The sequence below is a fragment of the Fictibacillus phosphorivorans genome (assembly GCF_007673525.1).
GTDB lineage: Bacteria > Bacillota > Bacilli > Bacillales > Fictibacillaceae > Fictibacillus > Fictibacillus phosphorivorans_C.
Genome location: NZ_VDZU01000002.1, coordinates 94,175 through 151,845 on the forward strand (window position 1 = coordinate 94,175; position 57,671 = coordinate 151,845).

A 57,671-nucleotide genomic window follows, 5' to 3' on the forward strand; every position below is an offset into this window, starting at 1 on the left:
ATTTTTCATATGGCGCTCGTATTTTTCATATGGCGCTCGTATTTTTCATATGGCGCTCGTATTTTTCATATGGCGCTCGTATTTCATACTCGCGCCCCTACCACTCCATTCTTTGCTTCCTTAAGTACCTCAAAAAAGCCTCTTGCTAAAGAAATAATCCCTAGCAAGAGGCTTTCAAATGTTTAATTATTATTCATGACTCCCATGTTCACCCGAATCATGCTCACTACCTCCACCATGATTCTCATGGTTTTCAGTCTTCGGTGAGTGCTGGTGCTTATCATGCTTCGCGTGACCTGCTGCCATTACCCAAACAGAACCGATTACGATAACAATCGCAACGAATGCTGCAAATAGGATGTTACCGATCTGTACACGGCTCGTTAAGTTACTCTTCGTCGAGTTCTCTGTTACGTGCATGAACATCAAGAGCTGAAGAGCAGCTTGTAGGAAAGCAAAACCGAAAATGATAATTAAAATCCAAGTCATTGATAGATCTGTTTCAAGCGCAATCCAAAGTGCGAATAGTGTTAGCACGATGGATAACACAAAACCGATTAAATGTTTCCACGGAAAGCCGTGGTGTTCATTAGCTACAGTTTTATTAGCCATTATGCATCACCATCCCCATCAGATAAACGGCTGTGAAGATAAAGATCCACACTACGTCTAAGAAGTGCCAGTATAGACTGGTGATGAAAACTTTTGCAGATGTAGCTGGCGTTAGACCGCGCTTAGCTACTTGAATCAAGACCATCGTTACCCAGAAGATACCGAACGTTACGTGAGCACCGTGAGTACCTACAAGAACGAAGAACCCTGACCATGCTGCACTTGTACCGATATTAGCACCTTCGTGAATGAAGTGTAAGAACTCTTCAATCTCAAAATAAAGGAATCCAAGACCAAGACCTAAAGTGATGGCCATCCAAGTGATCAAACCTTTTACATTTTGACGGCGCATCTCATGAACCGCAAGTCCACAGGTAAAACTACTTGTTAAGAGCAAGAACGTTTGGATTAACAAACTCTTTACTTCAAATAGCTCACCAGGTGATGGACCATCAGCGATACGATGTTCTAAAACCATATAAGTTGCAAATAATGTCGCGAACAACGCGATTTCTGCCCCGAGGAAAATCCAGAAACCGAGAATATTTAAACGCCCAGTCTCCGAACGATACTCTAAAGGCGTGTTGGGGTCGTGTGTTTCTGCATGTGCCATTTTTTCACGCCTCCTTATTTAGAAATCTTTTCTGTTTCGATTACTTCTTCAACACTTACATAATAACCATCATCATACTCGAATGAACGATAGAACAATGTTGCAAACACACCGATCATTCCAGCGATCGCCATCCACATCCAGTCGAACACCATTCCGAATCCGGCAACAAAGAAGAAGGATGCCATGATGAATGGAACACCAGAGTTACTTGGCATATGAATCGGTTTAATATCTTCAACTTTTAACTTCTCAACTTTTCCAGCTTGCTTCTGTCTCCAGAAGTGATCAAGACCTGTTACTTCAGGAATCTTAGCAAAGTTATAGAATGGAGGCATTGCTGTAGGCGTAGACCATTCTAAAGTACGGCCATCCCAAGCATCTCCAGTTGTTTCACGCTTCGCGTAACGGAAGCTGTAGTACATGTTGTAAACAAGGATTAAGAATGCGATCCCCATCATGAATCCACCGATCGTAGATACCATGTTCAATGGACCCCAGCCAGACTCTTCGCTGTACGTGTAAACACGACGAGGCATACCGTCTAGACCAAGGAAGTATTGTGGGAAGAAACATACGTTAAATCCGATTGTGAATACCCAGAAAACCCATTTACCGATACGTTCGTTCAGCTTGTAACCAAACATCTTCGGATACCAGTAGATCAAACCAGCGAAACAAGCAAATACTGTACCTGCGATCAACACATAGTGGAAGTGAGATACTAGGAAGTATGTGTTGTGGTACTGATAGTCAGCTGCTGCCATGGCTAGCATGACACCTGTAACCCCACCGATTACGAAGTTCACGATAAATCCGAGTGACCAAAGCATCGGCGTCGTAAATTGAATCTTACCTCTGTACATCGTAAACAACCAGTTAAAGATCTTAACCCCGGTCGGTATACCGATCGCCATCGTTGTGATGGAGAATACAGAGTTAACAAGTGCTCCTGAACCCATCGTAAAGAAGTGATGGACCCAAACCAAGAAACTGTATCCTGCGATTAAAAGCATAGACCAGATCATGGCTTTGTAACCAAATAGCGTTTTTCTAGAGAACGTAGAGATAATCTCTGAGAACATACCGAATGCCGGCAGTATTACGATATATACCTCTGGGTGACCCCATAGCCAGAAAAGGTTCGCCCAAAGCATATCCATTCCTGCTCCTTGAAGAGTGAAGAAATGGCTGCCGAATAAACGGTCAAATGTCATAAGTGCTAGTGCAACAGTAAGAATCGGGAAAGCGAAAATAATGATAACCATTGTTACAAGTGATGACCAAGTGAACATTGGCATACGGAACAATGTCATTCCCGGCGCACGCATCTTAAGAATCGTAACTAAGAAGTTAATACCCGTTAAGAGCGTACCAATACCTGCAATCTGTAGACCGAGCAGATAATAGTTCTGTCCAGGTCCTGGACTGAGCTCGTTACTCGCAAGCGGCATGTAACTCGTCCAGCCTGCTGATGGAGATCCACCGATAACGAATGAGATGTTGAACAACATCGCACCAATAAAGAACGTCCAGAAACTAACTGCGTTTAAATATGGATAAGCTACGTCACGAGCTCCAATTTGTAATGGAACAACAACGTTAATCAAACCAATCAAGAACGGCATCGCCATGAAGATGATCATGATCGTACCGTGTGTTGTAAAAATTTCGTTATAGTGCTGTGAATCGAGGAACTTAGCCTCTGGAACCGCTAGCTGTGTACGCATTAAGAGGGCATCTACCCCACCGCGGAACAGCATCAATACAGCGGAAACGATATACATGATACCTAGTTTTTTATGGTCAACTGTTGTAAGCCATTCGTCCCACAACCATTTCCATTTTTTATATTTAGTAAGATAGAACAGGATACCCACCATCGTTAGTACGATGGATACGTCAGCACCATAAATCATCGGGTCGCCTGTTACGAAAAATTCATCCCATTTCATATTGAAATGCCTCCTCTGTTAATGGGCATGAGAATCCCCATGAGACTCTGATTCAGATTCTTCTAGCTTCTTCATCTCTTCTTCACGCTTCTTCTTTTCTTCCTTCGCTGCTCTTGAGTGAGGAATCTTCTCTTCATAACCCAAACGTTCGCGAGCATCTAACGCGTATTCAGCGTTTGTAGCATGGTCTACCCAATCTAAGTGAGTAGAAGAGAAAGTCATTTCTTTCACATGACCAGGAAGCATCAGCTTGTCATACTGCCCCTTCGAAAGCTCAGGAGCATCAGCTTTTGTTTCGCTCGCCCATTTTTCGAACTCTGCATCGGACATTGCCATCACATCAAACGTATGATTAGTAAATCCTTCACCAGTAAAGTTGGAGTTACGTCCTTCATACGTCCCTTGCTCGTCAGCTTGCAGGTAAAGCTCTGTCTCCATGCCAGCCATCGCATATTTCTGACCACCTAATTGAGGTACCCAGAACGATGCCATCGAATCAGCTGAAGTCAGCTTGAACAAAACAGGTCGATCTTCAGGAATATGAAGATAGTTAACTGTTTCAATATCTTGCTCTGGATATGAAAACACCCATTTCCAGTTTACAGATGTTGCATGGATCACCAATGGCTTTTGATCTTTTGACTTTTCAGGAGGTCCTTCAAGAGAATAGATACTCTTTACCGTTGGAATCGCTAATGCAATAACGATGATGATAGGAATGATCCACCAAATCGTTTCAAGAAGATGACTTCCTTCATTATCAGGATCATAGCCTTTATGGTTTTTGCGATCACGATATTTATAAACAATAAAAGCAGTAAGTGCGTAAACAACTATTAGGATAAATAACATAAACCAGATGGAATACATGATCAGATCCCTCTGTTCTGCTCCTACAGGTCCTTTTGGATCTAAAACAATCATATCGCTGCAGCCGCTAAGCATAAATACGGCCATCAATAACCCGAATGTAAAAAACGGCTTAAACCGTCGCATCACCAGGTCCACCTTCCTTTCTCTATTTACAAGCATTTACTTTTGCCTAATAAAAAACGAACCAAGAGTGATTATAGAGCATTGTGAATTAAATCACAATTTAAAACATAGGCAAAAATTTAAATGACAAAAACCTTTGCTTTCATAGTACCAGAATCCTAATAAATGTGACTCTATCCACAACAAATGTCACGATTACTTCAAATAAAGCTCACAACTTTATCACAGTTTCGACATAGAATGTTCACGATTTTGGAAGAGACTTCTTCCATTGGTAAACAGTCTTGAGCTTTTTAAAAGTTCAGTTTTTACTTTTTACCCTAAAACCAACCAACATACACCTGCCTATGTAATTTTTTCAAATAAAAAACGACCTTGCCTGTATAAGACAAGATCGTTATTATTTTACTTTTATGCGCTTACTTCAACTTGATTTTCGGTATCATTATAAACATTCGTATCGAGCTGATTCTGCACCTTACTTGTTAAAAGTCCAGAAGTCATCGAACCACTTACGTTAACAGCGGTACGACCCATGTCGATTAATGGCTCAACAGAGATCAATAGACCTGCTAAAGCGATAGGAAGATCCATTGCGGAAAGTACCAGGATCGCCGCAAACGTCGCTCCGCCTCCAACACCTGCTACACCAAATGAACTTAGTGCTACAACTACCACCAGCGTCAACAAGAACGATGGAGACAACGGATCGATTCCGACTGTTGGAGCGATCATGACCGCAAGCATCGCCGGATAAATTCCAGCACATCCGTTTTGTCCGATCGAAAGACCGAATGAACCTGAGAAGTTTGCGATTCCGTCAGGTACACCCATGCTCTTTTGCGTACGAATATTTAAAGGAAGTGCGCCTGCACTCGTACGAGATGTGAAAGCAAAGGATAATACCGGGAATGATTTCTTCATATAAGTAATTGGATTCAAACCTGCAAATGTTAAAAGCAACAAGTGAATTCCGAACATGATCAGCAATGCTACATATGAAGCAATTACGAACTTACCGAGTTTTGCGATTGCATCCATATCACTTAGTGCAACTGTTTTCGTCATTAGAGCGAGAACCCCATATGGAGTTAGACGAAGAATCAACGTTACTACTCGCATGATGACTGCATAAAACGCATCAACAATTTTAGCAAAAAGCTCTGCATGCTCCTCTTGCTTGCGTTTGACTCCAAGATAAGCCACGCCCAAGAATGCAGCAAAGATAACGACAGCGATCGTCGAGGTCGGACGAGCTCCTGTGAAATCTAAGAATGGGTTAGCTGGTAATAATGAAAGAACCTGTTGTGGAAGCGTAAGATCTTTCACTTCAGCAAACGTTCCTTCCATCTGCTCACCGCGCGCTGTTTCTGCATCTCCTTGCTCGATCTGAACAGCTTCGAGATCAAAAACTGTTGAAGTTGCAATTCCGACAACCGCGGCAATTGCAGTTGTACCTATTAAGATTCCTATGATCAATCCACTAAGTTTTCCGATGTTACCTTTTAAGTTCAGACGCGTAAACGCTGAAAGGATCGAAATAAATACGAGTGGAACAACGATCATTTTTAAGAACGTTACATAACCACCGCCGACTAGATTGAACCAGTCAGTCGATTTAGCTGCTACCTCAGAGTCAGCTCCATACCCGTACTGAAGTCCAAGTCCGAACAAAATCCCTAGACCAAGACCCGTAAAAACACGCTTAGAGAATGAAACGTGCTTTTTTTGCATGTAATACAAAACACCCAATAGTATAAGCATAATTGCAATATTCGATAAAACTAAACCAGTAGTCACCTACAAGCCCCCCTTTAGTTAACTAAATTAAATTAATACAATTAAACCCATCTGTCAAGTAGGGATTACCAGTAGAACGTTTTTTGGCTGCCACCTCCTCACACAAAAAAAGACAAGCTTTTAATAAGAGTAAGCCCATCATTAGTGTGTTTATGCCGTAGTCACAGGTGAAATATTTAGTTGTGATACAGATATATTCAACTTAAAACTAAGATATGCTTGTTTTTGTAACAAATTCTTATGACTTGGTACTAGAATGAATCTCGACGGTGTCATATCCATGATGAAATGATTCATAAATACATCTGTATGTGGGCAAAATAAACTTTAAAGAGATTGAGGAGTGAAAAATATGGCACGCGGAAAATCGTTCGAACATAAAAAACAAGGTCATCCGGGAAGATTTCCTGATAATACCCTTCAGAATCGATTGGTTGAAAAGTCGGATGAAACAGATTCAGTGAACCTTGCAACAAAAGAAGCATTTAAGAACCGAACTGGTGAGCAAGAATAGATGACGATCATGGCACTCTTGGAAAATCTTCCATGGGTGCTTTTTCTTTTTTAAGATTACGTATGCACCTATTGAGTTCCTTCCCCATTCAATACTATAATCAAGAGGGTACAAATTACTGACAGAAAAGGTGTTATATAGATGAGTATTTTAACGGTGCAAGGCTTAAGCCATGGTTTTGGCGATCGTGCCATATTTAATGATGTTTCCTTCCGCCTGCTTAAAGGTGAGCACATCGGATTGATCGGTGCTAATGGTGAAGGTAAATCAACATTTATGAATATTATTACAGGCAAACTAAAGCCTGATGAAGGTAAAGTAGAATGGGCTAAAAAGGTACGTGTCGGCTATCTTGATCAGCACACGGTCCTACAAAAAGGCATGTCGATCCGCGATGTGTTGAAGAGCGCGTTTCAATACTTGCTTGATATGGAAAACGAAATGAACAGCATGTACGAAAAAATGGGTGAAGCGACACCTGAAGAGCTTGAAAAGATGCTTGAAGATGTTGGTGTCATTCAAGATACATTAACGAACAACGACTTTTACGTGATCGATGCAAAAGTTGAAGAGATCGCGCGTGGACTTGGTCTTGATGATATCGGTTTAGACCGTGACGTACACGATCTAAGTGGTGGGCAGCGTACGAAAGTATTGCTTGCTAAGCTTTTATTAGAAAAGCCAGAGATCTTATTGCTGGATGAGCCGACAAACTATCTGGATGAACAGCATATCGAGTGGCTGAAACGCTATCTGCAGGAGTACGAAAATGCGTTCATCTTAATCTCGCATGATATTCCTTTCTTAAACAGCGTTATCAACTTAATCTATCACATGGAAAATCAAGAGTTAAACCGTTATGTTGGAGATTACGACCACTTTAAATCTGTCCATGAGATGAAAAAATCTCAGTTGGAAGCAGCATTTAAACGTCAACAGCAAGAGATTGCCGGATTGAAGGATTTCGTTGCACGTAACAAAGCACGTGTTTCCACTCGAAACATGGCCATGTCCCGACAAAAGAAACTTGATAAGATGGATGTTATTGAACTCGCTAAAGAAAAACCAAAGCCGGAGTTCAATTTTAAAGAAGCGCGCACACCAAGCAAACTGATCTTTGAAACGAAAGATCTTGTTATCGGATATGACGAACCACTTTCTAAACCGTTGAACCTGCGTATGGAACGCGGTCAAAAAATTGCTTTAGTCGGTGCGAACGGTATCGGTAAAACAACTTTACTTCGCAGCATCCTTGGTGAGATCACCCCTGTTTCAGGTTCCGTTGAGCGCGGTGAAAACCTAGAGATCGGTTATTTCGAGCAAGAAGTGAAGTCAGCGAACTATAATACATGTATCGATGAAATCTGGAGTGAATTTCCTGGTTTCTCACATCATGAGGTTCGTGCTGCTCTCGCGAAGTGTGGCCTAACGACTAAACACATCGAGAGTAAAGTTGAAGTACTAAGTGGTGGTGAAAAGGCGAAGGTTCGTCTATGTAAGCTAATCAACCACGAAAACAATGTTCTTGTTCTCGATGAGCCAACAAACCACTTAGACGTAGAAGCAAAAGACGAGTTAATGCGTGCATTGAAGGCTTTCAAAGGCAGTGTACTGTTGATTTCCCATGAACCTGAATTTTATAAAGAAGTTGCAAATGACGTCTGGAACTGTGAAAGCTGGACGACGAAAGTGTTTTAAGTAAATCTGTTTGCTAGCCCTCATCTTTGGATGGGGGTTTTTTATTTGGGAGTTATTTTGGTAATGGGATGGTATAGGTTGCGGCTTTTCTTGAGCCATTTGGTTTTAAATCCAAAGCACGGAGAATTTTATACATGCTAGTAGAGGAATTAAGATGCAAGAAGTTTCGTAATTCTTCATTTTTAACTTGAGGATTTATCAAGAGTCCATAATCATGAATAGCTTTTATATGTGCATCAGCATTCTTATTAGAACATGTTAAACAAAGCCAGTGTCTCATTGCTCTTTTCATCGGTAAGTTACCACAATTAGGGCAAATAACTCCTGTGGCTAAATCCTCTTTTTTTATCTCATATTGTTTTAAAATATCAATATTTATCTGTTTATGATTCTTTATTAAAAGTTTACTCAATTTCTTTATATCTTTTTGAGATAAATGATTTTGAGTATAATTCTTAGTCAAACGATGAATCGTCAGAATCAAGTCTTTGCCTCTAACAATTTTATTTTGACTTTTCTTATATGAAGGAGAAATTTTAATTACTGAGTGAATATTAGTTATTACTACCAAATAAAAGATAGGGATATCAGCAAACTTATAGGAGGAAAGCCATTCCTTAAAACATGAAGCTTGAAATTCAACCTGTATAATCGGATCAGGAAACGCTTCTTCAATACCGTTTCTGGTGCGAATCACTTGGTTAAATTGATGGTCAAAATACAGGTTTCCTATTAAATTCTTAACTTCTATAATTAAACAATAGTGTGGAGTTATGATGAGAGAATCAAGCTGGAAGTATTGTTTTTGCGTTTTATCTCTTGGGAGCCTTAAATCGTGGAAAATATAATAGTTTTCTACAGGTAAATCACTTAAATGATAATCAAGGGACTTCTCTCCATTAAACCCAGCATTAAATTTTGCCCTATCACTTAAAATATCCGGTTTTTTGGAGAAATTCAGAGGCATTCTTTCTAATAATGAATCTAGTTTGAAAAGTGTTAACGGTTTTGTTCTTTCTTTTACTATCAAATCATCACCTCACGCTTAATTTCCTTATAAAAATTCAACAATTGTCACTAATTTTCCTTTCATGAAAAGGAGAAATTTTTTTATAAGTCCTCATACTGATTTATAAGTCTTCAAAAAAATTTATAAGTCTTCAATGCATTTTATAAGTCCTCAAAAATTTTTATAAGTCTTCATCCAAATTCTCCGCTTTTACAGTGTAAAAAACACCCCCTGCTAACAGCAAGAGGTGCCCACCCAATCAACTATTCATCTCTTCCACTAACAGAGAAAGCTCTTCCCATCGTTCCATCGCAGCTTCAAGTTCACTCTCCACTTTTTTCTGATCAGCCATAAGCTCGCTGATCTTGCCAAAATCACTGCCAGCAGCGACAATTTCCGATTCGATCTGTTCCTTCTTCTCTTCAAGGTTCATGATTCGTTCTTCAATCGTATCCCAATCTTGCTGATCTTTGTACGACAGCTTTTTCTTCTTTTCTTTACGATGCTGTGCAGGAGTTTCCGTCACTTCTACAGACGCAGTCTCTTTCTTCACCGCAGCGGCTCGTTCATCACGTTCTTTCTTCTCGTCCATATAGTCCGAATAGCTGCCTTGAAACCTTACAACCTCTGTGTTTCCTTCGAATGCGAGAAGATGATCGACGACACGGTCTAAAAAGTAGCGGTCATGGGAAACCGTCAGCACTACGCCAGGAAAATTTTCTAAATACTCTTCTAAAATCCCTAACGTTTGAATGTCCAAATCGTTTGTAGGCTCATCCAAAAACAGCACGTTCGGCTCTTCCATTAATACCTTTAGCATGTACAAGCGGCGTTTCTCTCCGCCTGATAACTTACGAATATACGTATATTGCATATAGCGTGGAAACAGGAACCGTTCCAGCATCTGTTCAGCCGTAATCGTCTGACCATCTACCGTCGTGATGACCTGTGCCGTTTCTTTAATATAATCGACTACGCGCAAGTTACCGTCGAGCTCTTCATGATCTTGTGTGTAGTAGCCGATCTTAACCGTTTCCCCTACTTCAACGGAACCTGAATCAGGACTCATTCTACCTGCTAACATATTTAATAAAGTTGTTTTTCCACTTCCGTTCGGCCCGATGATTCCAAGTCGTTCACCAGGAACAATTAAATAATCCAGGTCTTTAACTAACTCTTTTCCATCTAAACTTTTGCTCAAGCCTTCTACTTCAATCACTTTTTTACCAAGTCGTTGAGATCCGATCGCAAACTCAACAGAGCCTTTCACTGCAGGACCTGTTTCTTCTTGCAAAGTTTCAACTCGTTGAATTCTAGCTTTCTGTTTTGTAGTTCGCGCTTTCGCACCACGGCGTAACCACGCTAATTCGCGGCGAAGTGTGTTTTGTCGCTTATCTTCGTTCTGAATGGCGATTTCTTCACGTTCAGCCTTTTTCTCTAAGTACGTTTCGTAGTTCCCCTCATAAACATAAAGTTTCCCATTATCGAGCTCAAAGATGTTGTTAGTTACGCGGTTTAGGAAATAACGGTCATGGGTAACCATTAATAAGGCGCCTTTATAGTTTCCTAAGAACGTTTCTAGCCATTCGACCGTTTCATTATCAAGATGGTTTGTAGGCTCGTCCAAAATCAGTAGATCTGCAGGTTGAATGAGTGCTTTTGCGATCGCCACACGCTTCTTTTGCCCACCGCTCAAATGCTTCACTTGACGAGAAAAGTCACGAAGACCAAGCTTTGTGAGCACCGTTTTTGCGATGGTGTTCGCTTCCCATGCCTCATTTTCATCCATCTTTTGCTGACTGTTCATCAAACGCTTCAGTTTCTTTTCGTTTGATGGATCAGATTCCAGATCGAGGAGGGCTTGTTCATATTCCCGCATCGTTTTCATGATGAGAGAATCACCAAAGTAAATTTGGTCAAGAACGGATAACTCTTCATTGAGTTCAGGTTCTTGTGCCACATATTCAATCTGAAATGTGTTCGCATGAGAGAGTGTTCCTCGTTCCGCTGGTTCGAACCCAGCTATTGCTTTTAATAACGAGGACTTACCTGTTCCATTCGGTCCGATGAGTCCGATTCTTTGCTTATCGCTGATTGAAAAAGTGATATCGTCAAACAGCGTTTTTTCACCATATGTTTTATATAGATTTTCAACTAATAAAATACTCAAAACCATATCATTCCTTAGGCTAATGTCTTTGCATTCTATTGTAGCTTAACCCTGTCAGAATAGCATCTTTCGGTTATGATTTGCATTCTTTTTGGAATTTTTGTTATAGTGTAAAACATGTTCTGAAAAGAAGTGGGCACGTTTTTTGCTCAAAACGGATGCCACCTATTTTCAATTCACACATCGGCTTTGCTTTTTTCTTGTAGTTGATGCTGGGTTTTAAATTAATCCGGCAAGATTTTTAATGCGTTTATTTACCGCGCTTTTGACTTCAAGTTTTTTTCTGCTATTCCTCGCAAGCTCTTTTTGCAAATAAAAAGCTCTAAGAAACAACCTGCCAACTTTTTCATAAACAAGTCATCCGTTGAGCAAACTAACATGACCCATTTCATGAAAAAAGAAAAGGAGAGAAATTTTTACATGCAAACAGGAGTTATTATTTCTTTAGTTATTTACATGGCCGGTATGCTTTATATCGGATATTGGGCTTACAAAAAAACATCTGATCTAAATGACTACATGTTGGGTGGAAGAGGATTAGGTCCTGCAGTTACTGCACTTTCAGCCGGAGCATCAGACATGAGTGGTTGGATGATGATGGGTATTCCAGGTGCGATGTTCACTGACGGGATCAGCTCAATTTGGATCTCTGTCGGACTCGCTATCGGTGCTTATCTAAACTACATTCTTGTAGCACCTCGTCTTCGTACGTATACTGAAGTCGCAGATGATTCCATTACCATTCCTGATTACCTTGAAAATCGTTTTAACGATACACAAAAGATTCTACGAATCGTTTCTGGACTTGTAATCATTATCTTCTTCACACTTTACGCATCTGCTGGACTTGTATCTGGCGGTAAGTTGTTTGAAAGTGCATTCGGTACAACTTATCTAACTGGTATGTTGATTACGGTTGGGGTAGTTGTAGCTTATACACTATTTGGAGGATTCCTTGCAGTAAGTTGGACGGATTTTGTTCAAGGCTGTATCATGTTCGTCGCATTAATCTTAGTGCCTATCGTTGCGTTTACTGATATCGGTGACACGCAAACAGTTATCGATACAGTTCGTGGGGTTGACCCATCCCTTCTTCAAGCAACAAAAGGATTGACCACTCTTGGGTTGATATCGTTTTTAGCTTGGGGACTCGGTTACTTTGGACAACCACATATCATTGTTCGTTTTATGGCGATCACATCTGTAAAAGATATTAAAACAGCAAGAAGAATCGGTATGAGCTGGATGATTATCTCTCTTATCGGTGCATCTCTCACAGGATTGATTGGTGTTGCTTGGTTTGCTAGAGAAGGAAGAGAACTTGCAGATCCTGAAACAGTATTCATCGAATTTGCTAACTTGTTGTTCCACCCGCTAATTACTGGTTTCTTATTAGCAGCCATTCTAGCTGCAATCATGAGTACGATTTCTTCTCAGTTATTAGTTACATCCTCTTCTGTTACAGAAGACTTTTATAAGCAATTCTTAAAGAAAGATGCTTCTCAGAAGGAACTCGTTATGATCGGCCGTATTGCGGTACTTATTGTAGCCGTAATCGCTGTATTGTTGTCATTGAACCCTAGTGATACCATTCTTAGCCTCGTAGGTTATGCATGGGCAGGATTTGGTTCAGCTTTCGGACCGCTTATTCTGTTAAGTCTCTTCTGGAAGAAGATGACGAAGTGGGGTGCTTTAGCAGGTATCATCGTTGGTGCTGTTACAGTTCTTACTTGGGTACAGTTCCCAGACCTTAAAGAACAAGTGTATGAGATGATTCCTGGATTCTTCTTAAGCTTAATCGCAATTCTTATTGTGAGTTCATTAACGAAAAATCCATCTAAAAAGGTTCAAAACCAGTTTGATGACATGGAAGAGACACTTGATGATTTAAAATAATGTAAACAAAAAGCGTTCCTGACTACAGGAGCGCTTTTTTTATACCTTCTTAATAAGTCGATCTGAATGTGCGAGTTCTTCTATACGACCAGCACCAATTCCAAACATCGCTGCACGCATCTCAAATTCAATGCGTTCCATCTGTATGAGCAGCGCCTCAACATCATTTTCTACAGCAGATGGCAGTAGTAGTCTTCCAAAACCAGCTAGATTAGCACCTAAAGCAATTGATTTTGCCGCATCAACACCGTTTTTGAGCCCCCCGCTTGCAATCAATGGAGTGGAAAAATTATTTTTCCTGACCGCAAGGATGCTTTCAGCAGTCGGCAGTCCCCAGTCTAGAAAAGCTTCCGCTGCTTCTTTTCGAATGCTGTCGTTCGAACGATAGCTCTCTACTTGTATCCATGATGTTCCACCTGCACCAGCTACATCAATGAACTGAATACCCGCGGATGTAAGGCGGTCTGCCGTTTTTTCATCAATTCCCATTCCTACTTCTTTTACACCGACTGGTACATGGAGAGAATTTGCGATTTCTTCAATCTTAGATAGCAAATGAGAAAAGTTCGTATCGCCTTCTGGCTGAAACACTTCCTGTAACGTGTTTAAGTGCAATACAAGCATATCTGCTTCAGCCATCTCAACTGCTTGTCTACATTGATCGATCCCAAAGTCATAATTGAGCTGAACCGCTCCAATGTTTGCGATGATCGGAATATCAGGAGCATACTTCCGAATCTGAAACGTATAAGCAAGATCCTCGTTCTCAACCGCAGCTCTCATTGATCCGAGGCCGATCGCCCATCCTTTTTCTTGAGCGGCCATCGCTAACTGCTGATTTATTTGATAGGCAGTTTCTGTTCCACCTGTCATAGAAGAGATTAAAAATGGCGTACGCATCTCTTTGTTTAAAAATGTGGTTGAAAGTGTAATTTCATCAAATGATAGCTCAGGCAATGCGTTAGGAATGAATCGATAGTTTTCAAGTCCTGTCGTAATGTTCTTACCTTCAACATCTTCGTTCAAACTAATTCTAATATGTTCAGTTTTCCGCTTTTCCGTAAGGTCCTTCGAAATATCCAACAACTTTCCTCCTCTTGCGTTCCAGTGTTTTATTCTTTTGATCCAGGATTCGAATCAGCCTGAACCTGTTATATCTTTGAATAAATATAAAGGGTAGATTAAACAGAACGGCGTACATGATCATGATATTGCCGATCCAAACAGGGTTCCACAAGAAAAACAATAGAGCTGGTGGCATAGACAGCCAATGCGTTAGTTCTGCGCGACGTGTTTCCGCTAAAAAACGGGATAAATACTCTAGGGAATCTCCTTCTAGTGTTTTCTTCGCGAATCCTCCCTTATAAAAATCACCACCATCTGGCAATATGGTTTTCCATTTACGTATTCCTATTTTTTCATAACATCCTCCACTTTTTTCCCAACCAAAAGCTGAATCCCATCTGCTCTCTTTTGTAAAATTAGAAAAAGGAATTCGATGAATGATATAAGCCACAGTTAAATGAAAGATGAGCCAGGCAAGTATATTGATCACTACCGTCCAAAACGGAGAAAGTTCAATCAGCATTTACACATCCCCTTTTTCAGAAACCGAGATTTCTCTACCTTTCCACTTTACTTCTTTTTTGATCACACTCAAAATAAAAGACCAAATGTACACCACAGAAAAAAACAAGAAGTGCGCAGGGTGTGTTAAAGCTGAAAAAAACGTAGCCGTTCCAATCTTCTTCATTAAGGTCTTAATCTGAATAGCATAAAGCAGATAGAAGATTCCCCAAATCACCATTTCGCTCACATCTTGAACCATTAAAAATGGAAGCTGGATAGCAAGACTTATTCCTCCGGTAATCCAGGCAACAGTTAACACTAGGGGTATGAATGGGGTTTTGGCAGAACCAAGTGCGAAGCTTTTACACCATCCGAAAAATAGTGCTGAAAGACCTTCTGCATACATTCGAAAATAAACCGCCTTGTATCCTGAGAAACAAGTAACGTTCACATTTTGATTCATAGCTACTCTGCCCATTTCCATATGTTCAAGAACTTGATGTCTAATCCCTTCATGACCACCTATCTCTGTATACGTTTCTCGGTCCACCATAAGACACGGACCAAATGCTCCAGCAGTTTTTTTTCGAAATACCGTAAAGCATTGCATGGCCGCCATTACGATTATGTTAAATAGCGAAGATAATTTTTCTCCGGCACTCTTCATCTGATGAAACGGTTGAACACTGATCAATCCCCTGCTTCTTTCCCATTCACCGCACAAGCGTTCAATTCCGTCTATCTCAATTTCTAGATCTGCATCCAAAAATAACAATAAAGAGCCTGTAGCATGTTTTGCTCCATTCCAACATGCCCATGGTTTGCCTAACCAGCCGATTGGAAGACGTTCTGGCTTTACAACGGTAACACCGAATTCCCGAGCGACTTCTTCAGTTCGATCTTCAGAATCATCGTTAACAACGATCACTTCATGAAGCTTTATACTTTGGCTGCTCAATGTCGGCAATAAATTTTTTAAGTTTGCTTCCTCATTCCTTGCGGGAATAATAACTGAAACAGAATGTGGTTCATGAGGACCTTTAGCACTTAGCGTGCGAATATTCCATAGCATGAACCATCCACAAAGCCACATGATCGATAGATACAAAAGTGTAGAAAACATGTCGTCTGTCTCCTTTAAAGTAAAGTTATAGTTACAGCTTTGGCTTTGTATTCTTTTTTCAAACAATTCTCAAAAAAAGAGGAATTTTTGTATTCAGTCAAGAACTGAAAATAAAGAGTCACTTTTTGAATATGTTTAAAAAGCGTTCAATAATTTTACAATGGTTGTACATAAACTATACAATACAGAGGAACAGTCGTACAGCAACAGCTAAGAAACAACCTTAACCTTTCAATCCCAATACCGAGGAGGATTTTGATGAAGAAAAAAGTGTTAGTTGTAGGCGGCGGACTTGGAGGCTTATCAGCAGCTCTTCGATTAGCAGCTGATGGTCACGAAGTAACTGTACTTGAAAAGAATGAACGTATCGGCGGTAAACTCAATCAGCGTTCTGGAAAAGGCTATACCTTTGATACGGGTCCTTCCATCTTAACGATGCCATGGGTACTTGAACAGCTGTTTGAATCGGCTGGAAAGAACATTCACGATTACATAAACATCCAGCGTATCGAGCCACAGTGGAGAACTTTTTTTGAAGATGGCACTGTGATTGATGTAACGAGCGACCTACCAGAGATGCTGAAGGAAATCAATAAAGTGAATCCGCAAGATGCTGCTTCATTCTTTAAGTATCTAGATTATTGCAGCCAAATGTACGAACTTAGCATGAAAAGTTTCTATAAGAAAAGTTTATCAGGATTGAACGATCTGCGTACTCTTCACAGCTTCAAAGAACTGCTTGCGATGGATCCAGTAAAATCAATGGACCAAGCAACGAAAAAGTTCATTAAAGACAAACACCTTCAACAACTATTTAATTTCTTCATCATGTATATCGGTTCCTCCCCATATCAGGCACCAGCTGTTCTTTCTCAGTTGATTCACGTGCAGCTTGGACTTGGTATTTATTATGTAGAAGGCGGAATGTACAAAATTGCTGAATCGATCTTAAGTGTTTTAAACGAATATAACGTTGATGTTCGAACGAATCAAAAAGTAGTAGGAATCTTAACAGAAGGTACTACGGCTAAAGGGGTAAAACTTGAGAACGGCGAAGAGATGTATGCAGATATCGTTGTTTCTAACTTAGAAGCGATCCCAGCATACAAGACTCTTCTTTCTAATCATCCGCAAGCTAAAAAAGCGGCTGAAGATCTAAGTAAATACGAACCTACTGTTTCAGGTCTTGTCTTATTGCTTGGCGTTGATAAAAAGTACGACGAGTTCGCACATCACAACTTCTTCTTCTCTCAGAGTGGGGAAAGAGAATTTGATCAAATCTTTAACACGGGTATTCTTGCTGATGATCCTACAGTCTATGTGGGAATCTCTTCAAAAACCGATCCGACTCAAGCACCTGAAGGGAAAGACAACTGGTTCGTTCTCACACACGTGCCTCCTCTTAAAGAAGGCGAAACATGGGAAAGCAACCTTGAGAGCTATCGCGAGCTCGTCTTGAACAAGCTTGAGCGAATGGGAGCTAAAGACCTGCGCCAGCACGTTGAATGGGAATACACGTTTACTCCTGACACTTTAAAAGAATTGTACGGACCGAACGGTGGCTCCATCTACGGTATTCGAACAGACCGCAAGATGAACGGTGGATTTAAAATACCAAGCAGAAGCAACCAATTTAACAATCTATATTTTGTTGGCGGCTCTACACACCCTGGCGGCGGCGTTCCAATGGTAACTCTATCAGGACAGCTGACAGCTGATTTAATAGGTGAAGATTTAAAAAATGTTTCAAAGGAGATCGGGTAATATTGCAAACAGCACAGCAGCATGGCACCATCGATAAAGTCCTTTTTCGGTTCTTTATCTTTTGGTATAGCGTAGGATTAATACTTCTTGTTTTTGATATTCTTCCACCTGCTCTCGAGTGGGCAAACAGTGTGTTTTTAATCGCATGCGGTGTTCTTGGAGGATTTTACTTTTATCGAACGTACGGTAACTTTGGCGCTATTTTTACTTTATTCGTTCTGTTTGGAAGTATCGTAGCAGAGAGTATCGGGGTCAAGACCGGTTTGATTTTTGGTCAGTATAATTATAGCGATCAGCTCGGTTTACAATGGTTAGGCGTACCAATTGCCATCGGATTCGCGTGGGTGATGATTATTGCTGTCTCTCACGCGATCGCTGGTGGTATCGTTAAACCATTTAAAGGTCAAACAGCTATAAAAATACCACTCTATGTTGTTACAGGTGGTCTTATTGCTGTAGTCATGGATGGAATAATCGATCCTGTTGCATACCTTGTTAAAGGTTACTGGTTCTGGGATGGGTCTGGGATCTATTATGGCATACCGTTGCAAAACTTTGTTGGCTGGTTTCTTTTAGCTAGCTTCTTTCATATCACTCTAGTTACAGGATTGAACATTACGAAGAAAACTGCAACAACTCAGCATCCTTATTGGCATTCTCGCACGATTGCCGTGTTTATGATGGTCACGAGTATGTTTGTCGTACTAGGATTAACATCAGAGCTGTATCTAGCCTCAATCGGTGTGACTCTCGCTAGTATCATCCTGTTGAGTTTATATCGTATAAACAATAAACCACTTTCTCTAAATCGCAATATAGCTTACAGCCCGGGGAAAAGGTGATATTCATGGTACTTCTATTTATTACAGCTGCCACTCTCTTTTTAGCAGCAACCCTATTTAATAGTATCTTTTTACCCTCTCTAAAAAAGCCCTCATTCAGGGCTTCTCATTCAGAGAGGGTTGCTGTTTTTGTACCGATGCGGAATGAAGAGAAAAACGTAGCCGGTCTCGTCAGCACTTTAAAAGGACTCACGTATCGTGAAATATCCTTTACTATCCTTGATGATCATTCAGATGATGATACATATAACTCGCTTTTGAAACACATCGATAACGATAGCCGTTTCAGCGTTTTACAAGGGAAGGAGCTTCCTTCTGGCTGGGCAGGTAAAGTGCATGCCTGTCACCAGCTTAGTCAAAGTGCAACAGGTGATTATCTTTTGTTTATCGATGCGGACGTTCGACTTCATCCTCATACGATCGAGACTTCACTCGCATTATTGAAGAAGCGAAAAGCTAGTCTATTATCTGGGTTTCCAAAATTTCCTGTAACTCTCTTTTTTGAGAAGTTGATTGTTCCTCTGCAGCATTTTGTTATCCTTTTTCATCTTCCTCTTCTTTTTGCGAACTTTACAAAATGGCCTCCAGCAACAGCAGCACACGGTGCGTTCATGTTGTTTAAGAGTAAGGATTACCATGCCATTGGCGGTCATGCTAGCATTAAGGATTCATTAGTTGATGATGTAGACTTAGCCAAAACTATGAAACGAGCGCGTTATAAAGTTGTTCTCGCTAATGTAACGAAGTATGTTTCTTGTTATATGTACTCGACCAATAAAGAAGTTTGGAACGGATTTACAAAGAACTTGTTTCCTGGATTAGGACGTTCCTTCTTTCTCGTTGCTTTCTTATCTCTTTTTTATACCGGATTTTACATAGCTCCTTTACTCTTTTTCATATATGGCATATTTACTAATCAACTATTATGGCTGCTTCCTTATTTCATTACAGTCATTCAAAAGGCATATGTCGACCTGTTAACGGGACAAAAAGCTTATCTGGCCTTTACTATGCCGTTATCCGCAGTAGGGTTGGTCGTGCTTGTGAATGCCTCTATGTGGAAAGCACTTGTAAAGCAAGGCTACGAATGGAAAGGACGTTCTTATCAATGAGAAAAATCGCAATTGTCGGAGGCGGCCTCGGTGGATTATCGGCAAGCATCTCACTTGCTAGTAACGGATGTGAGGTTCATGTCTATGAAAAAAACGAGCATTTTGGCGGTAAATTGATGCCTGTAGCTTTAGGTTCTCATACGTTTGATTTCGGACCGAACACCATCACGATGCCTCAAATATTTGATGAGGTGTTTCTGGATGCAGGTGAGGATCCTAGAGACTATTTTGAATGGATCAAATTAGATACGCATACTCGAAATATTGGTAGCAATGGCGAAATTTTTGAGATGTCGACAGATGTAGATCATGTGCTGAATCAATTAAAAAAACTTGATCCCTATGCGGCACAGCGCTATCACGATTATCTTTCTGAAGTGACTCGTTTGTATCATCTAGCAGAAAAAGAATTTTTCCCTAGAACATTTACAAGTATGAAAGATTATCTTTCACCCTCACTGTTTAATGCTTTTACGAAAGTGAGACCGCTGCAATCCATGGACAGCTTTCATCATAAATACTTTAAGCATCCGTTGTTGCTGCAAACCTTTAACCGGTATGCCACTTACATAGGTTCATCGCCCTTTCAAGCACCTGCTACATTCTCTCTGATCGCTTATCTAGAGATGATTCAAGGTGTTTATTACGTAAAAGGCGGCAACGTAAAAATTGCCGAAAGCATGGTGCGACTAGCAGAAAAGCTAGGGGTACATTTGCATACAGAAGTAGAAGTAAAAAAAATAAACGTGACAGAAGCTGAAGCAAAATCTCTGATCCTTTCAAATGGACATGAAGTGGCGTTCGATGCTGTCGTAATGAACGGAGATCTACTTGAAGCGTATCCTAAACTCGTAGAAGAGCGCCACAGACCTTCTATGAAGAACAAGAAAGTGGAAAGTTATTCTCCTTCGATTTCTGCATTTGTTCTTTTAGTCGGCTTAAACAAACGGTTAGACAACCTATTGCATCATCAAGTGTATTTCTCGAATGATTACAAACGGGAGTTCGAAATGTTATTCAACGGAGAATATCCTGATGACCCAACCATCTATATTTCAAATTCATCTGTGACTGATCCATCCGTCTCACCTGAAGGAGACAACCTTTTTATATTGGTTAACGCACCGCCTATACGAACGTCTTCTTCTAAAAGCCTGGATGAGTTTGAGCAATACAAATATTTAGTGTATGACCGTCTAGAGTCGTTCGGTCTTCATATACGGCCGCATATCCTTCACGAGAAGATGATAACCCCTCACGACATAAAATCAAAATTTGGAGCTTTTCGAGGGGCATTATATGGTATATCAGCAAATGAACGTAAGAACACGTTCCTCCGCCCATCTAATCGCTCTAAAGATATCCATAATCTGTACTTTGCTGGAGGTACAACGCATCCTGGAGGCGGCTCCCCGATGGTCATCATGAGCGGCCGCAATGTCGCCCGTGAACTGCTGAAGGGGTCAGTCCCCAAACAATTATCATAAATCAATGAAAACGAGCAAACGCCCGAAGAGTTTGCTCGTTTTTAAATTTCTCTGTCATACTCTTTCCATTTTGTGGTACACTATTTTTTAAAAACATTGGGGGATATTGTATGGAAGTCCGTCTTTTAAAACCTGAAGATGCAGAAGCTTATTGGGAGCTTCGACTTGAAGCATTAAAATCAAATCCAGAAGCGTTTGCTTCAAGCTACGAAGAAGCGATTCAAAGAAAAGACCCACTAAAGGAAGTAGCGAGCAGATTACAAGAAGAAGGAAGTTTTACGTTCGGCATGTTTGATGAAGATCAGTTGATCGGCAATGTAACGTTAGTCCAAGAAAAAGCTTTAAAGATGCAGCACCGCGGCAACATTTATGCCATGTACGTAAGCGCTAATAACCGTAAAGCAGGTGTCGGTCGCTCTTTGATGAAAGCCGTTATCGAACATGCAAAACGTATACCTGTTCTTGAAAAACTGAACTTAACAGTTGAAGCTAACAATGAAAAAGCAAAGAACCTTTACACTTCGCTCGGCTTTAAGACTTACGGGTATGAAGAAAAAGCACTTAAAGTAGATGGTCATTTTCACGATGAGGAGCACATGGTGCTATTTTTATAGTATTTTTCATGGTCTTTCCCTTTTAATAGTATTTATCTAAAAATTATCCTTTCTTTGTCCATTTACTCCTTAAATATGAGCTAAGTTTGTACTTGTAACCTCTTTACGGATATACCGTCTAGGGTATGAAGCCCGTTAATACTAGAAATTTTCACCTATAATTCTAGAAATTAATGAATTAATACGGCGAGATTCGAAAGTATTCGGCGAGTTTTTCAGATATATCGGCGAGTCGACATTATTCTACTCTTACTACACTGCTCTATACCCCTCTCTCAAATAACTTGACCAACTAAAACAGAAACTAAAAACTCAAAAAGAGCTGACAACACAGGTAACAGCCACCTGGGTTCTTCAGCTCTTTTACAATCGGCTTATTTCACAGCAATCTGCTTCAACAGCTCTCCTTTTTCAGCACTTGACACAAATGCTCTTCCGGTAAAAACTTTATAATGCTGCTTACGTACTTTGTTTAGAATTTCTCGATAATAGATCGCTGCTAGTTGGACAGGCATTCGAGATTCAATCGGATAATGCTCTAATGTTTCATTAAATTTTGCATAAAAGACTTCTGCACGAAGCGCTAAACTCTCCCATGCCGCGATAAAACGAGCATCTACCACTTCATTTTTCAAATCCTCTTCTGTATAACCATGTTCAGCCATTACTTTTGATGGAACATATACTCTGTCACGGTCTAAATCTTCCGCGATATCCCGTAATACATTCGTAAACTGCATGCCGATCCCAAGTGCGATTGCTCCTTCGCGAAGCCGATCTTTTTGTTCAGGAGCTAATATAGGTAATAGCATCAAACCGACTGTACTGGCAACGTGATACGAGTAGTACTCTAGCTCTTCCACTGTCTCGTAATGTGTCTTATACAGATCCATTTCTTGTCCTTTAACCATATCTAAAAAGGCTTGGTGATCCATCTCGAAGTTTTGAAAAACATCCTGCAATGCGATCCACATTGGTTCGGCTGCAGGAATTTCGCCTTTAAGAAACTGATTAAACTCTGCCTTAAAGACAGCTAGCTCTTTCTCGGGGCTATCTCCCTCATCTACAATATCATCTACCGTTCTGCAAAATGAGTACACGGCCCAAACGGCACGTCGTTTGTCTTCTGGTAAGTATGAAAATGCTTTGTAAAAGGTTTTAGAATGAACTTTAATGATCTCTTCACAATGAGAATACGATTCCTGAACCGTTACCAACTGTTTCACGCCCTTTCAAGATATTTGGCTAGATGTTTTGCACTCTGCATAACGATGGGAACTCCTCCACCTGGATGGATCGATGCACCTACCGCGTACAGATTTTCATATGGAAGAGGTTTGATCTGTGGCCGAAACACACCAGATTGTTTTAAAGTAGGAGCAATACCAAAACTGCCTCCTTGGTAAAGCCCATCTGTGAGTGCATCGTTTGGTGTGCGAATTTCGCTCCACACGATAGAATCCTTCAGCCCTGGATATCCTCGTTTTTCCAAAGAATTAATAATAAAATCTGCATAACTATGTTTCTCTGACTCCCAATCTACGGTGTCTCCTGAAGGAACCGGAACAAGTACGTATAATACGCTTTTTCCTTCTGGTGCGAGTGTTGGGTCTATTTTTGAAGGATAGAACGTGTAAATGGCCGGATCACGAGGCAACTTCTTTTGTAAAAACACTTCTTGCATATGTTCATCAAAGTGATCAGTCATAAAGAACTGATGAACATCTGCTTCATCAAATATTCTGTCTAGTCCAAGGTACAAAAGAAAGCAACCAGAAGAAGATTCATAGTTTTTCTTGACTGGCTTTGACCCTGGAATAAGATGGTGAATGCCTGGGAAATCACCATTATAAATGACCATGTCATGCAGATGAGTGCCTTCTTTTGTCACAACCCCGTTACACGAGTTGCTTTGCAACGACAGCGCTTCTACAGGGGTGCTCAAACGGATCTCCACACCTTGTTCGACTAGCTTTCTTTGGAGCAAGTCTACAACACTTCCATATCCGCCTTTTACATACCAGATTCCGTGAGCATGTTCACTAAATGGTACGAGCGAATACATGGCTGGTGAGTTTTCAGGCGATCCTCCGATATACAGAGTTTGAAACGAAAAAGCTTCCTGCATTCTCGGATGACTGAAATACGCTTCTGCTAATTTTTTTACAGATTGATAAGCTTTTAGTTTTGTAAGTGTGTGTAGGTTTTTCGGTGTCCAGAAATCCCTTCGGTTTACAAATGAACGATCTAAGAAGGCCGTTTTCCCTTGATGAAAACGCTCGTACATATCCGTTACGTAACGTAAGAACCCTTGCTCTTCTCCTGGAAACATTCTGCTAATTTCATTCAGCTGTCCGGGCAAGTCACTCGTTTTATAAAAATGAGAGCCGTCTGGATAGTTCAACTTATACATCGGACTGCACAAGATAAGCTCTAGCTCATCGCGCTCTATACCAACCTCACTTAAGATCTCATAAATCATTTCAGGAAGAAGAACGATAGTAGGACCGCTATCAATTTTATAACCTTCTTTTTCAAAAAAGTTCAGCCTGCCACCCAGTCTGGAACTTTTCTCATAAATCGTTACCTCTTTACCTTGTTTCCTTAAGTAAAGTGCTGTAATTAAGCCACCAATACCTCCGCCAACAATTCCAGCATTCATACGGATCGAACCCCCATTGCGTCATGTTTCTCTGCCATCATGGTTGTTGTGATACGGGCAGATTCCATGATTGTAGGAAGACCGCTTCCCGGATGAGTACCACCGCCAACTAGCCATAATCCTTCTATTTCTTTTTGTTTATTATGTGGCCTGAAGTACATCATTTGGGTTAATTGATGACCTAGGTTAAACGTTGCTCCTTTATAAACTGAGAGTTTGTTTTCCCAATCTAGCGGCGTAAACATATATTCTGTTTCAATATGCTGTTCCAAATCTTTAAAATCAGTTCGTTCTTGAAGCTGCTCTAGAACTAGCTTTTTAAAATCATGCTTATGATGCTCCCAATCGATCAAGCTAAAATTGTTAGGAACAGGAGCTAAGATGTAAAGCGCTGATTTCCCTTCAGGAGCAAGAGTTGGATCTGTTACAGAAGGATTATGAATATAGATGGAAGGATCTTGAGACAGAATCTTCTTCTTCGTAATCTCTTCAACATTCTTACGATAATCTTCAGAAAAAACGATCGTATGATGTGGAAGGTCGTACTTCTTATCCACACCAACGTAAAGCATAAAAGCAGAACAAGAATAGCTCTTTTTCATTAGTTTGTCGCTCGTATATTTTTTTGTAGATCCTTTAGGCAGCAACTTTTCCATTGCATGAGCAAAATCCGCATTAACTACTACTTCATCCGCAAACACTTTTTCACCTGAATCGAGTTGAAGTCCCTTCACTCTGCCTTTTTCAATAATAAGTTCTTTTACACCTGATGAAGTTACTACTTCACCACCGTACTCTTTAATCACTTTAACCATTGCCTCTGTAATTTTGTTCACACCGCCTACAGGGTGATAAACTCCGTATGCGTGTTCCATATAAGAAAGAATCGTAAACGCACCCGGACATTCCCAAGGAGACATGCCCAAATATTTTGCCTGAAACGTAAATGCGAGTCGGAGTCTTTCATCAGAGAAATACTTTGAAAGTTGATCGTGTAATGAATCTGTCACCGTTAACTTCGGCAAAGCTTTTATAAATTTAAGCTGTAAATAATCCAACAAAGAATCATGCTTATTTTGTAAGATGGGCATGAGTGCTTCGAACTTCTCTTTTTCTTTCTTCATAAAACGTCGATAGCCTTCACCATTGCCAGGAAAGACAGCTTCAATATTTTTATACATGACAGATTGATCAGTTGTAGAATCAATCGTTGCATCTTTAAATTTCAGCTGATACATTGGTTCAAGTCTTTTCAACTCGATATAATCTTCTAAGCGTCGATCGGCAAGCTGAAACATTTCCTCCAAGATGTGAGGCATATTTAAAAAGGTTGGACCCCTATCAAACGTATAACCATCTTGATGAAAAGCAGAAGTACGCCCACCGATGAACGGTTGTTTTTCGTATACTGTCACTTGATATCCCTTACTGGCTAAAAGCATTCCTGCAGTTAAACCACCAGGACCAGCACCAATTACAGCTACTGATTTCATACATGCATACCTTCCTTCTACTTTTACAAACTATATACAAAATATTATACAAAAATTATACGATGCGAGTTCTACAATTGGCAAATTTAAAAGATATTAAAAAGCACACTCAAAAAAAGATTCATTGATGTGTGCTTCTTCACATATGGTGTGTATGTAACTTCGACGAAAAAAATAGAAAACCTTCCCAAACAGTTAAATAAAATAAACTTTAAACATAAAACATAAAATGCGACAAATGACCAAAAAAGCCTGTAGATTCTACAGGCTTTCTGAACATCATTCTTTTGAATGTTTTTCTTTGTGATTAAGATAGTCTTCTTCTTCATTTTTTGGCTTTTTCTTTCTAGCTTGGCGCACAATCAATATAACAATAATGACAACTAATAATAAGCTGACATTCAGGAAGCCTCCAAAAAACTTAAAGAGTTCAGACATAAAGTTATCCATGCTGCTTCACCTCTTCTCAGCATTTTCCCCTTTTTTATGGTTTTTAAACCGTTTCTCTACTAAGAAGATGTGTGAGGGGCAGCGTGACACTAACTTTTGTACCTTTCCCTAACTTGCTCGCATAATCAACTCTTCCTCCCATCGATTCAATGATTCGCGTAGATACCATCGTCCCTAAACCAGTGCCTTGCTCTTTCGTAGAAAAGAAAAGAGAACCCACACGCGCGAGCTGTTCTTTTGTCATTCCTTTACCGGTATCCCTCACGATAATCTTAACAGCGTCATCCTCTTCTATTAGTTTTATTGTCACACGCCCTTCTTTTGGCGTTGCCTCTACTGCATTCTTTAAAATATTTATTAGTGCTTGTTTTAACTGATTTCGGTCCGTTGTTAATACAGCATCTGATTCAATAGTGTGTGTGAGCGAAATTCCTTCCTTTAACGCATAAGGATTTAAAAGGATACTTAATTCCATGACTAATAAAGGAAGTGGAAATGTTTCAATCTTTTTAAATTCAGGTTTGGCAAAGTTTAAATAGTCGCTGATGATATTTTCCGCTCTGCCTAATTCACTTAAGATGAGTGGATAGTAATGCTTATGCCGCTCGTCTTCCCCTTCCATCAACTGAAGAAATCCTTTTACAACGGTTAAGGGATTACGAACTTCATGTGCGATGGATGCCGCGAGTTCACCGAGCGTATGCTGCTTTTCAGAACGCCTGATCTCATCCTTCATCAAGTTTCTTTCAATGACAGATTCATTTAATACAGCTGCGAAGACCACAGCTAAGATTTGAATGGTTCCGAACACACATATGTATAGTACTAATTTTTGATCAAACACTAAAAAGTTTTCATTAAAATATAGATAAATTAACAGGATGATCAATTGTACAAGTGCTGGCCATGACCCTGTGATAATCGAAAGATAAACTCTCTTTTTGGGGTTAGATTTCCAGAAGCAGTTATAGATAAGAAAAGGGACAGCACAAGAAACAACTGCGACAATATACGCTAAAAATAGGGTTTCACCACCCATAGCGGTTCTAGTCAGCATAAGGGCAGCAATCGTTATCATTCCAGATATAGGACCACCATAAAAAATAGAAAGAACGACAGGAACATACCTCAAATCCCAGTACAGCGATGAATCATAATAAGCAAAATACATACAGAGCGATGCAGCTGCTCCATATAACAAGCCTAAGAAATAGGGTGATCTTCCTATCTTTCGATGTTCGAACAAAAAGCTATAGCTTAATACGGGCGCAAGAACAATTAATACATGTAAAAGCAGCTTCTCAACAATCATTCTATACTCCTTAGTCCGAGTGTCTTATGCTCTATCAATACGACAAAAAAAGGGCAATCCCTTCAAGAATCGCCCTTTTTATTATGACTAAAGCCTCATTTCCTAACCTCATCCTCCGATCAAGCATCTTGTTTTAATTGACTATGATATAGAGAATGATAGAATTTCTTGTTTTTGAGTAACTCCTCGTGTGTCCCTTTTTCGAGAATACCACCATCGTGAAGGACTAAAATTTGGTCAGCCTGTTGAATCGTGTTCAATCGATGTGCGATCACAAAGCTCGTTCTACCCTGCATAAGACGCTGCAACGCTTCTTGTATCTTCATCTCAGTTATCGTATCAATAGAGCTAGTCGCTTCATCTAAGATTAGTAGTGACGGATCCGCTAAAATTGCTCTTGCAATAGAAAGAAGCTGCTTTTGTCCCTGACTGATGCCGCTACCTTCTTGGTTCAGTATCGTTTTATATCCTTTAGGCAGCTTCTGAACGAAAGAATGAGCATTCGCTAGCTTTGCAGCATTCACTACTTCTTCATCCGTAGCATTCAACCGTCCGTACCGAATATTCTCAAGGATTGTTCCTTCAAACAAAAAAGAATCTTGAAGAACAAACCCCATATGACTTCGAAGCGAGCTCCTTTTCACTTTTTTAATATCATGTCCATCAATCAAGATCTGACCGCTATCGCTCTCGTAAAACCTGGAAAGCAGATTTACGATAGTTGTCTTGCCTGCACCGGTCGGTCCTACTAACGCTACCGTCTCTCCTTCATTTACGGAAAAACTCAAGTCGCTCACAGTTTTCTCATCCTTTTCATAAGAGAAAGAAACATCTCGAAACTCTACTTTACCTTTTACAGCAGACAGTTCAGTAGCACCTGTTTCATCCATCTCCTCTTGTGATTCATCCAGGATTTCAAAGACTCTCTCCGCACCAGCAACGGCAGACAATAACGTATTAAATTGGTTGGCTAAATCATTGAGCGGTCTTGTAAATTGTCTAGAATACTCAACGAATATAACGATTACACCGATCGATACTTTCCCATTCAACGCAAGTACGCCGCCTATTCCCGCTATTAACGCAAAGCTTCCATTGTTAAGCACGTTCATCAATTTCGGAATAAAGCCTGAGAAAGTCTGCGCCCAATATCCAGACTCTCTCAACCGTTCGTTCTTAGCCATAAATTCTTCCATCACTCTTTTTTCCTGCGAAAATGATTTTACAATGCGCTGGCCAGAAGTGATCTCTTCAATATAACCATTGATCTCACCCAGATTTCTTTGTTGTTCTTTAAACCGAGCGCCTGTTCTTTTCGTAATCCACTTTAACCCAAAGAACATGAGTGGCACGATAGATAAAGAGATCAACGTCAGTATCGGACTTAAATAGATCATGACACCCACTGTTCCAACGAGGGTGAGTATGCTTGAGAACACTTGAATAAACGAACTGTTCAACGTGGAACTGACGTTTTCTATATCATTCGTCACACGGCTCATCAGTTCACCATGTTGACGTTTATCAAAAAAGGAAATCGATAATCGATGAAACTGGTTAAACAGATCATTTCTCATTTTTAACACGGTATCTTGCGCAATTCCAATCATCCAATAGTTTTGCAGCCAAGTAGAAAGAGATTGTCCTACAAAAACAAAGATAAGACCTAATAAAAGTTTGTTTAGTCCTTCTATATTTTCTTTGACAATATACGAGTCTATAGCCATACCGATCAGAAATGGCCCGAGTAAACTTAAAGCCGAGCTTATGATGACCATAAGCAAGACTAGACTAAGCAGAAATTTTTGATCAGAAAAGTAGCTTCCGATTCGTTTAATGGTACTTGCCCAATTTTTCGGTTTTACTTTTTTTCCAAATAAATGATTATGTGGATGAGGTCTGTTTGAATCCTTTGACATGCTGAAAGTCCTCCTCCCCAAACTGTGATTGAACGATTTTTACATATAACGGTGAGGTATTCAACAGTTCTTCGTGAGTACCCCATGCTTCAACAGCTCCATCGTCTAAAAGCAAAATATGATCAGCTTCCATCGCTGTACTAATTTTTTGCGTAATAATAAACGTTGTACAAGAATATGTTCTTAACGCTTTTAACAGCTTTCCTTCTGTTTTTAAATCCAATGCACTCGTACTATCATCAAGCATGAGTATTTTTGGCTTACGAACGAGTGCTCTTGCAATAGACAAGCGCTGCTTCTGTCCACCAGAAAGGTTTACACCACGCTGGCCGACTCGAGTATCATATTGATTCGGTAATTTTTCCACAGTCTCATGAATTTGTGCATCAACGGCTGCAGATATGATCTCATCAGAAGTAGCTTCCTCTTTACCCCAACCTATATTCTCTGAAATTGATCCGGTAAACAGAACAGCTTCTTGAGGAACCACTCCAATACCTTTTCGCAAGGTTTCGATCGGATAGTTCATTACATTTTTTCCATCAACTAGTACTTCACCTTCTGTTACATCATAAAGCCTCGGTACGAGCTGAAAGAGTGAGGTCTTACCTGAACCAGTTGAACCAAGAATCGCTAGCGTCTCTCCTGGTTTTACTGAAAAAGAAAGATTTCTTAGAACCGGAACATCACTTCCTGGATAGTGAAAAGAAACTTTTTTAAATTCGACTGCTCCGTTACCTATCTTCAGAGAGTGGTCTGTATCTTGAGATTCAACGAGGTCTATCTCTGTATCTAGCACTTCTCCGATTCGCTGTGCAGATGCTTTTGCACGTGAGAAAGCCATAATAATAAACGATATTATTGTTAGTACAGAGGAAATACGGAATGAGTAGTTTACGATCGCTACCACCTCTCCTACTTCAATTGACCCCATACTCACCTGTCTGCTGCCGAACCAAAGAATAAACAGAATTCCAATATTCATGACAAACAATAAGACAGGAATCGATACTTCGATCAAACGAAGAGAGAAGACTGTTTTTTCCTTCAACTCTCCACTCGCTTGTTCAAAGCGATTCTTCTCGAAATCTCTCCGTAAGAACGCTTTAATCAGTCGCATTCCCATTAGATTTTCACGCATGACACGATTCACACCATCGAGCTTATCTTGCACATCTCTAAACATACTGCCAGCCGTTTGGAGAACCCATTTTAAGAAAAATAACAAGAACGGTAATATAACCACTAGCACTAAAGCCAGTTTCCAGTTCACGATTAAAGACATGATCACACCACCGGCTAGTAATAGTGGTGCTCGAAGCATGATCCTCAAACTCATAAATACTGTATTCTGAAGTTGCGTCACATCATTTGTCATTCGTGTTATTAACGACGAGGCAGGGAACTTATTGAAATTCACAAAAGAAAAAGACTGCACCTTCTCAAATACACGCCGTCTAATATCAAAACCATAGTTCTGACTAACATGTGCTGAGAAGAACGAATTCGCAATTCCTGCTGCAAATGCGACTAGAGCCAGCCCAAACATGACAGCTCCCCAGTACTTTATTACACTCAAGTCGCTCTTCAAGATGCCATCATCAATAATCTTAGCCATGATCAATGGCTGCAGAAGTTCAACCCCAAGTTCAGTTAACGTTAAAAATAAAGCAACTCCGATTGCGACACGGTATGCTTTTAAATACGAAAATACTTTCCACATAATTTATCCCCCGAACGTCACCGATGTTTAACAAACTTAACCATCTATTAGTATTTTATCCTTTTTCTTAAAAATATTTAACTATTTCGACTTCTTATCCTATTTTTTAGTAAAAAGAAAACCCGCCTATTTGTTCAGCGGGTCTTTTCTGTATTATCTTCTTTTCCGTTCACTTCAATTTCTGCCTTCTTTGGCCACGTTTTCACATGGTCAGTTTCTAATATTCCCATCGTAACATCACCAATGTCTGTATCTTCTAAAAGCTTATCTCTCACCCGATACTTTATATCATCTGCGTCTGCCAGAGTAAATCCTTCTTTAAGTTCAATATAGCTTTCTACATGGTATCTTCGGCCTTCTTGCAAAATTCGTAGTTCTTTAATATCCACGACATCCTGGTCTGAAAGAATCATATTCGCAATACGGTCTTCAACTACTTTTGGGGCTGCAACTCCAATCAGTCCTCGCGTGTTTTCGATTCCTAACTTAAATGCTACAACAACGAGAAGGATTCCTATCAATAATGTTCCGATACCATCTAATATATATGCTCCGGTTAAGTCTGCTAATACGATAGATATAAGTGCTAACAAAGCCCCAGAAGTCGCGATTAAGTCTTCATAAAAAACTAAGCGGGTTGGGGGTGCAGCTAAAGCAACATTCTTAAAAGATTCCTTTACGATCCCGAATCCTTTTGCATCACTTCTCGTCTCGTGAACAATCTCCTTCATCGCCTTTATGAGGATAAAGCCATCAACCAAGATCGCTAGTATCATAATTGATATATTTAATAATAGATTCGTTGAAGATTGTGGATCTTGTATAAGCTTCCACCCTTTTAAAATCGTTTCGTAAGCCATGATAGAAACCACGATTACAGCTACTAAAACGAACAGATTCACCACGCGACCAAAACCTGCAGGAAATCGCTTAGTAGGTTCCTTTTCAGAAAGAGCACTTCCGAAAAATACAAACGCCTGATTTAGTGCATCTGCAGCTGAATGCAGAGTTGTCGCAAACATGGCACCACTTCCGCTGACTGCAGCAGCAATTCCTTTAGCAATAGCAAGTACTGTGTTTCCTAATGCGGCAATGCCGGACGATTTATTTCCTTTTTTAAGTAGTTCAATCAAAGGTCTGCCTCCACTCTTGTTTTGTATTTTTTTACATTCATAATAACTGGTTAATCTTATTCTTTGTGACTACGTTATCGAAGCTTAGATTGCGTACCCCATACAACAGCTAATTGCGGTAGGTAGCTTGAATGACTCTCCTTGGAAAGAAAGTGTAACTGAACACGGAAATCAATTACTTTTAAATGCACCAAAGTATACGAAAACACATTTTAATAAGCTCTTTCCTAAAAAATTGTTGCTTTAGGATATTCTCTTGTTCTCTTCCTTGCAAGTTGATTGAAGCGCAAGGTGGCGAGACTCCTGCGGGACGAGCGGTCAGGTGAGACACTTAGAGGCGCAAAGCGGCAAGTGGCTCACCGGTCGCCCCGCGGAAAGCGAGCAACCTGGAGCGGAAATCAACTACTTCCAAAACCAACAAAGTACACCAAAACATCTTTTTAATAAGAATTCCTGTAAAGCTCCCTATTTAAACCACATAAAAAACAGGCTGCTACAAACAGCCTGTTCAAAATCAATTATTATGATACTTTCTCTTCATTATTACCTTGTGCTTCCTTATATCCGCCTTCCCAATACTCTGCATTCTTAATGCCTAGTTTGGTTGAATCGAAAACAGGATCAAGCCCCGCTTTCTTCTGTTCCTCGTAATCTTTTAAAACACGAAGTGCAGGCTTTGCTAGTATGAGTATGGCAATTAAGTTCAGCCAAACCATGATTCCTAGACCAAGATCTCCTAGCGCCCAAGCTAAGTCTGCAGTTTTCACAGCCCCGTAATACGTTGTTCCTAACAAAACAATCTTAAGCAAGAACATTGGGATTTTGTTATTACGGCCTCTCATGAGGTAGGCGATATTCGTTTCCGCAATATAGTAATACGCCATAATCGTTGTAAAAGCAAAGAAAAATAGGGAAACTGCTACAAAACCTGAACCGAATCCAGGAAGCACTGATTCAATCGCCTCTTGTGTAAAAGCTGTACCCGCTTCTACGTTAGGAATGTTCTCGACAATAAACGACTTGTCCGCTTCATTTTGAACGTTGTACATGCCTGTAAAGAGAATCATGAATGCTGTTGCAGTACATACCAGCCAAGTGTCAATGTATACAGAGAATGCTTGTACCAGTCCTTGTTTGGCAGGATGCGATACTTCTGCAGCTGCAGCTGGGTGAGCCCCAGTACCTTGACCCGCTTCGTTTGAATAGATTCCACGCTTAACGCCCCACATGATCGCTGAACCTACAATCCCTCCAAATGCTGAATCAAAAGAGAACGCGCTTCTGAAAATTAAAGAAAGGACTTCAGGAATCTGAGGGATATGAAAAGCAACGATGATTAGTGAAACAAGCACATAACCAATTGCCATAAATGGAACAACATACTGTGCTACATTGGCAATCCTTTTAACACCACCAAAAATAATAGCGGCTAATATCACAACTAAGAAAATACCCGTTATGGATGGATTGATGTTAAAAGCATTATCAAGTCCTGCAGCAATTGAGTTAGATTGGATACCTGGCATAAGCAGCGCCATAGCAGCTAGAGCGGATACCGCAAAAATGATTCCGTACCATTTCCACCCGATGCCTTTTTCAATATAATAAGCAGGACCACCTCGGTACTCCCCGTCCTGTTTTACTTTATAAACTTGCGCAAGTGCTGATTCAACAAAAGCACTTGATGCACCGATAAACGCGATCATCCACATCCAGAAAACCGCACCAGGGCCACCAAAGCCGATCGCTGTAGCTGTTCCTGCAATGTTACCTGTTCCTACTCGGCCAGATAACGCAATCGCCAAAGCTTGGAATGAAGAAACCCCCGCTTTAGAACTTTTTCCTTCCATCATAAGTTTGATCATTTCTTTAAAGTGACGAACTTGCAAAAATCTCGTTAAAATTGAAAATAATAGCCCTACGCCTAAACAAAAATAAATCATCGGCTGACTCCATAGAATCGCCACTGCATCTCCTACAAACGTTTCAAAGCTGTTCAAAACTTTACCCCCTTGTATTTGACTGAAAATTTTCTCTATTTGTAATTATAAGATAAATCATATATGATTACAAATTGTGACTAGAAACGCCAAAATCATTTACGGTTTTTTCTTATTATGAAGTTAGTCATGGTAAGAAAACAAGATAAAATTCTTTCCAGTATGGACATTTGTATCTTTTGTCGTGTACAGTTCCTAGTTGAATCTCAAAAATCCAGAAAAAAATAGTAGAATATAAGTATGAAAAATTGTGCAACAAAAAAACCATCTGATGACCAGATGGTTTAAAAACTGTCTATTATTTAGTGCGTTTTGTTTACAATCGTCTTAAGCTTTGATTTCCGGATAATCTGGTTGATGACTTCAGAGAAAACAAGACCAATAGCTATACTCCCTGAGATCATAAAGGCTTTTGCAGCTAGATTAATGGCGAGATTATAATCATTCTCGACGAAGCTTCTCATCGCATTGTATGCAATACCCCCGGGTACTAAAGGAATGATGCCAGCTACACTATATATAATAACGGGTGTCTTATACTTTTTGGCAAAGTATTGTGAGGCGATAGCGATCGTAAACGATGCGATAACTGTTGCTAACACCATGTCTACCCCATTTGTTTCTAATAAGAAGTAGAAGATCCACCCGATCATTCCTACTAGACCACAGTGAAAAAGGGAGCGTTTTGGACCATTAAAAATGATAACAAACGCTGCTGACGCAATAAAACTCGTAATAATCTGTTCAACAATTGTCATCGTGAACGCTCCTTCTTAAAAAAATGAAAAGATAACAGCAATTCCTGCACCTATCGCAAATGCTGTTAAAAAAGCATCTGCGCCTTTAGCCAGTCCAGAAATAAGGTGCCCTGCCATTAAATCACGAACAGCATTCGTAATCAGCAACCCCGGTACCAAAGGCATAACGGACCCAATAATTATCTTGTCCAACTCACCGCCTATCCCTGTCGAAACAAAGAAGAGAGCTTGTAATCCAATTAAAAGGGAGGCAGAAAACTCTGAGAAAAATTTTATCGGGACAAGCTGGTGAAAATACAGCAAGGACAAGAACCCAAGTCCACCTGTTATAAAAGCCGGGAAAAAGTCTCTCCATTCTCCTTGAAACATGATTAAGAAACAGCCTGAAGAGACAGCTGCTGCTAAAACATGGATCCATAGAGAATAAGGAGAACCTGATTCACCGATCTTTTTTAACTCTTTATATGCTTGTTCAATCGTAAATTCACCAGCACTGATCCTACGTGATATACCATTCACTTGAGCTACCTTTTCTAGATCTGTTGTCCGTTCAACGATCCGAATCAACTTTGTCTTCGTTGGCTCGTTACCCTCTACAGAAAAAAGAATGCCCGTTGGTGTTACATAGGGATGTGATTGATAAGCACCAAAAGAAGAAGCGATACGCATCATCGTATCCTCTACCCGGTACGTTTCTGCTCCGCTTTGCAGCATAATTTTGCCTGCTAATAAACAGACTGCCATGATATCGTAGGTTTCTTGTTTCTCCATTTCCATTAAGCATACTCTCCAATATATTACTTACCATCATTCTACCCAAAAGTAGAGCGTTAATATTTTTACAGTTTAACTGATTGTGACTGAATTCGGCAATGGAGTTGAACAAGTTTACAGATGTTACTACAATAAATTCATAAGTTAGTCACCATACACATCAAATAAATAGCGAAAATAATCCTGCTTGTCCTGTTTCTTTTTGGGGAGCACACTTTTTTCGTGAAGTGAAATAGTAAACCATGAAAGGTATAGAATAGAGACACACATGAAAATAAGACTGACGATGCCGGTTAATATCACCACAAGGCATACCTCCTTTTGTATATATGCAAAGGGTATGGTATGAAACGCGTTTCAGAGCAAGAAAAACTTTTGAAGAGAAAAGGTGAAGGCATGACCAATATTAGAGATATAGCGAAGTTGGCTGGTGTTTCTGTTACGACAGTCTCTCGTGTAATCAATAATCATCCATATGTTAGCGAGGAAAAAGCATCTGCTGTAAAAGCTGCTATGAAAAAATTTAACTATCACCGTAACATTAACGCCGTTCATTTGAGCAAAGGAAAAACTCATCTAATCGGTGTAGTTGTTCCGTTCTCTTACCATCCTTACTTTGGTCTTTTGATTGAAGGAATCGCGAATGCCGCATTAGATCATAATTATAAGCTTGTTCTTATTCAAACGAACTATGAAGAAACAAAAGAAATGGAAGCTTTGAGGATGCTTGAAGACAAGCAGATCGATGCACTGATTATCTGTTCGAGGATCTGTGCATGGCACGTCATTGAAAGTTATAGCGTGTATGGCCCTATCGTCCTTTGTGAAGATTCAAGAAACAATAAGATTTCCTCTACATTTATTGATCATTATAAAACATTTACCATGGCTCTCCATTATTTATACAAAAAAGGGCATCAACAGATCGGCTATACGATCGGGAGGCAGACAGGTACTAACAGCAGCCAGAGAGATGCTGCTTATAAAGATTTCTTAACAAGCAAGGCTCTAAGTTATGAACCAAGTTACATCTTCACAAATCGTTTTGATGTTGAAGATGGTGTTAACGTAGCAGAGCATCTATTGGACATGAAAAATCGTCCGACCGCTCTACTTGTCACAAGCGATCAAGTAGCCGCTGGAATCCTGACAGGTTGCAGAGAAAACGGCCTAGCCGTTCCAGACGACCTCGCAATCATGAGCTTTGATAATCAACCCATCTCAAGGGTTATGCATATTACAACACTTGAGATCCCTTTTGTTGAAGTAGGAGAAAAACTTTTTCAGCAAGCAATGAATGGTCAGGAAGCAGCACATGAAGAGGTTCAGGTACGATTGATCGAGCGAAAGACGGTTTAACATAAAAAGAAAGCTAGCACTTTGAAGGGGTTAGATTCACCTCGAAAGAGCTAGCTTTTTTATTAAGGATGACTGTTTATTGTTGTTATGTTTTTTCTCATACCAGGTATGAGTAGCGCTAATAATAACGCAACGCCTAGAATGATTAAGGCAGAATAGATCACCGATATTGAAAATCCTGTTGTATCCTTATTCTGCTCTTCCCCATCATCGACAGCTGATAGATTATCTTCTCTTCCAGCAGCGAATAGTCCCATCGTTTTAGCTTTAGATGCCGTACTATTATCCACCTTAACAGATTGATCAAACAATCCTTCTTGCAAATCTTCCAATTGGTTATCTGCCGTCTTCGTAAACGTTAAATCCTTCTGCTCTTCCGGAAGACGCTTTTTCTTTCCAGACAGTGATTCCTCTTGGAGATATTCTGTGCTCTCTTTAATCTGATTTTCTTCATATAGATTTGGTGCTAATTCTTTAATGCTTGCACCTGCAAACACTGTTTCTGGTCCAAGACATACAAGAAATAGAATGATGATCAATAAAGTTTTTTTAATAAGCTTCATGCGCCTGATCCGTATTTGTTTTCTTAGATGGTTTCTTCCATAATTGAACGGCATATGGAATTAACGACAATACGACAATTAATCCAACTAAGAAGAAACAGCCTATCAAATAATCATTATCCGCACCATATTGTATGGACAGATATACAGCAGACATTGGATCTTCATATTGGAAGTTAGGTGCTGCTAGAGCAAGTAATGGGCTAACAAAGAATAAGATTAGACCTACACTAGCAATCCATCCAATAAATTGACCAACATTAAACGCTGAGCGTACTAAGGTTGATGCAGCTGTAAGTAATAGTATTGTGAAAACAGAAAACTGAATCGAATTTGTATTTGATAATGAGTAGATCTCTAACCCAAACAAACTAATAACAAGACCTACGATCAAGTTCAACAACCCGAAAACTGAATTTTTCACTAAAAATGGAAGCGGGCTAAAATAGTAACTGAAATAGCCTATTAGTAAACTACTGATTAAAATGACGATAAGAATTGCCACTGGCGGTACAGCTTTAACTGCTTGTGAATCTACCTGTGGATTATCACCCGAAACTTTTAATGGATTAGCTAAGTAATCATATACATACCCATTACTTTGCCCATCTAAGTAAGTATTACCGAGTACATCAAATACATCATCTCTTACTAACTTGGTAGATTCTACATTTGTTGTCCATTTCTCATTTAAGACACTTGCATCGTTCTGTACACTGCTTACTTTTGTTTGTAGATCACCTGTATAATTTACGACTGATGTTTGTCTTTCACTCAAAGAGTCCATTAAAGTATCAATCATACTAATCTCTTGACTGATGCTTTGCTGATTTGTTACTAACAAAGAACCTTCCCCAGCTTGTTCAGGTTCACTCATTTGCATCTCTTGTAACTTTACTAATACAGTATTTGCACTTTCTTCAATTGAACCGATGTCACTCATTAATGCTTGCTGTTGGTCTTCTAATGTAAGTTGATAATTCTCTTTAAACTGAGAAAACGAATTCCCTAATCCTTCCATCTCCTCTTGTGTAGTTGGGAATGAACCATTTACAGCATCCCACTTCTCTTGTTCTTCACCATTCACACCCAAAGTCTGTTCTACTCTCTTATTAAAATCTTCATTAGCTAGTACAGTTTCCTTATTATCATTCTCAGCCCCCACTAAGGTCGCGTGATAGTCAGAAAGTAAAGCATAGTAGGCAAGGGTACCATCAAAAGAGTTAATTGTAAGAGGTGTACTAAACAGACCTGCAAGACTATTGTTTAAACCTAAAATTTCTTGTTCTTTTTTATTGATTTGTTTATATAGATTGAAAAACTCATCATTCAACGAACTTGTGTTAATCACATTCTGATAGTTAGAAAGAAGTTGATCGTAAGCAATTTTTAACTTATCGTACTCCTGCTTCCAACCAGACTGATTGGATTTTGACTCAATCTTTCCTTTGACTGCAATTACTCGGTTATTTAAGTTCGTTAATTCATTTATTGCTTTATTAACATTTTCGGGTTTAGGATCCGGAACAAGCTTTAACATCTCAATGATCTCTGAAGTTTTTTGGCTAATTAATTGTAATTCGCCTAATTCTTCAGTAAGATCTGCTGGATTCGGCTGACCAGGAGTGCCTGGTGTTCCAGGTTGTCCACCACCACCTGGATTACCTCCACCTACTTGACCACGAGTTGCTTTTATCTTCTCTTCTAACTTAGCTAGTGTTGATTGTTTCTGCTGAAGGATAAAGGCATCTAGTAAATCGTTGTGGATAACCTTCATATCAGTTATTTGACGTTCAACTTGTTTCATTCTCTCGTCGTTTAGATTAGCAATAGACTGATTATTTCCTTCCAGTAAGTCGTTCATAGAATTCATACTCGTTACAAAATAATCACCTTGTTCACGGAAGTACTGGTTGGTTTCAGCTTGTTTATTAACTAAGCTTTCCTTACCTGCCTGAATGGATTGTAGATTTGTTTGCTGAGCTTCTCCTAATAGAAGCTGTTGCTCAGATTGATAGTTTTTATACTGTTCAACATAGGTAACAAAAGACGTTAAATTTTGCTCAAATTGCTTTAGATTATTACTTCCTTGTGCAGACGAATCGTCCGCTTGCTTCATACTTGATTGAAGCTGAACGAGCATATCTTTTTGTCTTTCTAGCTCTCCAGCAAGTTCACCAGAACTAGGCTTATAAAAACTAATCATGGTTGTTTGGAATTCAATCTCTTTCTCCAATATACGGTCAAACTCTGTTCTAACCTTTTTCATATCTTGAGAGACATAGTTCCAATAAAGCGATGTCATTTGTTTATTTAATCGATTACCTGCATAATCCAGTTCACGTAATATTTTTTCTTTATTTACAGCAGTTAACTGCGATTGAACTGTATATTGAAAATCAGCTTTAGTAGGCTGCTTTTCATCATATGTCATAACATTAGAAGTAAAGTTTGAAGGAATATAAACAACAGCATCATATTTCTTGTTTTTAAGACCGCTATCTGCTGCACTTCTGCTGATAACTGTGTACTTATAGTCGGATCCGTCTTTTAGAATAGCTGGAACTTCCCTGCCTAACTGTAATTGATTCTCCTCTTCTTCTGAACCGAGATCTTCATTTACAATTGCTATAGAACGGGTCCCGTTAGCTTTTACTTCCATAGGATTCTCTCCCAAAAAGTTCATAAACAGTTGGGGGAATACTAGAATAATAGCCACAGCCAGAAGCATCTTTATCCTATATTTCCATGAGTTCATCATGTGTATATCTTCCTTTCGATGACACTTAGAGGAATTTGAATTTTTGTTTCTTTTCCATTTTCTACGTAATAACCGAACCCTGCATGAACATCTTCTTCTTTCCTGTTATAAGGTAAGGTAAACAGGCTTTGTTCCGATTTTTTCATTAATACGAGCGCTTGGCGTATTTGCTTGATCTCATTCGTGAACAAGTCAAAACCTTTTGTGATTTCGTTGTTGTTTCCTGAGACAATAACATTAAATCCGAGATGACTGTAATTTTTCATGTACTTAGATAATCGATCTTGAAGGAGACTATCTGTTGATTGAAGGAACCTAGAGTACCCATCAACTACAAAGTATAAAGGGGTAAAAGTTTGATTCAATGTTGTGCCTTTTGATAAAGCTTCTACATATTCCCTCTCTCTGAGCTTGAGTACTTCTTCTGTTTGATCTAGCCACGCAGAAATTTGTTCTTTCGTTTCGAGATACACGACTTTTTCTTCTCCAACATAATTGGAAAGTCCACGATCCACTGAATCAAACAAACCTATCGTTTCTGTATCTTGAAGCAAAATGGTATTTAGCATAACTCTTAATGCATTTGTTTTTCCTTTTTGCGTTTGTCCCACAATTAAACAATGCTTATTCTTAAGGAAATTCATATAGACCGGCTGCACAAATTCTTCGTCAAGCCCAATTGGTAATATACCTGGCCTTTGATTTCCTTTTGTATATTGGGTGAAATTCACCATCGTTAGTTCAGAAGGCAGCATTGGTATTGCTTCAGGACTCGTACTATCTTGGTACTTTTCAACAATCCCCATAATATCTTGTTTCATATTTTCTAATAGTTCATAATCGTCATCGCCCCGAGTTGGCAGATAAACTTGAGAGAAATATGCTTCTTCTCGCTTGATAATCGCTCTTCCAGGGATAGGCTCTAACGAAAATGGCACCTTACCAAGAACAGTATACGATTCTGAATGATCCATTAAATAATGCACGATCTTAGTTTTTAAGTTGTTCATGAGAGACTGTCTAACCGAATTGATTCTTGTAGCTGTAAAAATCATATAAATCCCTAACGTTTGTCCATCCCGTGCAAACTGAGTCATCTGCATTTCTAAGTCAGGCATCTCTTCTTTTACTAAATCAAAGTTATCAATCGTTAAAAATATGATTGGTAACTTTTGCTCGTGAAGTTTGTTGTACATTTTAATGCTGCTTACTTCACTTTTTTGAAATTGCTGTTTACGTTCTGCTATTTCATCTTTTAAAAATCTCATGAACTTTTCTATCTTTCTTTCTTCGTCCATCAAGAAGTAATCTGCCGTATGAGGAAGTTGTTTTAAAGGTAAAAGGGCCCCATTTCCAAAATCAAACAGATAATAGTGTAACTCCTCAGGACTTAACTTTGTTGCCATGGATAACAAAATTGTCATAACAGAATGTGACTTTCCATAACCCGAAGAACCGAAGATCCCAATGTTTCCATCATCCATTAATTTGTATACATAAGGAGTTTGTGACTGTTTCTCAGGCTCGTCTACTAAACCTAAATAAATATCAGAGTCTTTTTCCTCAAACTCTATTTTATGAATTAAACGATTGTTTAATGGAGGCAGCCAAGGACTATTCAGCTTTTTAATTCCCATTTCCTTCTGCAGCTCTTCAATTCGATCAACAATAACATCTATTTCTGCTTCTGCATCCTTTTTCTTTTTAGAATCGGTTGATAGTCCGGATAAAGGTACCAGACCTAAATCTGTTACAAGTGCGACTTCATCTTCACTAACAACGTTTTCCTCCAAGTATGGCGCACCACTCCAAGCCGATTGGAATAATTCGTAAACTTCATTATTACCGACCTGAAGGTACCCTCTACCCGTCACTGTTATGGAAGAAGCATCAGCGTTTTTTAAAATTTCTCTACTATCTGCTGCATCCTGAACTTTTAAAGCTATTTTAAATCGAGCATTACTCCAAATCTGATCGTCGATTACCCCGCCTGGTTTTTGTGTGGCGAGTATAAGATGCACACCTAAACTTCTTCCGATCCTCGCAGCACTGACTAATTCTTTAATGAATTCAGGTTCTTCACTTTTCAATTCAGCAAATTCATCAGAAATTAAAAACAGATGCGGCATCGGTTCTTTGGTTTCACCACGTTTATACAGATTTGTATATTCATTGATGTGGTTAACTTCATATTTATCAAATAGTCTTTGCCGTCTTTTCAACTCACTTTTGATGGAAGCAAGTGCCCTTGCAGTAAAGTTTCGGCTTCCTTCTATATTAGTGATTGTACCTAACAGATGTGGCATATTCTTAAACGGTTGGGCCATTCCGCCACCTTTATAATCAATTAACAAAAAGGCAACTTCATGAGGATGAAAATTAACAGCTAGAGATAAGATATAAGTTTGTAAGAATTCACTCTTACCAGACCCTGTCGTCCCTGCTAAAAGACCATGTGGACCATGAGCTTTTTCGTGCAAATTGAGTTCAACTAGATCTTCTTTACCCTTTAACCCTATTGGTACTGCAAGTGACTTAGAAGATTCTCTCGTTGTCCAATTGTGCTGAATCGGCAGATCCACAACTTCTTTTGCTCCAAATAGCTCAAGAAACGAAACACTGTTTGGAATTGAATTCGTCATTCCAACAAGGTGATTCAATGTCTTCAGGGTTCTTGCATATCTTTCATTTCCGTCTTGTTTATGTGCATCAAGTTTGAAAGGAATTTGTACAGCTTTTTTATCTTCGATTAATATGTCGCCCTCTGCCTCGTTGATGTAACGAACAAGAGTATGAATATTGTCAGTTAAACTTTCTTTTGTTTCTGCTGCAAACACTACCGAAATTCCTAAGTGAGAGTATTCTCCCTCTAAATATTCAAGCAATACATGTTCTGAAAGCAACTGTTGATCGAGTACTATAAAGACTAGATGAGGAGAAAACCTGATTTTATCTTTTTGGCTGTGCGTATCTAAATCTCGCTCCCGAATCAATTCATAAACTGAGGATAATAGTTGATCCCTCGTCTGTTCGTTATAGATCAGACCTTTAGCATGAGAGTTGGGCAGCTGAAAATGCGGCAGCCATTTAACCCATTCCCACTGGCTGTAGTCTTTTTCATTAAAAATAAAAATTAACCTTACGTCATGATAGCTATGGAAAAATGCCAATTGGCCAATGAGCTGATGAAGTTCATTCTTCATGACTGATTCTTTCCCAATAAGACCCATTGCTCCATTTGATAAGTTAACGGTGATTGGAACGTTTTTAACTTCTTGGTATATCTTTTCCATCTTTTGCGATTGCTCTAGCAGGTCATCAATTTCCCTATTTGCCATATCTCCACTGTTTAAAGAAAGCGTATAGCTAGAAGGAACGTTTCCTAGTCCTATTCTTATTTGAAGAAGATCATGGCTTTCAAGTGTTCTTTCCCAGATCCGATCTGATATTTCTTCTGTGTAATATTTCATCTGCTCAAACGACGGATAATGGTACTGAAGCACATTCCTCTGCTTTTCCGCTAACTCTTCGAGTTCTTTTCTCTTGTTATCGAGATACAAGTTGTAAACCTTCTGGCGTTTAATCTTTCTTTTCTTGAAGTTCCCGCGTTCTTTAAAATACTGAACGGAGGATGTTACAAGTGTAGTAGCAAACATCACCATTGAAACGATTATAAAAATCCCTCTAGGTTGAATGATTGCAACAATGCCCATGACAATCATCATTAATAGCGGAGGCATGATGATTAACCACAGACCTCTATTTGGATTTTCGCCCTCTTGTGATGGAAATGACATTGTCACTTTATCTTCTGGGAGATCAAAAACCATTCGTGGTGTTCTTCGATAATTAGGATATTTCTTACTCATTTCTGAAACGGGCTTTTTGGCTAAAGGTAGTTTTGTTGTAAATTCTCTCCTACTCATCACTTGAATTAAGTCTGTATCCATTAACTTAACCGACATGAACGGCCAAAATAGAAGGTCACCTACCTCAAACTTTGTAGGACCACTAATCTTATGACCGTTTAAATAAAGCTCACCTTTTTCCGGTGAAATCATCCATCTCTCTTTAGTTTTAATAAGAACGAATGACACCTCTTCAAGGTCAAAGCTTTCTATGGATTGATAAGTGAGATCTGCCTCCGAGCCTGTTGCAGAAAACATGTACTCTTTTTCATAGCCAATATAATAAGACTGTTGAATCTCGATCTCATTTGTAAGGTAGATTCGTAATGTTTGATTTCCATCCAAGACCTGAAATAAATTCTCTTCCATCACAGGACCAATGACTTTACCATCTTGGTAAACCTCTATGTCTTCCTTATCTCGACTGATTGTTAAAGGACCCTTAGTAAATGGAAAGTTTCTAACCGTAACAGTATCTGAAATGTTCGGACCGATCGTTAACGATTTTAGAGACTCGTTATCCAAGTTGATCTGCTGATAGTTCTTATTAAAAAACACCCATAGTGTGCTCATACTTCACCCCCTCTAATTCGCATTGGTCGGTTTCGGTGGTGTTGCAGGCTTTTGCTTCTTTTCAGCAGCTGCTGCTTCTTCCTTAGCCTTTTGTTCCATTGCTTCTTGTTCTTTTTCCTTTTCTTCTTCAGCTTTTCTTTCTTCTTCTTTAAGTCTCTCTTCTTCTTCTTTAATTGCTTCTTGCTCTTCAAGATACTCATCTATTTCAGCTTGTACTTCTTTAATTTTTTGCTGTTTTTCTTCACTGCTCAATTTATCATCAGATTTTAATTCTTCACGATATTTGATAAGTGCGAACATAATAAGGTCTTTATCTTCTAAAGAACGGGCGATATCTAGCGCTTCCTTCGCATTCCCTCGTCCGATATGTATCCAATATTGAAAATAGAGAGGTTCCGATTGTAAGGAAACGGTGTTTTGTATATTTTCTTTTTGCTCTTCAGTAAGTGATTCATTGATTATGTAAGATGAAGCTAACTGGTACTGAACCACATTTGGCATATCTTCAACATCATAATCAGACATCACTTCCACGACTTCACTGTATTCTTTACCTAGAAAATGTTCGTTACTGTTAACAAAAGCTTCTTGTCTAGGCTGTAAAAAGAACAGGGAATAGATCGTATATACAATAGCTGGGATGAAACATATCAATAAACCTAATGATGCATATTGTGTAAACTTCCATTTCTTTTGTGGAATATTTAGCATTAATTTATCTTTTTCATCTATGTCATTTAATTTTTTTTGTATGAAAAGTAACAGTCCATTCAAATCATCGACTTCTAATACCTCTTTTGCTATGGTTGATAATTCGATGGTTTCATGAAGCTTTAAGTAATCATGAAAGGAATGTTTACCGTCTACTAAGAAAGCAATCGTAGCTTTAAGCTCTTTCCAAACTCTTTCATGCTCTGCTTCGTAAGGAGGAATACTTTCTTTCACTCCATAATGTAGGAAAGCTGGTGATAAACTTTGATCAAATACTATGTTTTCAGGACATACTACCAAATGTAAACGATTCAATGTGTGTTCTTTTACTTTTTTTGTTAGTTGAAACGCAAACATCCATTTACTTCTATCATTTTGACTTGTTAATTCGGGAAAATACCGGTAATTAGAGTGGGGGAGGATAGTAATCTTAAGCTCGTTTTCATCAACGATAATGGACCTTTGGATGTCTGAATCTAATTCTTTTAAAAGTTCTACTTCAATAACGTTATCTAGTTTTATTTTTTCTTTTTGAAATGCAAAAGTAATAGAATCCTCATCTCTACTAATCTGGGATTCTAAGATTTGTTCCAAATATGTTTTATTTTTTTCGGTCATTGCTTAGACCCCCTCAAAGAATTTCAAAACGATCACCTGTTAATATTCCACTCTCTATTAGCTTTTGGTTTCCGGAGAGTACAATATTTTTATTTGGCACACGTACCCAGTAACCGTCTCTAGGCGGAGAGTCAATTTCTTTTGTTTGCCAAACAATATCTATCACTTTTTTAACAGTATGGAAGTTTGAAAGTCGAAGATCAAACGCTTCCCCTGTATAATTTTTTAAATCTACGGTAACTTCAATGTACATAATCATCACCTCAAAAAATGAAGAGCGCCTTTAATAAAGAAGGCGCCCCCATGAAACAAAGTACCAAAAGTTAAAAAGGTTACCCTCTAATTTGGCTTGCGATTTGGTTATCAGCGTCTTCTAGAGCTCTAGATGTATTGTTAAGTTGAGCGGAGATATCTTCAAGCAACTGTTGCATTTGAAGGAAAGATGGTTTTAATGCCTCATATTGTTGGCTGAAAGCTTTACTTGCTTCCCCTTCCCACATACCTTCTAATTGGCTGATCATTGCATTCAAGCGTGAAACTTGCTCTCCTACTTGGCTACTTTCATTGGAGTAACGACCTGACATATCTACTAACTCTGCTGGTGTAACGCGAATAATTCCTGACATTTTCTTCTCTCCCTTATTTTTTAAAATTTATAAACAACGATCTTTAAGATCGGTTGCTTCCAATTAGAAATGGATAAATACACCTATATTTGCCCTATTATGGAAATAACGAAACCATAAATTTGTAAATTTTTGATACTATTTACTTATCACTATCAAAACCCTTGGTATGAGTGACGTTAGAGCAACGGAATATTTTCTACCCAAACCAATTACTACCATATTTTTACACGATATTTCAATAACTATCTTATCTTTTATCGAATTTTGAATCCTTATAACCATGATTAAAGTCCCGATATAATTTTCCGTAAGTAATTCCCTCTCCCTTTTATACTACAAAATTACCTTTAATTTAAAATGTTAATTTGTATTCTCAAATAATTTTTATGGAGATCTATTTCCATATTTTAATGTAAAATAGACAAAAAGACGCATGGACTCAAATCCCAGCGTCTTTTTGCATTTAGATTCTATAATGATCTGCTTTCCAGTTCGTAATTGCTTGTTTAATTTCCTTCGGTTTCATGTTTTCAACTGCTGCTTTCTCGGCCAAAAGCGGAAGTTCTTCGTCTGGTGCAAATCGAAGGGCTACGATCTGCCCAGCAGTAAGTCTTTTATCTAACAACTTTCCTGTTAATACGTAATAGCGTAAGTTCTCTTCTGCTCGAATCGCACGATCTTGAGCTTTCAATGGATATAAGCGAAGTAAAGCAAACGTCACTAACAGACTGAGTGCCATCACAATTAATATCACGCCTAGAAACTTATCTTCTGCTTTAAACAGATAGACAATGCTTGTGATAAGACCTCCAAGGACAAGCAAAGAAAGTACATAATGATAGATGGGGTGCATACGTGCATGATTGTTGTAATTTTGTGTATTCAATTCGTTCTCCTCTTTCTGTTACTTTATCTATTCCCACTTAAACGTAAAACTTGCCACGATAAACGCTCCGATCAACCAGCCACCGAGAATCATGGCCTCCATGCCGAGATCTAAAAACGACGCACCTACGTTCATCGTCTCACGAAGAGCATGGCTTAAGTGAGCAATCGGTAAAATTTGTACAAACGGCTGCAAAAACTCCGGCATGTCTCGTATCGGAAAGAACACACCACCTAAAAACAGCATCGGAAACGATAGAAAACCGGCAATCGGTCCCGCACTCTCAGGAGTCTTAGCAATACCTGCGATAATGAAGCCGATCGCCATAAAGGCTAACGTCCCAAGCGTGACAAACGCGATCACGGTTAACCATGAACCTCTCACTTCAATGCCGAACGCAGCCCAAGCGACAGCTAATACAATCATCGCTTGCAAACCGTTCAGCATAAAACGAGCTGTAATCTGCGCTGCAATAAATGTAGATGCTTTAAGTGTTGTTCCTTGCATACGACGTAAGATTCCACGTTCACGCCATGATGATATCTGGCCTGCCACTCCGTTCATGTTATTGCTCATGATCATCATCGCCACGATTCCCGGTACTAGGAAGTCGATGTAACGAAGGTTAAGCGCCTCTACCCCTTTTGATTCTGTTATAACAACAGGTTCATAGCTCACTGATTTTTTACTGATTGTGTCAACTGCATTATCGACAAGCTGAAGTCCGACTTGGGACATCGCCATGTTCGTTTCATTATAATAAACAGGCAGTTTAAAAGGATCTGCTTTGTTTCCACCAGCAAGATTTTCACCATAGCCTTTCGGGATCGTAATAACGAGCGTTAGGTCACCTTGCTTCAGCTGATCTAACACATCTTTTTCGTTTGAACTTTTTTCAAGGGATACCGCTTCGTTTTTTTCCATTTCTTTCACTAAGTTCTTTGACTGTTCACTCTTATCCTGATCAACAACAGCTGCCGTAATGGATACGCCATTACCGTTTCCTAAGAATGAACCTAACATGACCATCAGAACGATAGGAAATGCGAGGGTCCAGAACAGTACTTGTCTGTTTCTAAGGAAGATCCGAAGCTGAGCGAGTGTTAATAGATAGTATGATCTCATCCTTCTCTTAACCTTCTTCCTGTCATGTGGATAAACACATCTTCAAGTGTTGCCGTTCTCGTTTGTAGGTCTACAAGCTTCAGCTGTTTTTCAGACGCGATAGCGATTAAGCTAGTTAACGTCTTCTGTAGATCATCCGTATAGAGAACATGCACATCTTTTTGGCTGCCCACTTGCTTCACTCCGTCAATCTCTGATAAAGCAATATCTACTTCATCGTTAAACTTAAATTCAACCGCACTATCCGACTGAAGATTTCTTACGAGTTCACTCGGAGTGTCTAGTGCAATTAGCTTTCCTTGGTCCATAATCGCGATACGGTCACATAACACATGTGCCTCATCCATGTAATGAGTCGTCAGTACAACGGTTTTGCCCCGTTCCTTCAAACGTAAAATAATGTCCCATAACGTACGGCGTGCTTGTGGATCAAGTCCAGTCGTGGGTTCATCCAAGAAAATAATCTGCGGATCATGCACGAGTGCAAGGGCAATCGCAAGTCTCTGCTTTTGACCACCAGACAAACCTTTTATTCTGCTATTCTTTTTCTCTGTTAAAAGCATGTCATCAATTAATTCAGGAATTGAAATATGCTCGCGGTAAAAACTGCCGTAAAGATGAAGAATCTCATCTACGGTCAAGAGCTCAAAAAGAGTAGTAGATTGAAGTTGTACACCGATTACTTCTTTTACTTTATCAAGCTCTTTTGTAATATCGAATCCACCAACAATCGCCGTTCCTTCATCTGGCTTGCGAAGACCGACTAACATCTCAAGCGTTGTCGTCTTTCCCGCTCCATTCGGGCCGAGTAGACCGAATACCTCGCCATTATGTACAGAGAACTCACTTCCGTCCACAGCGGTGAAGTCTCCGTAGCGCTTTACTAGTTTCTGTACCTTAATTATTTCTTGCTGCGTTTCCATTATTCACACTCCAAGCATACGCCTTACTGCTTCTTTTGTTTGCTGCAGCAAAACATACCTTCAAATTTTGTCCATAGCTCTTTAAGCGTAGAAATCCATTCACATGCTTCATCCATCGAATCCGGTTTTATGGCGTAATAGCGAAAGCGCCCCTCTTTACGGTGTGTGACAAGACCCGCATTCTCTAAAACTTTTAAATGCTTTGAGATTGCAGGCAGCGACATATCAAAAGGCTGGGCTAACTCCTGCACACTCCTTTCTCCTTTTGAAAGCTGCTCGATTATCGTACGCCGAGTCGGATCAGATAGAACTGAAAATACATCATTTAAATGTTCTGCATTATATTTAACCATTTGGTTAAGTATAAGACGCAACATATCAGACTGTCAATTTGTACCTGTCCTTTCTAATTATACGTAAACTGGATTTTCACAGATGCTGTAATCTTGTTTTCCCCTGGCTGTATAGGTGTTTCAACACTTTGTGCATACATTACAGCTTGAAACGGAACGGGTCTAGGAGGTAAGGATTGAGATACCTCTTGAACGTTGACCGGTACCGGCCGAAGTGAAACTTGTAATGCCCTTGCCATAGAGATAGCTTTTTGCTGAGCATTCTGAATAGCTAGTGACAATGCTTGATTATAAAAGACATCAGGGTTTGAAACGGTGAATTGAATGGATGATACAAAGTTAGCTCCATTCGCTACCGCTTGATCAATTGCCTGCCCTGTTTGGCGAATATCTTTTACCATTACCTGCAACTGGTGCTCTACACGATATGCTCTAAATAGCTGCTGTCCATTTTCATAGTTATATTGAGGTTCAATTCGAAAACTAGATGTTTGAATATCACTTTGAGGAATACCTAATGACATAAGCGTTTGTATAACAAAAGCCGTTTTATCAGCATTCTCTTTTTGAGCCGCACTTAAATTTGGGTTTTCCGTAATGACTCCTATTGTAAGAAGAGCTCGATCCGGAACAGCAGAAACAGAACCTTCACCGGATACAATAAGACGGTTCATCGTTGTGAAGTCGTCTTGCTGCCTCACGCCTACATTTTGAAAACCTGGATGATTGTAATACATAAACAGACTCCTTCCGCCTAGTTAATCTATATAAGCTATGAGAGTTTATGAGAGAAAAGAAGAGCATTTGAAGAGGGTATTTGGGGAAGTTTTGCTAGGTCAAGAGGACTTATGCTCGGTCATGGACTTGATCGTTCGCGGCAATTACGCTCGTTCGCAACTAACACTACTATCCTTCTCCATAAAAAAAGCTGACATCCCGGGAGAATGCCAGCCTTTCCTTTCAAATTATATTTTAGAAATATAATTCATGAAGTTCTGAGAAGCAAATCCTCGGACTTCTTCTTCAGAATAATGTTTTAATAGCTCATTGATTAAGTTTTGAGTCATAGATGCATCTTCTAAATCCGTAATAAGTTGCGAGATGCCGTCAAAATCAGAGCCGAGGCCGATCTGTTTTACTCCGCCAAGTCCACAAAAATGGTCGATGTGCTTAATTAAGTCACTAATACTAGCTGCCCCTTCATTCTTCGTAAATGGCGGGTTATACACAACGTGCACGACTCCACCTTTACTAAACATCTCTTTAGCCATCTCATCCGTCAGGTTACGCGGATGGTCACACAGTACGCGTGAATTAGAATGACTGGCAAGCGGATAATCGGCAATCTCCATCACATCCCAAAAAGCACGATCACATAAATGAGATACATCGGTTAAAATTTTATTTTTATTATTGAACGCTACAATTTCTTTTCCAAATACCGTCAGACCAGCTCCACGCGGTTCTTGTGCACCATCAGCTGCAAGATTCGCGTGATTCCATGTTAGACCGATCAAAAGAACACCGAGTTGATGCAGGATGCTTAACTTCGTAAGATCATCACCAATCGCATCCACTCCTTCAAGCGTAAGAACTGCTCCAATTTCTCCATCCTTCAATGTTTGAAAGTCGTGCCAGTTCTTTAAATGCTTCATCTCTGGATTTTTACCAAGAACCTCTTTATAGAAATAGTCCACTTGCTGAAGAGCGGATTGAAATTTTTGATCGCTCGGAATAAAGGGCTCTATAAAAATCGCAAAGAACTGAACGTTCACTTTTCCCTTTTGCAGTCGTTTCTTATTTGTAGCAAGCTGTGGTGCATCTGCATAACTCAGCCTGCCTTCCGTTTCCCATAGTTTTAATAATGCATCGCAATGCAAGTCAATGACATTCATGTTGATCCCACCATTTCTTTGTTAAATAATCTCCATATCCCTAAAAGAATACGTTTAGTTGAAATTTATTTTTGTTATAATGTAAAGTATATCTTAGTTTACATATAAGGAAAGGCTTGATACGGGATGGAGAATAGTTCTTCTAATTTTATTAAAACAATCATCCAAAACGATCTGGAATCCGGAAAGCATAAGAAAGTCGTTACTCGTTTCCCTCCAGAACCTAATGGATATCTTCATATTGGACATGCAAAATCAATCGTAATCAACTTCGGACTTGCGGATGAGTTTGGTGGAGAAACAAATCTGCGCTTTGATGATACGAACCCATTAAAAGAAGACCAAGAATACGTTGATGCGATTAAGAACGACGTTGAGTGGCTTGGGTTTGAATGGGAGAACCTTCGCTTTGCTTCCGATTACTTTGAAGAAATGTATGCGCGTGCTGTGCTTTTAATTAAAAAAGGAAAAGCATATGTGGATGACCTTACGGCTGATGAGATTCGTGAGTATCGCGGAACGTTGACAGAACCAGGTAAAGAAAGCCCTTATCGCAACCGTTCTGTTGAAGAGAACTTAGATCTTTTTGATCGTATGCGTAAAGGCGAGTTTGAGAACGGACAAAAAGTACTTCGTGCAAAGATCGACATGAGTTCACCTAATATTAATTTACGCGACCCTGTCATTTATCGTGTCTCTCATGCTACCCACCACAATACAGGTGACACTTGGTGCATCTATCCAATGTATGCATTTGCGCACCCGATTGAGGATGCAATTGAGGGTGTAACACATTCGCTTTGTACCACTGAATTTGAAGACCAACGTCCTCTTTACAACTGGGTTGTGGAAGAGTGTGAGATGGAAAGCCAACCACAGCAGATCGAATTCGGCCGCCTAGGCTTAACGAATACTGTTATGAGTAAACGTAAGCTTAAGCAGCTAGTAGACGAAGGCTATGTAGATGGATGGGATGATCCACGCATGCCGACAATCTCTGGACTACGCCGTAAAGGCTATACACCTGAATCAATCGTTGAGTTTGTAAAAGCAGCTGGTGTTTCTAAAGGGTCTGGTGTAACCGACACAGCGATGCTTGAGCACTTTATCCGTGAAGATCTTAAGGTAAAAGCACCTCGTACGATGGGTATTGTTGATCCATTAAAAGTGGTAATCACAAACTACCCTGAAGGACAGGTAGAAATGTTAGATGCTGAGATCAACCCAGAAAACCCTGAAATGGGATCACGTCAGATTCCGTTCTCGCGTGAAATTTATATCGAGCGTGAGGATTTTATGGAAGATCCTCCGAAAAAGTACTTCCGTCTCTTCCCTGGAAACGAAGTTCGCTTAAAGCATGCTTACTTCATTAAATGCGAAGATTTCATAAAAGATGAAAACGGTAATGTCGTTGAACTACATTGTACGTATGATGTGGAGACGAAATCCGGCTCAGGTTTTACAGGCCGTAAAGTAAAAGGAACACTTCACTGGGTAGAAGCGACACAAGCTGTACCTGCAGAGTTCCGTATTTATGAGCCACTTATCTCAGATGCAGATATGGAAAAGGAAGAAGATAGCGAAGGCAAGACATTCTTGGATTACGTGAACAAAGATTCTCTTATCGTAAAACAAGGATTTATTGAAGCAAACATGAAGAATGCGAAACCTCAAGATAAGTTCCAGTTCTTCCGTCATGGCTACTTCAACGTAGATCCGAAGCATACAACTGATGAAAAAATTGTATTTAACGAAATTGTTTCTCTGAAAAGTTCGTTTAAATTATAGACAATAAAAGAAGGATCCGGCTGGATCCTTCTTTTTTGTTTGTACATTATCTCTTTTTGACTTTGTCTCTTTTTCGAGCTAAAAAGAATCCAACGATAAAAATAATTATGCCGAACCAAAGATAGAAAGCAATAAGCCATTGATTAAGATTACCGATAAAGGAATTAATAAAAAGTCCTAAAAAAGCCCCTGCAAACCAAAGCTTCATAGCCCAACTTGCCGCGGTATACGGCCAACTCTTACCTTCTAACTGATCTAAATAAGAATAATTAAGGCCAATTTGTTCTTCATGACCCATTTGGAGAAAAGCAGCTTCAACGTTGTATTTTTTACAATTCACAACGATATCATGCCAGCTAAGGGGCAAACAATGATCCTCTGGGTATACCTGTTTCCCATCTGCTTCACTTAGATAGACAGGCAAGACCTTAGCTCCATCGGGCAATTCAATAAATCTCAGCTGTCCTTCCACTGTTAAAAGGATATTAGCTCCTCCACGCTTTTTTAATTCTCTAATAGCATATTCTCTCATGAGAAGCTTCATATCATCTTTACGAAGAACTACCATAGATTCATGATTAGGATTGATTAGAAGTAGTTGCTGTTTATTTCGCAACGTGGTCTTCAACACAGTCAATGCATCTGTTCTCTTTGTATTCAAATGAGTTTGAAATGCATGTACCGCTTCCACATCTGTAAAAACAACGAGCCCCTCTCCTTCATCTGTTTTTATACGAAGTTCAGATTCAGGAAGTAGAAGATATTTCACTTTCGAAGCTAACTGAGGAAAGGCATGCTTCGGCTCTAGAGTTCCATCTTTTAACTGGTTAAGTAATAATGCTGGTTCCATGTAAACCCCATCCTTTAAAATATCCAATTTAATCTTCAGTGATCATAAAAAGGACTTGAGCTCTAGTTATAATATAATTTAGAACTTTTCATAAGGGATAATGCCGGACTATTAAAAATCTAAGTAACTCTAATAAAAAATCTTTAAACCTAATTATTATAGAGTATATTAATTTGTGTCTGGCGAGACCTGAAATCTTCCCATTGAATAATTTTTCCCCAATTAAATAAATTCTCATCTAGCAAACCTTGAGGGTATCCTAACTGTTCACACAACCACTCACCGTGTAAATCTGCATTTGGTTCAACATCCCATTCATTTAAAGCAGGGTCAAAAACAACTAAATTTACAGAAGTTATTAAACTATTAGCTGATGCTAATCTGACATAAAAATTTTTATTACCCAGCATAACAGGCTTTATAAATCTAACTGATTCACCATTAGCAATGATTTTTATTTCTTCATTCGGAAAGTAATTTATTACCTCAGTAATTTTAGTACTAGGTGAAATTTCAAAACCGTCAATAATAATTATTCCATCATTCAAACTTCCTATCATGGCAAATATCCTCTATTTTTCCAAGCTGTATACTTACTAATTTCACTGCTAAATAAAAAGATGGCCTCTAGCAGATATCATCTGATAGAATAAATTTCTTAGAATTCTTTAATTATATATTTCAAAGCTTAAACGGTTCCTTCTTTTCAAAAATATCTCTTGAAATTTTTTTAAGTTAAGGCTTATCTATTTCTTTCTTTTCTATTTTTTCTCATCACTAAGTATTTTAATAATAATTCACATGCATCACTTTCATTTTCAAAGGAATCTATAATATTTATTTCCCCTCTTTCCAAAGATTGATATACCTGCCACTGGTTAGTATCTTTTAGTAACCCCATTTCTAATTCACGAATAGGTTTTTCTCCTAAATTATAATCATTTTCCTCAATTCCCAAAATTTCAAGTTTGGCTTTTAAATCATTTATATTCATTTCCTATTATCCTCCATTACTTAAATCTCTTAGAAATCCAAAATCTTTTAAATACTCTACTGAAATTGGCAAGTTCCATTGTGTTCCTCCTCCTGGTGCACCGAATGCAGAAGCTATTCGTCCTCCAAAAGTCCTGAAATTTTCAATATCATATCCATATGCTTTAGCATCCATGTAAAACTCTTCTTTTAATAGCTGATCTGGCCAATTTTCAATTGTACTTTTCAACTCACTAAAGTCTTTTATTACCTCATATTGATGATATGCATAAGGATTTTCGATATATGGCAATGCTCTCTGTTCAAAGGAATAGCTTTTCCCATTATTTATTGGAGAGGTATAAGTTCCATACTCACTTCCATACCTATCAATCTTGTCTCCAACTTTTGGCCCTATTATTTGTTTAATTGCATTACCAAGTTCATCTACTTCATATCCTTCAGCAGGTGGCCATTTAACTTTCCCAGTATCACTATCAATAATTTTGACATCAGCCAAAACTTGTACGTCTGTTTTTATACCTGCATTGAGTGCTTTATAAAAAACTTGGATATTAGCTTGAACCTTATCCCTAGGTGTAAGACTAGATTTATTAATATCATTGATTAATGCCTTTACACTTGTGTCATCTAAGGTAGAAAAATCTATATTCTTTAAAATATCATCTATTTTATTACTACCTGTCCCTGTTTTCTTAGAAGACTGTTGCACCGATTCTCTTACTGTCTTCGTTTCAGAAATCACTCTTCTTACTGTATGACCGGTTGATGTTACTAGCTTCTCCACTCGAAAATTTATTGGCATTCTTGTATTTCCAACATTTGTACGAATGGTTTTGAAAAGATTCTGCGCTTTGCCTACTTGCTGCTTAGTATATTGAGTACTATACGGAAACTTATTTTGCAGCACTTTACCAATATCCATACGATCCAACGCATACCCAGCACTACCCACACCTGCAATTGCAAACGCATTAAATAGACTTTGATTTCTTTGCTCTTCTGACAACTCATTTCCGAACATATCTTTACCTGTAAAATACTCGCCGAATCCATTTGCAGATACAAGGCCATAAATACCGTATTCTGCTTTTTGAAGTCTCGTAAGACCTTGAGCTGTTTTATATGAATCGAGCATGTGATCGGCAGTATTTGCGGCTTTTACTGTTTTATAAATAGCTGATCCGCCCTTAACCGCTCTTCCAGCCCAGCCGATGACCGGTATAAACCCAGCTGCGGCCATAGCGCCTGCTGTAATACGTTCGGCTTCCGAAAGCTTTCTTCCTGTAACTGGATCAACACCTGTTGATGCACGGATGGAATCATAATACCCTGTGACTTCCCCAGTAAAGGTAGAGACTGTATCCCATGCTTTTTCATACCATGGACGGTTCTCCATCTCTTCCATCTCTTTTTGTATCTCTCTTGCTTCTTTTTGTTCTTTCTTAAAGTTTATGTACTTATCATTCTCTTCTTTTACTTTGGTGATTGCTTTGTAGACTTCGCTGTTATGATAAGCTTCCGCATTGAAGTATAACGGTGATATGGTTTCACCTTGTCGTGTCGCTTCCATTAATTGAGCAAATAGTGCATAAATATATTGTTCTTGTCCTTGAGACACAGCATATTCATCGGTTAATCTTTGATCTAACTCAATAACCTTTTCAACCGTTTCTGACCGACGCTTTTCAACTTTATGCATTTCGTCTTCAAAAGCATCCTTCGAGAACACAGAAAG

The 57,671-nt window shown here is 39.2% G+C and carries 48 protein-coding genes (1 of these 48 cut by a window edge); 11 read left to right on the forward strand and 37 right to left on the reverse strand.

Annotation, left to right across the window (positions count from 1 at the left end; genetic code table 11):
• Nucleotides 1-186, forward strand: a 186-nt coding sequence (locus FS458_RS20900; RefSeq protein WP_222122240.1) for a hypothetical protein, incomplete at its 5' end; no start/stop codon positions are given.
• Nucleotides 187-189: 3 nt separating this feature from the next.
• Here FS458_RS20900 and qoxD read toward each other — a convergent pair.
• From qoxD to FS458_RS18130, 5 genes are all read right to left on the reverse strand, one after another.
• Entirely contained in the window at nt 190-612 is a 423-nt protein-coding gene (gene qoxD / locus FS458_RS18110) for a cytochrome aa3 quinol oxidase subunit IV (protein ID WP_144704059.1), read from the reverse strand.
• A complete protein-coding gene (gene qoxC, locus FS458_RS18115; protein ID WP_144704062.1) occupies nt 605-1,225 on the reverse strand; it encodes a cytochrome aa3 quinol oxidase subunit III in 621 nt (206 codons plus the stop codon). Before qoxC ends, qoxD begins: the two co-directional genes overlap by 8 nt.
• A gap of 14 nt (nt 1,226-1,239) precedes the next feature.
• Complete coding sequence (gene qoxB / locus FS458_RS18120; RefSeq protein WP_144704065.1) at nt 1,240-3,180, reverse strand: cytochrome aa3 quinol oxidase subunit I; 1,941 nt, start codon at nt 3,178-3,180, stop codon at nt 1,240-1,242.
• An 18-nt stretch (nt 3,181-3,198) separates the two neighbouring features.
• Nucleotides 3,199-4,179 (reverse strand): cytochrome aa3 quinol oxidase subunit II, encoded by a 981-nt coding sequence (qoxA, locus tag FS458_RS18125; protein WP_370630126.1) that lies wholly within the window; start codon nt 4,177-4,179, stop codon nt 3,199-3,201.
• A gap of 408 nt (nt 4,180-4,587) precedes the next feature.
• Complete coding sequence (locus tag FS458_RS18130; protein ID WP_186320657.1) at nt 4,588-5,940, reverse strand: L-cystine transporter; 1,353 nt, start codon at nt 5,938-5,940, stop codon at nt 4,588-4,590.
• A gap of 388 nt (nt 5,941-6,328) precedes the next feature.
• Here FS458_RS18130 and FS458_RS20855 point away from each other — a divergent pair, with 388 nt between their 5' ends.
• Together FS458_RS20855 and FS458_RS18135 are read left to right on the forward strand one after the other, a co-directional pair.
• A complete protein-coding gene (locus tag FS458_RS20855; protein ID WP_186320646.1) occupies nt 6,329-6,490 on the forward strand; it encodes a hypothetical protein in 162 nt (53 codons plus the stop codon).
• Between the two features lie 141 nt (nt 6,491-6,631).
• Complete coding sequence (locus FS458_RS18135) at nt 6,632-8,188, forward strand: ABC-F family ATP-binding cassette domain-containing protein (RefSeq protein ID WP_144704074.1); 1,557 nt, start codon at nt 6,632-6,634, stop codon at nt 8,186-8,188.
• Nucleotides 8,189-8,240: 52 nt separating this feature from the next.
• Here the strand turns inward: FS458_RS18135 and FS458_RS18140 are convergent, their stop codons facing one another.
• Together FS458_RS18140 and FS458_RS18145 are read right to left on the reverse strand one after the other, a co-directional pair.
• Entirely contained in the window at nt 8,241-9,218 is a 978-nt protein-coding gene (locus FS458_RS18140; protein WP_144704077.1) for a nuclease-related domain-containing protein, read from the reverse strand.
• Between the two features lie 238 nt (nt 9,219-9,456).
• Nucleotides 9,457-11,367 (reverse strand): ABC-F family ATP-binding cassette domain-containing protein, encoded by a 1,911-nt coding sequence (locus FS458_RS18145; RefSeq protein WP_144704080.1) that lies wholly within the window; start codon nt 11,365-11,367, stop codon nt 9,457-9,459.
• Nucleotides 11,368-11,787: 420 nt separating this feature from the next.
• On the opposite strand from FS458_RS18145, the gene putP reads away from it, so the two are divergent.
• A complete protein-coding gene (gene putP / locus FS458_RS18150; protein ID WP_144704084.1) occupies nt 11,788-13,263 on the forward strand; it encodes a sodium/proline symporter PutP in 1,476 nt (491 codons plus the stop codon).
• A 39-nt stretch (nt 13,264-13,302) separates the two neighbouring features.
• Here putP and fni read toward each other — a convergent pair whose 3' ends face one another.
• The 3 genes from fni to FS458_RS18165 are packed head-to-tail and all read right to left on the reverse strand — an operon-like array spanning nt 13,303 to nt 15,955.
• Nucleotides 13,303-14,346, reverse strand: a complete 1,044-nt coding sequence (gene fni / locus FS458_RS18155) for a type 2 isopentenyl-diphosphate Delta-isomerase (RefSeq protein WP_313957542.1) — start codon at nt 14,344-14,346, stop codon at nt 13,303-13,305.
• A complete protein-coding gene (locus FS458_RS18160; RefSeq protein ID WP_186320647.1) occupies nt 14,306-14,851 on the reverse strand; it encodes a glycosyl-4,4'-diaponeurosporenoate acyltransferase in 546 nt (181 codons plus the stop codon). Before FS458_RS18160 ends, fni begins: the two co-directional genes overlap by 41 nt.
• A complete protein-coding gene (locus tag FS458_RS18165) occupies nt 14,852-15,955 on the reverse strand; it encodes a glycosyltransferase (RefSeq protein WP_144704090.1) in 1,104 nt (367 codons plus the stop codon).
• Nucleotides 15,956-16,213: 258 nt separating this feature from the next.
• On the opposite strand from FS458_RS18165, the gene FS458_RS18170 reads away from it, so the two are divergent.
• The 5 genes from FS458_RS18170 (at nt 16,214) to FS458_RS18190 (ending at nt 21,774) form a co-directional block, all read left to right on the forward strand.
• Complete coding sequence (locus FS458_RS18170; protein ID WP_144704093.1) at nt 16,214-17,719, forward strand: phytoene desaturase family protein; 1,506 nt, start codon at nt 16,214-16,216, stop codon at nt 17,717-17,719.
• Between the two features lie 2 nt (nt 17,720-17,721).
• Nucleotides 17,722-18,561: a carotenoid biosynthesis protein gene (locus FS458_RS18175; protein WP_186320648.1), complete on the forward strand. Its 840-nt coding sequence runs from the start codon at nt 17,722-17,724 to the stop codon at nt 18,559-18,561.
• A gap of 5 nt (nt 18,562-18,566) precedes the next feature.
• Nucleotides 18,567-19,673, forward strand: a complete 1,107-nt coding sequence (locus FS458_RS18180) for a glycosyltransferase (RefSeq protein WP_144704099.1) — start codon at nt 18,567-18,569, stop codon at nt 19,671-19,673.
• Nucleotides 19,670-21,160 carry a phytoene desaturase family protein gene (locus FS458_RS18185; protein ID WP_144704102.1) on the forward strand — a complete coding sequence of 497 codons (1,491 nt, stop codon included), beginning with the start codon at nt 19,670-19,672 and terminating at the stop codon, nt 21,158-21,160. Before FS458_RS18180 ends, FS458_RS18185 begins: the two co-directional genes overlap by 4 nt.
• A gap of 110 nt (nt 21,161-21,270) precedes the next feature.
• Nucleotides 21,271-21,774: a GNAT family N-acetyltransferase gene (locus FS458_RS18190; protein ID WP_144704104.1), complete on the forward strand. Its 504-nt coding sequence runs from the start codon at nt 21,271-21,273 to the stop codon at nt 21,772-21,774.
• Nucleotides 21,775-22,148: 374 nt separating this feature from the next.
• On the opposite strand, the gene FS458_RS18195 is transcribed toward FS458_RS18190, so the two are convergent.
• From FS458_RS18195 to FS458_RS18240, 11 genes are all read right to left on the reverse strand, one after another.
• Nucleotides 22,149-22,991, reverse strand: coding sequence for a phytoene/squalene synthase family protein (locus tag FS458_RS18195; RefSeq protein WP_144704107.1), 843 nt, complete (start codon nt 22,989-22,991; stop codon nt 22,149-22,151).
• Between the two features lie 5 nt (nt 22,992-22,996).
• Nucleotides 22,997-24,436, reverse strand: coding sequence for a phytoene desaturase family protein (locus tag FS458_RS18200; protein ID WP_144704110.1), 1,440 nt, complete (start codon nt 24,434-24,436; stop codon nt 22,997-22,999).
• The gene (locus FS458_RS18205) at nt 24,433-25,929 is read right to left on the reverse strand and encodes a phytoene desaturase family protein (protein WP_144704113.1); all 1,497 of its coding nucleotides are present in this window, start codon (nt 25,927-25,929) and stop codon (nt 24,433-24,435) included. Before FS458_RS18205 ends, FS458_RS18200 begins: the two co-directional genes overlap by 4 nt.
• A 279-nt stretch (nt 25,930-26,208) precedes the next feature.
• Nucleotides 26,209-26,379 (reverse strand): hypothetical protein, encoded by a 171-nt coding sequence (locus FS458_RS20860; RefSeq protein WP_186320649.1) that lies wholly within the window; start codon nt 26,377-26,379, stop codon nt 26,209-26,211.
• A 43-nt stretch (nt 26,380-26,422) separates the two neighbouring features.
• Nucleotides 26,423-27,691, reverse strand: coding sequence for an ATP-binding protein (locus FS458_RS18210; protein ID WP_144704116.1), 1,269 nt, complete (start codon nt 27,689-27,691; stop codon nt 26,423-26,425).
• 119 nt (nt 27,692-27,810) lie between these two features.
• Complete coding sequence (locus FS458_RS18215) at nt 27,811-29,610, reverse strand: ABC transporter ATP-binding protein (RefSeq protein ID WP_144704119.1); 1,800 nt, start codon at nt 29,608-29,610, stop codon at nt 27,811-27,813.
• Nucleotides 29,576-31,333, reverse strand: a complete 1,758-nt coding sequence (locus tag FS458_RS18220) for an ABC transporter ATP-binding protein (protein WP_144704122.1) — start codon at nt 31,331-31,333, stop codon at nt 29,576-29,578. Before FS458_RS18220 ends, FS458_RS18215 begins: the two co-directional genes overlap by 35 nt.
• 134 nt (nt 31,334-31,467) lie before the next feature.
• Complete coding sequence (locus tag FS458_RS18225) at nt 31,468-32,466, reverse strand: cation diffusion facilitator family transporter (RefSeq protein ID WP_144704125.1); 999 nt, start codon at nt 32,464-32,466, stop codon at nt 31,468-31,470.
• 521 nt (nt 32,467-32,987) lie between these two features.
• A complete protein-coding gene (locus FS458_RS18230) occupies nt 32,988-34,409 on the reverse strand; it encodes an alanine/glycine:cation symporter family protein (RefSeq protein WP_144704500.1) in 1,422 nt (473 codons plus the stop codon).
• A 359-nt stretch (nt 34,410-34,768) separates the two neighbouring features.
• Nucleotides 34,769-35,224 (reverse strand): threonine/serine exporter family protein, encoded by a 456-nt coding sequence (locus FS458_RS18235; RefSeq protein WP_137791495.1) that lies wholly within the window; start codon nt 35,222-35,224, stop codon nt 34,769-34,771.
• Between the two features lie 15 nt (nt 35,225-35,239).
• A complete protein-coding gene (locus FS458_RS18240; protein ID WP_144704128.1) occupies nt 35,240-36,001 on the reverse strand; it encodes a threonine/serine exporter family protein in 762 nt (253 codons plus the stop codon).
• Between the two features lie 393 nt (nt 36,002-36,394).
• Here FS458_RS18240 and FS458_RS18245 point away from each other — a divergent pair, with 393 nt between their 5' ends.
• Entirely contained in the window at nt 36,395-37,357 is a 963-nt protein-coding gene (locus FS458_RS18245; protein ID WP_144704503.1) for a LacI family DNA-binding transcriptional regulator, read from the forward strand.
• 62 nt (nt 37,358-37,419) lie between these two features.
• On the opposite strand, the gene essA is transcribed toward FS458_RS18245, so the two are convergent.
• The 12 genes from essA to FS458_RS18305 all read right to left on the reverse strand — a co-directional run bounded on the left by essA (nt 37,420) and on the right by FS458_RS18305 (nt 52,302).
• Nucleotides 37,420-37,920 carry a type VII secretion protein EssA gene (gene essA / locus FS458_RS18250; protein WP_186320650.1) on the reverse strand — a complete coding sequence of 167 codons (501 nt, stop codon included), beginning with the start codon at nt 37,918-37,920 and terminating at the stop codon, nt 37,420-37,422.
• Nucleotides 37,907-40,681, reverse strand: coding sequence for a type VII secretion protein EsaA (esaA, locus tag FS458_RS18255; RefSeq protein WP_144704133.1), 2,775 nt, complete (start codon nt 40,679-40,681; stop codon nt 37,907-37,909). Before esaA ends, essA begins: the two co-directional genes overlap by 14 nt.
• A complete protein-coding gene (gene essC / locus FS458_RS18260; protein ID WP_144704136.1) occupies nt 40,678-45,162 on the reverse strand; it encodes a type VII secretion protein EssC in 4,485 nt (1,494 codons plus the stop codon). Before essC ends, esaA begins: the two co-directional genes overlap by 4 nt.
• Nucleotides 45,163-45,174: 12 nt before the next feature.
• Nucleotides 45,175-46,491 (reverse strand): type VII secretion protein EssB, encoded by a 1,317-nt coding sequence (gene essB, locus FS458_RS18265; RefSeq protein ID WP_144704139.1) that lies wholly within the window; start codon nt 46,489-46,491, stop codon nt 45,175-45,177.
• A 13-nt stretch (nt 46,492-46,504) separates the two neighbouring features.
• On the reverse strand, nt 46,505-46,744 hold the full coding sequence (locus tag FS458_RS18270; protein WP_144704142.1) for an EsaB/YukD family protein: 240 nt from the start codon (nt 46,742-46,744) through the stop codon (nt 46,505-46,507).
• Between the two features lie 79 nt (nt 46,745-46,823).
• Nucleotides 46,824-47,117 (reverse strand): WXG100 family type VII secretion target, encoded by a 294-nt coding sequence (locus FS458_RS18275; protein ID WP_137791490.1) that lies wholly within the window; start codon nt 47,115-47,117, stop codon nt 46,824-46,826.
• A 466-nt stretch (nt 47,118-47,583) separates the two neighbouring features.
• Nucleotides 47,584-48,006, reverse strand: coding sequence for a DUF6526 family protein (locus tag FS458_RS18280; RefSeq protein ID WP_144704145.1), 423 nt, complete (start codon nt 48,004-48,006; stop codon nt 47,584-47,586).
• 27 nt (nt 48,007-48,033) lie between these two features.
• Nucleotides 48,034-49,131 (reverse strand): ABC transporter permease, encoded by a 1,098-nt coding sequence (locus tag FS458_RS18285; RefSeq protein ID WP_144704148.1) that lies wholly within the window; start codon nt 49,129-49,131, stop codon nt 48,034-48,036.
• A complete protein-coding gene (locus tag FS458_RS18290) occupies nt 49,128-50,054 on the reverse strand; it encodes an ABC transporter ATP-binding protein (RefSeq protein ID WP_144704151.1) in 927 nt (308 codons plus the stop codon). Before FS458_RS18290 ends, FS458_RS18285 begins: the two co-directional genes overlap by 4 nt.
• A gap of 23 nt (nt 50,055-50,077) precedes the next feature.
• A complete protein-coding gene (locus tag FS458_RS18295) occupies nt 50,078-50,431 on the reverse strand; it encodes an ArsR/SmtB family transcription factor (RefSeq protein ID WP_313957543.1) in 354 nt (117 codons plus the stop codon).
• Between the two features lie 29 nt (nt 50,432-50,460).
• On the reverse strand, nt 50,461-51,144 hold the full coding sequence (locus FS458_RS18300; protein WP_144704154.1) for an SIMPL domain-containing protein: 684 nt from the start codon (nt 51,142-51,144) through the stop codon (nt 50,461-50,463).
• A gap of 228 nt (nt 51,145-51,372) precedes the next feature.
• Nucleotides 51,373-52,302, reverse strand: a complete 930-nt coding sequence (locus FS458_RS18305) for a dipeptidase (protein ID WP_144704157.1) — start codon at nt 52,300-52,302, stop codon at nt 51,373-51,375.
• Nucleotides 52,303-52,428: 126 nt separating this feature from the next.
• Between FS458_RS18305 and FS458_RS18310 the strand changes: the two genes are divergently transcribed.
• Nucleotides 52,429-54,090 (forward strand): glutamine--tRNA ligase/YqeY domain fusion protein, encoded by a 1,662-nt coding sequence (locus FS458_RS18310; RefSeq protein ID WP_144704160.1) that lies wholly within the window; start codon nt 52,429-52,431, stop codon nt 54,088-54,090.
• Nucleotides 54,091-54,136: 46 nt separating this feature from the next.
• On the opposite strand, the gene FS458_RS18315 is transcribed toward FS458_RS18310, so the two are convergent.
• From FS458_RS18315 to FS458_RS18330, 4 genes are all read right to left on the reverse strand, one after another.
• Nucleotides 54,137-54,940, reverse strand: a complete 804-nt coding sequence (locus tag FS458_RS18315; RefSeq protein ID WP_144704163.1) for a SoxR reducing system RseC family protein — start codon at nt 54,938-54,940, stop codon at nt 54,137-54,139.
• Between the two features lie 149 nt (nt 54,941-55,089).
• On the reverse strand, nt 55,090-55,500 hold the full coding sequence (locus tag FS458_RS18320; RefSeq protein ID WP_144704166.1) for a hypothetical protein: 411 nt from the start codon (nt 55,498-55,500) through the stop codon (nt 55,090-55,092).
• A gap of 182 nt (nt 55,501-55,682) precedes the next feature.
• Entirely contained in the window at nt 55,683-55,934 is a 252-nt protein-coding gene (locus tag FS458_RS18325) for a hypothetical protein (RefSeq protein WP_144704169.1), read from the reverse strand.
• A 6-nt stretch (nt 55,935-55,940) separates the two neighbouring features.
• Nucleotides 55,941-57,671, reverse strand: partial view of a T7SS effector LXG polymorphic toxin gene (locus FS458_RS18330; protein WP_144704172.1) — the 3' portion only. The gene runs 405 nt beyond the window's last position; only the last 1,731 of its 2,136 coding nucleotides appear in the window; its start codon lies beyond the right edge, outside the window; it ends in the stop codon at nt 55,941-55,943.

Coding starts and splice junctions, on each gene's coding strand:
- qoxD (WP_144704059.1), bottom strand. CDS start 612: ATGGCTAATAAAACTGTAGCTAATGAACACCACGGCTTTCCGTGGAAA.
- qoxC (WP_144704062.1), bottom strand. CDS start 1,225: ATGGCACATGCAGAAACACACGACCCCAACACGCCTTTAGAGTATCGT.
- qoxB (WP_144704065.1), bottom strand. CDS start 3,180: ATGAAATGGGATGAATTTTTCGTAACAGGCGACCCGATGATTTATGGT.
- FS458_RS18130 (WP_186320657.1), bottom strand. CDS start 5,940: ATGCTTATACTATTGGGTGTTTTGTATTACATGCAAAAAAAGCACGTT.
- FS458_RS20855 (WP_186320646.1), top strand. CDS start 6,329: ATGGCACGCGGAAAATCGTTCGAACATAAAAAACAAGGTCATCCGGGA.
- FS458_RS18135 (WP_144704074.1), top strand. CDS start 6,632: ATGAGTATTTTAACGGTGCAAGGCTTAAGCCATGGTTTTGGCGATCGT.
- putP (WP_144704084.1), top strand. CDS start 11,788: ATGCAAACAGGAGTTATTATTTCTTTAGTTATTTACATGGCCGGTATG.
- FS458_RS18160 (WP_186320647.1), bottom strand. CDS start 14,851: ATGCTGATTGAACTTTCTCCGTTTTGGACGGTAGTGATCAATATACTT.
- FS458_RS18165 (WP_144704090.1), bottom strand. CDS start 15,955: ATGTTTTCTACACTTTTGTATCTATCGATCATGTGGCTTTGTGGATGG.
- FS458_RS18170 (WP_144704093.1), top strand. CDS start 16,214: ATGAAGAAAAAAGTGTTAGTTGTAGGCGGCGGACTTGGAGGCTTATCA.
- FS458_RS18180 (WP_144704099.1), top strand. CDS start 18,567: ATGGTACTTCTATTTATTACAGCTGCCACTCTCTTTTTAGCAGCAACC.
- FS458_RS18185 (WP_144704102.1), top strand. CDS start 19,670: ATGAGAAAAATCGCAATTGTCGGAGGCGGCCTCGGTGGATTATCGGCA.
- FS458_RS18190 (WP_144704104.1), top strand. CDS start 21,271: ATGGAAGTCCGTCTTTTAAAACCTGAAGATGCAGAAGCTTATTGGGAG.
- FS458_RS18200 (WP_144704110.1), bottom strand. CDS start 24,436: ATGAATGCTGGAATTGTTGGCGGAGGTATTGGTGGCTTAATTACAGCA.
- FS458_RS18205 (WP_144704113.1), bottom strand. CDS start 25,929: ATGAAATCAGTAGCTGTAATTGGTGCTGGTCCTGGTGGTTTAACTGCA.
- FS458_RS20860 (WP_186320649.1), bottom strand. CDS start 26,379: ATGGATAACTTTATGTCTGAACTCTTTAAGTTTTTTGGAGGCTTCCTG.
- FS458_RS18210 (WP_144704116.1), bottom strand. CDS start 27,691: ATGATTGTTGAGAAGCTGCTTTTACATGTATTAATTGTTCTTGCGCCC.
- FS458_RS18215 (WP_144704119.1), bottom strand. CDS start 29,610: ATGTCAAAGGATTCAAACAGACCTCATCCACATAATCATTTATTTGGA.
- FS458_RS18220 (WP_144704122.1), bottom strand. CDS start 31,333: ATGTGGAAAGTATTTTCGTATTTAAAAGCATACCGTGTCGCAATCGGA.
- FS458_RS18230 (WP_144704500.1), bottom strand. CDS start 34,409: ATGATTTATTTTTGTTTAGGCGTAGGGCTATTATTTTCAATTTTAACG.
- FS458_RS18235 (WP_137791495.1), bottom strand. CDS start 35,224: ATGACAATTGTTGAACAGATTATTACGAGTTTTATTGCGTCAGCAGCG.
- FS458_RS18240 (WP_144704128.1), bottom strand. CDS start 36,001: ATGGAAATGGAGAAACAAGAAACCTACGATATCATGGCAGTCTGTTTA.
- FS458_RS18245 (WP_144704503.1), top strand. CDS start 36,395: ATGACCAATATTAGAGATATAGCGAAGTTGGCTGGTGTTTCTGTTACG.
- essA (WP_186320650.1), bottom strand. CDS start 37,920: ATGAAGCTTATTAAAAAAACTTTATTGATCATCATTCTATTTCTTGTA.
- esaA (WP_144704133.1), bottom strand. CDS start 40,681: ATGATGAACTCATGGAAATATAGGATAAAGATGCTTCTGGCTGTGGCT.
- essC (WP_144704136.1), bottom strand. CDS start 45,162: ATGAGCACACTATGGGTGTTTTTTAATAAGAACTATCAGCAGATCAAC.
- essB (WP_144704139.1), bottom strand. CDS start 46,491: ATGACCGAAAAAAATAAAACATATTTGGAACAAATCTTAGAATCCCAG.
- FS458_RS18270 (WP_144704142.1), bottom strand. CDS start 46,744: ATGTACATTGAAGTTACCGTAGATTTAAAAAATTATACAGGGGAAGCG.
- FS458_RS18275 (WP_137791490.1), bottom strand. CDS start 47,117: ATGTCAGGAATTATTCGCGTTACACCAGCAGAGTTAGTAGATATGTCA.
- FS458_RS18285 (WP_144704148.1), bottom strand. CDS start 49,131: ATGAGATCATACTATCTATTAACACTCGCTCAGCTTCGGATCTTCCTT.
- FS458_RS18290 (WP_144704151.1), bottom strand. CDS start 50,054: ATGGAAACGCAGCAAGAAATAATTAAGGTACAGAAACTAGTAAAGCGC.
- FS458_RS18295 (WP_313957543.1), bottom strand. CDS start 50,431: ATGTTGCGTCTTATACTTAACCAAATGGTTAAATATAATGCAGAACAT.
- FS458_RS18300 (WP_144704154.1), bottom strand. CDS start 51,144: ATGTATTACAATCATCCAGGTTTTCAAAATGTAGGCGTGAGGCAGCAA.
- FS458_RS18305 (WP_144704157.1), bottom strand. CDS start 52,302: ATGAATGTCATTGACTTGCATTGCGATGCATTATTAAAACTATGGGAA.
- FS458_RS18310 (WP_144704160.1), top strand. CDS start 52,429: ATGGAGAATAGTTCTTCTAATTTTATTAAAACAATCATCCAAAACGAT.
- FS458_RS18315 (WP_144704163.1), bottom strand. CDS start 54,940: ATGGAACCAGCATTATTACTTAACCAGTTAAAAGATGGAACTCTAGAG.
- FS458_RS18320 (WP_144704166.1), bottom strand. CDS start 55,500: ATGATAGGAAGTTTGAATGATGGAATAATTATTATTGACGGTTTTGAA.
- FS458_RS18325 (WP_144704169.1), bottom strand. CDS start 55,934: ATGAATATAAATGATTTAAAAGCCAAACTTGAAATTTTGGGAATTGAG.